The 56,361-nt window shown below is 65.9% G+C and carries 52 protein-coding genes and 1 pseudogene (1 of these 53 cut by a window edge); 39 read left to right on the top strand and 14 right to left on the bottom strand.

The annotated features are described in order from the left end of the window. Both lysA and ACP150_RS18540 read left to right on the top strand, forming a co-directional pair. Nucleotides 1-364, top strand: the 3' end of a protein-coding gene (gene lysA / locus ACP150_RS18545) for a diaminopimelate decarboxylase (RefSeq protein ID WP_424968179.1). 932 nt of this gene lie to the left of the window's left edge; 364 of the gene's 1,296 nt are visible here — the last part of the coding sequence; its start codon lies beyond the left edge, outside the window; its stop codon occupies nt 362-364. A gap of 3 nt (nt 365-367) precedes the next feature. After that, nucleotides 368-3,052, top strand: a complete 2,685-nt coding sequence (locus tag ACP150_RS18540; protein ID WP_424968178.1) for a DUF4175 domain-containing protein — start codon at nt 368-370, stop codon at nt 3,050-3,052. A gap of 169 nt (nt 3,053-3,221) precedes the next feature. Here the strand turns inward: ACP150_RS18540 and ACP150_RS18535 are convergent, their stop codons facing one another. After that, nucleotides 3,222-3,890: a hypothetical protein gene (locus ACP150_RS18535; RefSeq protein ID WP_424968264.1), complete on the bottom strand. Its 669-nt coding sequence runs from the start codon at nt 3,888-3,890 to the stop codon at nt 3,222-3,224. Between the two features lie 90 nt (nt 3,891-3,980). Further along, nucleotides 3,981-4,073 (bottom strand): annotated as a pseudogene (locus ACP150_RS18530) (zinc-ribbon domain-containing protein); the annotation flags it as partial. Nucleotides 4,074-4,240: 167 nt separating this feature from the next. Between ACP150_RS18530 and ACP150_RS18525 the strand changes: the two are divergent. The 6 genes from ACP150_RS18525 to denD all read left to right on the top strand — a co-directional run bounded on the left by ACP150_RS18525 (nt 4,241) and on the right by denD (nt 9,595). Next, nucleotides 4,241-4,912, top strand: a complete 672-nt coding sequence (locus tag ACP150_RS18525) for a cell division ATP-binding protein FtsE (protein WP_424968177.1) — start codon at nt 4,241-4,243, stop codon at nt 4,910-4,912. Further along, nucleotides 4,909-5,805 carry a cell division protein FtsX gene (locus tag ACP150_RS18520; RefSeq protein WP_424968176.1) on the top strand — a complete coding sequence of 299 codons (897 nt, stop codon included), beginning with the start codon at nt 4,909-4,911 and terminating at the stop codon, nt 5,803-5,805. The genes ACP150_RS18525 and ACP150_RS18520 overlap by 4 nt, the downstream gene beginning before the upstream one ends. Further along, nucleotides 5,805-6,557, top strand: coding sequence for a lysophospholipid acyltransferase family protein (locus tag ACP150_RS18515; protein WP_424968175.1), 753 nt, complete (start codon nt 5,805-5,807; stop codon nt 6,555-6,557). The genes ACP150_RS18520 and ACP150_RS18515 overlap by 1 nt, the downstream gene beginning before the upstream one ends. Nucleotides 6,558-6,692: 135 nt before the next feature. Next, nucleotides 6,693-7,649, top strand: coding sequence for an L-malyl-CoA/beta-methylmalyl-CoA lyase (locus tag ACP150_RS18510; protein ID WP_424968174.1), 957 nt, complete (start codon nt 6,693-6,695; stop codon nt 7,647-7,649). Nucleotides 7,650-7,947: 298 nt separating this feature from the next. Then, on the top strand, nt 7,948-8,601 hold the full coding sequence (locus tag ACP150_RS18505) for a peroxiredoxin (RefSeq protein ID WP_424968173.1): 654 nt from the start codon (nt 7,948-7,950) through the stop codon (nt 8,599-8,601). A gap of 28 nt (nt 8,602-8,629) precedes the next feature. Further along, nucleotides 8,630-9,595, top strand: coding sequence for a D-erythronate dehydrogenase (gene denD, locus ACP150_RS18500; RefSeq protein ID WP_424968172.1), 966 nt, complete (start codon nt 8,630-8,632; stop codon nt 9,593-9,595). Here denD and ACP150_RS18495 read toward each other — a convergent pair. Continuing rightward, nucleotides 9,592-10,389: a FadR/GntR family transcriptional regulator gene (locus ACP150_RS18495; RefSeq protein ID WP_424968171.1), complete on the bottom strand. Its 798-nt coding sequence runs from the start codon at nt 10,387-10,389 to the stop codon at nt 9,592-9,594. The two genes, denD and ACP150_RS18495, sit on opposite strands and share 4 nt — an antisense overlap. A gap of 123 nt (nt 10,390-10,512) precedes the next feature. Between ACP150_RS18495 and ACP150_RS18490 the strand changes: the two genes are divergently transcribed. Together ACP150_RS18490 and ACP150_RS18485 are read left to right on the top strand one after the other, a co-directional pair. Beyond that, entirely contained in the window at nt 10,513-11,397 is an 885-nt protein-coding gene (locus ACP150_RS18490; RefSeq protein ID WP_424968170.1) for an NAD(P)-dependent oxidoreductase, read from the top strand. Then, complete coding sequence (locus ACP150_RS18485) at nt 11,394-12,641, top strand: glycerate kinase type-2 family protein (RefSeq protein WP_424968169.1); 1,248 nt, start codon at nt 11,394-11,396, stop codon at nt 12,639-12,641. The genes ACP150_RS18490 and ACP150_RS18485 overlap by 4 nt, the downstream gene beginning before the upstream one ends. A 339-nt stretch (nt 12,642-12,980) precedes the next feature. Here the strand turns inward: ACP150_RS18485 and ACP150_RS18480 are convergent, their stop codons facing one another. From ACP150_RS18480 to rbfA, 6 genes are all read right to left on the bottom strand, one after another. Then, on the bottom strand, nt 12,981-14,003 hold the full coding sequence (locus ACP150_RS18480; protein WP_424968168.1) for a glycosyltransferase family 2 protein: 1,023 nt from the start codon (nt 14,001-14,003) through the stop codon (nt 12,981-12,983). A gap of 164 nt (nt 14,004-14,167) precedes the next feature. Then, nucleotides 14,168-16,057 (bottom strand): PhoX family protein, encoded by a 1,890-nt coding sequence (locus ACP150_RS18475; protein ID WP_424968167.1) that lies wholly within the window; start codon nt 16,055-16,057, stop codon nt 14,168-14,170. Between the two features lie 193 nt (nt 16,058-16,250). Beyond that, nucleotides 16,251-17,681, bottom strand: a complete 1,431-nt coding sequence (locus ACP150_RS18470; RefSeq protein ID WP_424968165.1) for a tannase/feruloyl esterase family alpha/beta hydrolase — start codon at nt 17,679-17,681, stop codon at nt 16,251-16,253. 128 nt (nt 17,682-17,809) lie between these two features. After that, on the bottom strand, nt 17,810-18,088 hold the full coding sequence (locus ACP150_RS18465; protein WP_424968164.1) for a DUF1294 domain-containing protein: 279 nt from the start codon (nt 18,086-18,088) through the stop codon (nt 17,810-17,812). After that, the gene (gene truB / locus ACP150_RS18460) at nt 18,088-19,002 is read right to left on the bottom strand and encodes a tRNA pseudouridine(55) synthase TruB (RefSeq protein ID WP_424968163.1); all 915 of its coding nucleotides are present in this window, start codon (nt 19,000-19,002) and stop codon (nt 18,088-18,090) included. The genes ACP150_RS18465 and truB overlap by 1 nt, the downstream gene beginning before the upstream one ends. A 2-nt stretch (nt 19,003-19,004) precedes the next feature. Continuing rightward, complete coding sequence (gene rbfA / locus ACP150_RS18455; protein WP_424968162.1) at nt 19,005-19,424, bottom strand: 30S ribosome-binding factor RbfA; 420 nt, start codon at nt 19,422-19,424, stop codon at nt 19,005-19,007. Between the two features lie 117 nt (nt 19,425-19,541). Between rbfA and dapB the strand changes: the two genes are divergently transcribed. Together dapB and ACP150_RS18445 are read left to right on the top strand one after the other, a co-directional pair. Next, nucleotides 19,542-20,351 carry a 4-hydroxy-tetrahydrodipicolinate reductase gene (dapB, locus tag ACP150_RS18450; RefSeq protein WP_424968161.1) on the top strand — a complete coding sequence of 270 codons (810 nt, stop codon included), beginning with the start codon at nt 19,542-19,544 and terminating at the stop codon, nt 20,349-20,351. Nucleotides 20,352-20,469: 118 nt separating this feature from the next. Next, nucleotides 20,470-20,877: a BLUF domain-containing protein gene (locus ACP150_RS18445; protein ID WP_424968160.1), complete on the top strand. Its 408-nt coding sequence runs from the start codon at nt 20,470-20,472 to the stop codon at nt 20,875-20,877. A gap of 12 nt (nt 20,878-20,889) precedes the next feature. On the opposite strand, the gene ACP150_RS18440 is transcribed toward ACP150_RS18445, so the two are convergent. Further along, nucleotides 20,890-21,534, bottom strand: a complete 645-nt coding sequence (locus ACP150_RS18440) for a TetR/AcrR family transcriptional regulator (RefSeq protein ID WP_424968159.1) — start codon at nt 21,532-21,534, stop codon at nt 20,890-20,892. Between the two features lie 211 nt (nt 21,535-21,745). Here ACP150_RS18440 and ACP150_RS18435 point away from each other — a divergent pair, with 211 nt between their 5' ends. The 3 genes from ACP150_RS18435 to ACP150_RS18425 all read left to right on the top strand — a co-directional run bounded on the left by ACP150_RS18435 (nt 21,746) and on the right by ACP150_RS18425 (nt 26,720). Beyond that, a complete protein-coding gene (locus ACP150_RS18435) occupies nt 21,746-22,948 on the top strand; it encodes an efflux RND transporter periplasmic adaptor subunit (RefSeq protein ID WP_424968158.1) in 1,203 nt (400 codons plus the stop codon). A 6-nt stretch (nt 22,949-22,954) separates the two neighbouring features. Beyond that, on the top strand, nt 22,955-26,230 hold the full coding sequence (locus tag ACP150_RS18430) for an efflux RND transporter permease subunit (RefSeq protein WP_424968157.1): 3,276 nt from the start codon (nt 22,955-22,957) through the stop codon (nt 26,228-26,230). Nucleotides 26,231-26,321: 91 nt separating this feature from the next. Continuing rightward, nucleotides 26,322-26,720: a dihydrodipicolinate reductase gene (locus ACP150_RS18425; RefSeq protein ID WP_424968156.1), complete on the top strand. Its 399-nt coding sequence runs from the start codon at nt 26,322-26,324 to the stop codon at nt 26,718-26,720. Between the two features lie 22 nt (nt 26,721-26,742). Here the strand turns inward: ACP150_RS18425 and ACP150_RS18420 are convergent, their stop codons facing one another. Continuing rightward, on the bottom strand, nt 26,743-26,982 hold the full coding sequence (locus ACP150_RS18420; RefSeq protein WP_424968154.1) for a DUF1674 domain-containing protein: 240 nt from the start codon (nt 26,980-26,982) through the stop codon (nt 26,743-26,745). A 91-nt stretch (nt 26,983-27,073) separates the two neighbouring features. On the opposite strand from ACP150_RS18420, the gene ACP150_RS18415 reads away from it, so the two are divergent. The 9 genes from ACP150_RS18415 (at nt 27,074) to ACP150_RS18375 (ending at nt 39,111) form a co-directional block, all read left to right on the top strand. Further along, entirely contained in the window at nt 27,074-28,378 is a 1,305-nt protein-coding gene (locus ACP150_RS18415; protein WP_424968153.1) for an RsmB/NOP family class I SAM-dependent RNA methyltransferase, read from the top strand. 106 nt (nt 28,379-28,484) lie between these two features. After that, nucleotides 28,485-30,203: a heparinase II/III family protein gene (locus ACP150_RS18410; protein WP_424968152.1), complete on the top strand. Its 1,719-nt coding sequence runs from the start codon at nt 28,485-28,487 to the stop codon at nt 30,201-30,203. A 266-nt stretch (nt 30,204-30,469) separates the two neighbouring features. Beyond that, complete coding sequence (gene purH, locus ACP150_RS18405) at nt 30,470-32,059, top strand: bifunctional phosphoribosylaminoimidazolecarboxamide formyltransferase/IMP cyclohydrolase (protein ID WP_424968151.1); 1,590 nt, start codon at nt 30,470-30,472, stop codon at nt 32,057-32,059. A gap of 4 nt (nt 32,060-32,063) precedes the next feature. Then, nucleotides 32,064-32,540: a signal peptidase II gene (gene lspA, locus ACP150_RS18400; RefSeq protein WP_424968150.1), complete on the top strand. Its 477-nt coding sequence runs from the start codon at nt 32,064-32,066 to the stop codon at nt 32,538-32,540. A gap of 87 nt (nt 32,541-32,627) precedes the next feature. After that, nucleotides 32,628-33,140, top strand: a complete 513-nt coding sequence (locus ACP150_RS18395) for a DUF3035 domain-containing protein (protein ID WP_424968149.1) — start codon at nt 32,628-32,630, stop codon at nt 33,138-33,140. A 117-nt stretch (nt 33,141-33,257) separates the two neighbouring features. Beyond that, the gene (locus ACP150_RS18390) at nt 33,258-34,619 is read left to right on the top strand and encodes a M16 family metallopeptidase (RefSeq protein ID WP_424968148.1); all 1,362 of its coding nucleotides are present in this window, start codon (nt 33,258-33,260) and stop codon (nt 34,617-34,619) included. Beyond that, entirely contained in the window at nt 34,616-35,929 is a 1,314-nt protein-coding gene (locus ACP150_RS18385; protein WP_424968147.1) for a M16 family metallopeptidase, read from the top strand. The genes ACP150_RS18390 and ACP150_RS18385 overlap by 4 nt, the downstream gene beginning before the upstream one ends. A 39-nt stretch (nt 35,930-35,968) precedes the next feature. Beyond that, the gene (gene mutL, locus ACP150_RS18380) at nt 35,969-37,876 is read left to right on the top strand and encodes a DNA mismatch repair endonuclease MutL (protein WP_424968146.1); all 1,908 of its coding nucleotides are present in this window, start codon (nt 35,969-35,971) and stop codon (nt 37,874-37,876) included. After that, nucleotides 37,873-39,111 carry a DNA recombination protein RmuC gene (locus ACP150_RS18375; RefSeq protein WP_424968145.1) on the top strand — a complete coding sequence of 413 codons (1,239 nt, stop codon included), beginning with the start codon at nt 37,873-37,875 and terminating at the stop codon, nt 39,109-39,111. Before mutL ends, ACP150_RS18375 begins: the two co-directional genes overlap by 4 nt. A gap of 60 nt (nt 39,112-39,171) precedes the next feature. On the opposite strand, the gene ACP150_RS18370 is transcribed toward ACP150_RS18375, so the two are convergent. Continuing rightward, a complete protein-coding gene (locus ACP150_RS18370) occupies nt 39,172-39,846 on the bottom strand; it encodes a ChrR family anti-sigma-E factor (RefSeq protein ID WP_424968144.1) in 675 nt (224 codons plus the stop codon). A 3-nt stretch (nt 39,847-39,849) separates the two neighbouring features. Then, nucleotides 39,850-40,416 (bottom strand): sigma-70 family RNA polymerase sigma factor, encoded by a 567-nt coding sequence (locus ACP150_RS18365; protein ID WP_424968143.1) that lies wholly within the window; start codon nt 40,414-40,416, stop codon nt 39,850-39,852. A gap of 209 nt (nt 40,417-40,625) precedes the next feature. Between ACP150_RS18365 and ACP150_RS18360 the strand changes: the two genes are divergently transcribed. From ACP150_RS18360 to ACP150_RS18315, 10 genes are all read left to right on the top strand, one after another. Next, nucleotides 40,626-41,930, top strand: a complete 1,305-nt coding sequence (locus tag ACP150_RS18360; protein WP_424968142.1) for an NAD(P)/FAD-dependent oxidoreductase — start codon at nt 40,626-40,628, stop codon at nt 41,928-41,930. Then, on the top strand, nt 41,927-42,685 hold the full coding sequence (locus ACP150_RS18355) for a DUF1365 domain-containing protein (RefSeq protein ID WP_424968141.1): 759 nt from the start codon (nt 41,927-41,929) through the stop codon (nt 42,683-42,685). Before ACP150_RS18360 ends, ACP150_RS18355 begins: the two co-directional genes overlap by 4 nt. Beyond that, nucleotides 42,682-43,950: an MFS transporter gene (locus tag ACP150_RS18350; protein WP_424968140.1), complete on the top strand. Its 1,269-nt coding sequence runs from the start codon at nt 42,682-42,684 to the stop codon at nt 43,948-43,950. The genes ACP150_RS18355 and ACP150_RS18350 overlap by 4 nt, the downstream gene beginning before the upstream one ends. After that, nucleotides 43,950-44,540 (top strand): DUF3833 domain-containing protein, encoded by a 591-nt coding sequence (locus ACP150_RS18345; RefSeq protein WP_424968139.1) that lies wholly within the window; start codon nt 43,950-43,952, stop codon nt 44,538-44,540. Before ACP150_RS18350 ends, ACP150_RS18345 begins: the two co-directional genes overlap by 1 nt. Nucleotides 44,541-44,574: 34 nt before the next feature. After that, nucleotides 44,575-45,312: an SDR family NAD(P)-dependent oxidoreductase gene (locus tag ACP150_RS18340; protein WP_424968138.1), complete on the top strand. Its 738-nt coding sequence runs from the start codon at nt 44,575-44,577 to the stop codon at nt 45,310-45,312. Nucleotides 45,313-45,485: 173 nt separating this feature from the next. Then, nucleotides 45,486-45,809 carry a DUF3775 domain-containing protein gene (locus ACP150_RS18335; protein ID WP_424968137.1) on the top strand — a complete coding sequence of 108 codons (324 nt, stop codon included), beginning with the start codon at nt 45,486-45,488 and terminating at the stop codon, nt 45,807-45,809. A gap of 150 nt (nt 45,810-45,959) precedes the next feature. After that, nucleotides 45,960-47,930, top strand: a complete 1,971-nt coding sequence (locus ACP150_RS18330; protein WP_424968136.1) for an AMP-binding protein — start codon at nt 45,960-45,962, stop codon at nt 47,928-47,930. A gap of 58 nt (nt 47,931-47,988) precedes the next feature. Next, entirely contained in the window at nt 47,989-48,243 is a 255-nt protein-coding gene (locus ACP150_RS18325; protein WP_424968135.1) for a hypothetical protein, read from the top strand. After that, nucleotides 48,240-49,061, top strand: a complete 822-nt coding sequence (locus tag ACP150_RS18320; RefSeq protein ID WP_424968134.1) for an ABC transporter ATP-binding protein — start codon at nt 48,240-48,242, stop codon at nt 49,059-49,061. Before ACP150_RS18325 ends, ACP150_RS18320 begins: the two co-directional genes overlap by 4 nt. Nucleotides 49,062-49,198: 137 nt before the next feature. After that, nucleotides 49,199-50,188 carry a branched-chain amino acid ABC transporter permease gene (locus tag ACP150_RS18315; protein ID WP_424968133.1) on the top strand — a complete coding sequence of 330 codons (990 nt, stop codon included), beginning with the start codon at nt 49,199-49,201 and terminating at the stop codon, nt 50,186-50,188. A 15-nt stretch (nt 50,189-50,203) separates the two neighbouring features. Here the strand turns inward: ACP150_RS18315 and ACP150_RS18310 are convergent, their stop codons facing one another. After that, nucleotides 50,204-50,524, bottom strand: a complete 321-nt coding sequence (locus ACP150_RS18310; protein ID WP_424968132.1) for a hypothetical protein — start codon at nt 50,522-50,524, stop codon at nt 50,204-50,206. Between the two features lie 245 nt (nt 50,525-50,769). On the opposite strand from ACP150_RS18310, the gene ACP150_RS18305 reads away from it, so the two are divergent. The 5 genes from ACP150_RS18305 (at nt 50,770) to ACP150_RS18285 (ending at nt 56,232) form a co-directional block, all read left to right on the top strand. Next, complete coding sequence (locus tag ACP150_RS18305) at nt 50,770-51,021, top strand: hypothetical protein (protein ID WP_424968131.1); 252 nt, start codon at nt 50,770-50,772, stop codon at nt 51,019-51,021. 123 nt (nt 51,022-51,144) lie between these two features. Beyond that, complete coding sequence (locus ACP150_RS18300) at nt 51,145-52,221, top strand: branched-chain amino acid ABC transporter permease (protein ID WP_424968130.1); 1,077 nt, start codon at nt 51,145-51,147, stop codon at nt 52,219-52,221. Nucleotides 52,222-52,317: 96 nt separating this feature from the next. Continuing rightward, entirely contained in the window at nt 52,318-53,598 is a 1,281-nt protein-coding gene (locus ACP150_RS18295) for an ABC transporter substrate-binding protein (RefSeq protein WP_424968129.1), read from the top strand. A gap of 451 nt (nt 53,599-54,049) precedes the next feature. Beyond that, nucleotides 54,050-54,874 (top strand): ABC transporter ATP-binding protein, encoded by an 825-nt coding sequence (locus ACP150_RS18290; RefSeq protein ID WP_424968128.1) that lies wholly within the window; start codon nt 54,050-54,052, stop codon nt 54,872-54,874. Between the two features lie 140 nt (nt 54,875-55,014). Then, nucleotides 55,015-56,232 carry a phenylacetate--CoA ligase family protein gene (locus ACP150_RS18285; RefSeq protein ID WP_424968127.1) on the top strand — a complete coding sequence of 406 codons (1,218 nt, stop codon included), beginning with the start codon at nt 55,015-55,017 and terminating at the stop codon, nt 56,230-56,232. Nucleotides 56,233-56,361: the final 129 nt, after the last annotated feature.

Raw genomic sequence — 56,361 nt, 5'->3', positions numbered from 1 at the left:
CCTGATCCGGCCCTCCATGTATGGCGCGTATCACGATATCATCCCGGTGCGCGAACCCGCCCCGGGCGTGGTCCCGACGCCCTATGACATCGTCGGCCCCGTCTGCGAGAGCGGCGACACCTTCGCCAAGGGGCGCGAGATGCCGCCCATTTCCGAGGGCGATCTGGTGGCGTTCCGTTCGGCGGGTGCCTATGGCGCGGTCATGTCGTCAGAGTACAATACAAGGCCGTTGATCCCCGAGGTGCTGGTCCATGGGGATCAATTCGCTGTCATTCGACAGCGCCCCAGCTTTGACGAAATCATAAATCGCGATACCATTCCCGAATGGCTAGAGGATACTCCCGTCCCGGCCCATCAGGAATGACCGATGCCAGACACGCGCAGCCCGCGACCTGACGAGGACTTTATCCAGAACAAGGATGCCGCCCTGCGCCAGCTCGTCTGGCCCCGGCGGCTGACCCAGATCGGCATGACCGCCGAGCGGTTTGTGCGGGCCTTCTGGCCGCTCTGGTGCGTGCTGGCGCTGAGCCTTGTGGTGATGATCTTTGGCGCCGGGCTGGCCCTGCCGCTCGAGGTGATCTGGTCCGTCACGGTCCTGTTGGTGCTCGGCGCGGGCGCGACCGCATGGTTGGGGATCCGCCAGTTCCGCATGCCCAGCCGTGCGGATGCCGAAGCCCGGCTGGACCGCACGGTTCCGGGGCGCCCGATCGAGACCCTGCGCGACCTGCAGGCGATCGGGGCCGAGGATGAAGGCTCCCGCGCGGTCTGGAACGCCCATTTGAGGCGCATCGCCGAAAAGGCCCGGGGCGCGCGGGCGGTTCTGCCCGATCTGCGTCTTGCGGATCGCGACCCCTATGCCTTGCGCTATGTGGGGGCCACGGCTATGGCGGTGGCGCTGCTCTTTGGCGGTCTGGGACAGGTGCGCGAGCTTGAAGGCGCGGCAACAGGCGGGCAGGCCCTGGCCACAGGCCCGGCCTGGGAAGGCTGGATCGAGCCGCCAGCTTATACCGGCAAGCCGAGCCTTTATCTGAACGATCTGGATCAGGCGGCGTTGACCGTGCCCGAGGGCAGCCGGGTGACCTTGCGCCTCTATGCGCTGGATGGCGAGCTGAGCGTGCGCGAGACCGTGTCCGAGGCGCCAGCGGAGCCCTCGGGCGACATCGCGCAGGAAGTGATCGTCGCCCGGGACGGCACTCTGGCTATCGAGGGCGAGACCGGGCGCAGCTGGGACTTCACCGTGTTGGTCGACGCGCCGCCGGTGATCGCGGTGGACGGCCCGGTGACCCGCACGGTCATGGGCGAGATGGAATTGCCCTTTGCCGCCAGCGATGACTACGCGGTTGTGGGCGGGTCGGCGCAGATCGCGCTGGATCTCGGCAATGTGGACCGGCGCTTTGGGCTCGTCCCAGCGCCCGAGCCGCGCGAGACGATCATTGTCGATATCCCCATGTCGATCTCCGGCGACCGGGCCGAGTTTTCCGAGGTGCTGGTCGACAACTTTTCCGAGCATCCCTGGGCCAACCTGCCCGTGACCCTGACCTTCACCGCCGAGGATGACCTCGGCCAGGAGGGCGTGGCCGAGCCGTTCGAGCTGGTGCTGCCGGGGCGGCGCTTCTTCGACCCGATGGCGCAGGCAATCATTGAACAGCGGCGCGATCTGCTCTGGACCCGCGAGAACGCGGTCCGGGTGAGCCAGCTTCTGCGCGCGGTCAGCCACCGGCCTGAGGGGTTCATCAACAACGACACCGCCTATCTGATGCTGCGCACGGCCCTTTCGCAGCTCATCGTCGGGATCGAGACCGAGGTGACGCCGACCCTGCAGGAGGAGGTGGCCGAAGCGCTCTGGAATGCCGCGCTGCAATTCGAGGAAGGGGATCTGGCCAATGCCGCCGAACGGTTGCGGCGCGCGCAGGAGCGTTTGTCCGAGGCCATGCGCGATGGCGCCACGGACGAGGAAATCGCCGAGCTGATGCAGGAACTGCGCGATGCCATGCAGCAGATGATGCAGGAAATGGCCGAGCAGTTTCAGCGCGATCAGGAGAACGGCCAGCAACAGCAGCAGGCCGAGAACCAGGGCGAGATGCAGGAGATCACCGGCGATCAGCTGCAGGATATGCTCGACCAGCTGCAGGAGCTGATGGAGCAGGGCCGCATGGACGAGGCGCAGGCGCTGCTCGATCAGATGATGCAGATGATGCAGAACATGCAAATGGCCGAGGGGCAGCAGGGTCAACAGAGCCCGGGTGATCAGGCCATGGAAGGCCTGCAGGAGACCCTGCGCCAGCAGCAGGATCTGGCCGATGAGGCGTTCCGCGATCTGCAGAACCAGCAAGGTCAGCAACAGGGGCAACAGCAGGGCCAGCAACAAGGTCAGCAGCAGGGGCAGCAACAGGGCCAACAACCGGGGCAGCAGCCGGGCCAGGGCCAGCAAGGGCAACAGGGCCAGCAGTTCGGGCAAGGCCAGCAACAGGGTCAGGGCCAGGGACAGTCCGGCGGGCAGCAGCCTGGCCAAGGCCAGGGGCAGGCCCAGAATGGGCAGGGGATGCCCGATGCGGATACGCTGGCGCGCCGGCAGGACCAGCTGGGTGATATTCTCGACCAGCAGGCCCAGAACCTGCCGGGGGCCGGGACCGAGCTCGGCGATGCCGCGCGCGACGCGCTGGACCGGGCCGGGCGCAGCATGGATGACGCGGCCAACGCGTTGGATCAGGGCGATCTGGCCGAGGCGCTGGACAACCAGTCCGACGCCATGGATGCGATCCGCGAGGGGATGGAAAATCTCGGCGAGCAAATGGCCCAGCAGCAACAACAACAGCAGCCCGGAGGGCAGCAGGGGCAGGCCAACAGCCAGTCCCCGAACCAGCAGCGCGACCCGCTGGGTCGCGACAATGGCAATCAGGGTCGTCTCGGGACCGACGAGAACCTGCTGCAGGGCGAGGACCGCTATCGCCGCGCGCAGGAGCTGTTGGATGAGATCCGCCGCCGCTCCGGCGAGCAGGAACGCCCGGATGCGGAGCTCGATTACCTCAAACGCCTGCTCGACCGGTTCTGAGACGCGGGTCCGCGCGGTCCTGTCAGGGACCGCGCTACGCGATCCGCTTGCCGCGATCCGGTTTCAGCGTTGCACGAGGGCAGTGGTGGCTGGATCCGGAGGACAGAGGTCGCGCCATGGCGCGGTCCCTGACAGGACCGCGCGGACCCGCACCGCCGCGCCCATGGCGTCAGGAGGTCAGCTTGGCGATCAGCTCAGTGGCGCGCGTCACAGCCTCTTCGAGCCAGCCATGCACGGTCTCGCGCAGACCATTCATGGCCGCCACATAGCTGGTCAATTCCGGCTGAAACTGCGGAAAGCGCTGCGCAAGCAGGGGCGCGTAGGCATAGACCAGCAGCGCCGCCGTCGCGCAGATCAGCACCACCGAGAAGCCCAGCCTAAAGCCCCGTCCATGGCTGCGATGCTCCTGCGCCTGTTCGGGGGTCATCATCCGGGTCGGATCCGTGCTGTCCAGCGGCCCGGCCCGCAGGCTCGAGTTGATATCCTCGATATCCGGCAGGAGGTCCTTGCGGGCCACCTGGGTCCGGCGCGGCTCTGCCGGTTCCGAGGGGGCCTCAACCTCCCGGTCCGTCGCGGCGGCCGCCATGGGGGGGCCGAATGCGAACCCCTCCATCCCGGAGGGCTCCGGCGCGCTGTCGGTGAGGGCAAATTCCTGCTGGGTCTCGACGAGGGCGGCGGCCTCCTTGCGGCGCTGGCGTGCCTCGCGCTCAGCTTCGGCGCGCAGGATGTCCGCAATAGCGGGGTCCAGCTCGCGCTTGGGCGATACCTGCGCGGGGACCGGCGGAAAATCGCCCTCATCCCCAGCTGCGTCGGTGATGGCGGGTGATGCGTCCTGCATCCTGGGCGACTCGACGGCGGTCGGGGCCGTCTCGACCGCGGACTCAGTCGTATCGCCCGCGCCTGTGGAGTGCTGAAACCAGCCGTGGCCGCAGCTCGAACACTGCACATCGCGCCCGCGCGCGGGGATCGCCGCGTCGTCAACTTCATACTGTGCCTGACAATTCGGACAGGTCAGTCGCATGCTCGGTCCACCGTTTTTGGATCTGCCCAGTATTCTTATCGGGTTCCGGCCCCGCAGGTGCGCAACGGCCCCTGGGATGCGCGTGACATGATCGCGGTCACGGCGCGCAATTGCAACTGCCAAGACACATGCGCTACAGGAGGGCAGCAGCAGAGGGACCCCCATTCATGATCGATCTGGACAATGTGGCGTTCCGCTATGGAGACCGTCTTCTGTTCAGCGCGGCGCAGCTGCATGTCCAGCCCGGGGAGTTCTATTTCCTGACCGGGCCATCGGGGGCCGGCAAGACCACGCTGATCAAGCTGTGCTACCTGGATCTGGCTCCGGATGAGGGTTCGGTGTCGCTGTTTGGAGCGCCTGGGGCCGGGCTTGGTCGGGATGAGATCGCCAGAACACGTCAGCGGATCGGGGTCGTGCATCAGGATTGCCGGTTTCTGGACCACCTGACCGTGGCCGAAAACATCGCGCTGCCGCTCTCGGTGGCCGGGCGCGCGGTGCCGGACACCGATCTGGCAGAACTGCTGAGCTGGGTGGGCCTGTCCGAGCGCGCAGGCGCCACCCCGCCCGAGCTGTCGGGCGGTGAGCGGCAGCGGGCAGCGCTGGCCCGCGCGGTGATGATGGATCCGGATGTGATCCTCGCCGACGAGCCTACGGGCAATATCGACTGGGAGATGTCCCAGCGCCTGCTCACCCTGCTGGTCGAGCTCAACCGCATGGGCAAGGCCATCCTTCTGGCGACCCATGACCTCGCGCTGATCCGCCATGCCAAGACCATGACTACGACGCGGGTGCTGCGCCTCGCGGGGGGACGCCTGCAACAGGCGGGGAGCGACCTGTGACCAGCCCGACCGCCCCTGCCACCGAGATCTCGCTCTCGGCCAATGACGTGGTCCCGCCCACGGGCTTCACGGCGCAGCTGACGGTGCTGACCGCCGGGGCCATGGCCTTTCTCGCGGTCTTCGCACTGGCCCTTTCGGTCGCCGCAGGCGGGTTGGCGGATCGCTGGTCCGAGGCCCTGTCGCGCACGGCGACCGTGCGGATCTCGGCCCCGGCGGGGCAGGTCGAGGCCCAGACCCGCGCGGTGCTCGAGGTGCTGGCAACGACCCCCGGTGTGGCGTCGGCCCGCGCCTTGGACCGCGCCGAGCAACAGGCCCTGCTGGCGCCCTGGTTCGGGCCGGACCTGCCGCTGGACACACTCACCCTGCCGCGCCTGATCGAGCTGGTGGAAACCGCCGACGGGTATGACCCGGTGAACCTGCGCCTGCGGCTCGCGGGAGAGGCCCCGGGCGCGGTGCTCGACGACCATTCCCGCTGGCGGCGCCCGCTGATCGAGGGCGCGGACCGGCTGCGGGGGCTTGCGGTGATCTCGGCCCTGCTGATCGGGGTGGCCATGTCGGCGATGATCACGCTGGCGGCCCATGCGGCGCTGGCGGCGAATGGGCAGGTCATCACGGTGCTGCGGCTGGTGGGCGCGCAGGATATCTATATCGCGCGCGCCTTCACACGGCGCTTTACCCTGCGCGCCATCCTTGGGGCGGTGCTGGGCACGGTCCTTGCGGTGCTTGCACTGGTGCTCCTGCCGCGGGACGCGGCGGAGACGACGCTGCTGTCGGGGCTCGGGTTTAGCGGGGCAAGCTGGCTGCTGCCCGCGCTCGTCCCGATCTTTGCCGCCCTGCTCGCCTATATCGCCACGCGCATCGCCGCGCTGCGCATGCTTAGAAAGTTGGCCTGATGCAATATCTCCGTTCGCTGTTCTTCAATTTCCAGATGTACTTGGCCATGGTGGTATTGTTCATCTGGTTCACGCCTGCGGCCATGTTCCGCCGCAGCGCAGCCTATGCGGGGATCCGCACCTATTGCCGCTATGTGCGCTGGTCGGCCGCGTGGATGATCGGGCTGAAATCCGAGATCCGGGGTGAGGTGCCGAAGGGCGAAGTGATCATCGCCTCGAAGCATCAGAGCTTCTTTGACATCATCATGATCTGCAGCGTGATCGATGCGCCGCGCTTCATCGCCAAGAAAGAGCTCCGCCGCGCGCCCATGCTGGGCTACTACGCCTACCGCGTGGGGTGCGTCTTCGTGGACCGGGGCAAGCGCGGGCGCGCCGTGCAGGATATGGTGGCCGGGGTCACCGACCCGAACGCGCCCAAGGGGCAGCTTGTGATCTACCCGCAAGGCACCCGGGTCGCGGTGGATGCGGACAAACCCTATAAGGTGGGCGTTGGCGCGCTCTATACGGCGCTGGACCAGCGCTGCGTGCCTGCGGCCACGAATGTGGGCGTCTTCTGGCCCCGCTCAGCGGTCCTGCGCAAGCCGGGCCTCGCGGTGGTCGAGTTCCTCGAGCCGCTGGGCGCGGATCTGGCGCTTGAGCCGTTCATGGCCGAGATCGAGACGCGGATCGAATCTGCGTCGGACCGGTTGATGCTGGAGGCGGGCTTCGATGCCGCCGCCGCCCGGGCCAAGGGCGCCTCCGGCGGATCCTGAGCCCCCAACCCTTTGGAGAACCGGCCTGTGCCGCGCCTGCATTGCTGCGCGCGCATAATTCGCTTGCGAGGTCGCGCGCAATAATCTATCCCGCCAGCAACGCAATACGTAATATAAGTTCAGAGGAGCGCCTCCATGTCCTTCCGCCTCCAGCCGCAGGCCCCGGCCCGTCCCAACCGCTGCCAATTGTTCGGCCCGGGCTCGCGCCCCGCGATCTTCGAGAAGATGGCCGCGAGTGCAGCGGATGTGATCAACCTCGATCTCGAGGATTCCGTGGCTCCCGATGACAAGCCTCAGGCGCGCAAGAACATCATCGAAGCGATCAACGATATCGACTGGAACAGCAAGTATCTCAGCGTCCGGATCAACAGCCTCGATACCCCGTTCTGGTACCGGGATGTGGTCGAACTGCTCGAAGAGGCTGGCGACCGGATCGATCAGATCATGATCCCGAAAGTGGGCTGCGCCGAGGATATCTATGCGGTGGACGCACTGGTCACGGCCATCGAGGCGGCCAAGGGGCGCACCAAGCCGATCAGCTTCGAGGTGATCATCGAAAGCGCGGCGGGCATCGCCCATGTAGAGGCGATTGCCGCATCCTCGCCACGCCTGCAGGCGATGAGCCTCGGGGCGGCGGACTTCGCGGCCTCCATGGGGATGCAGACGACGGGCATCGGCGGGACGCAGGAAAACTACTACATGTATCGCGAGGGCGAGAAGTACTGGTCGGATCCCTGGCACTGGGCCCAGGCCGCCATCGTGGCTGCGTGCCGAACCCATGGGGTGCTGCCCGTGGACGGGCCGTTCGGCGATTTCTCGGATGACGAGGGCTTCCGCGCCCAGGCACGCCGTTCCGCCACACTGGGCATGGTCGGCAAATGGGCGATCCACCCCAAACAGGTGGCGATTGCCAACGAGGTCTTCACCCCGTCCGAGGAAGCCGTCGCCGAGGCGCGCGAGATCCTCGCCGCGATGGAGCAGGCCAAGGCCAATGGCGAAGGCGCCACGGTGTATAAGGGCCGTCTGGTGGATATTGCCTCGATCAAGCAGGCCGAGGTCATCGTGGCCCAATCCGAGCTGATCGCAGGCTGAGATCGGTGGCACGGTGGCGGGTGCTGAAGCACCCGCAAGCCCGCCCCGCGGCCCCGGACTTCTCTTGGGCCCGAGGTGCAGCCGCGCAGGCACGACGGCCGAAAACAGGCGCCGCTCCCGGAGCGATGCGCGTCCGCGCCGCCCTGTCAGGGGCGGCGTCACCGGCTCGCTCCCCCGGACCCGGTCGGGGCATCCCGAGCCCCCCCAAGCTTGTCAAAAAAGCGCCGCAGCCTCTACCATCCGGGTCGCGCACTGCATACTCTCTGGCGCGATACCTGCTGCCAAAGGAGCCTCCCAGATGGGTTTGCGCATCAACGACACCGTCCCGAATTTCACCGCCCAAACCAATATCGGCGAGATCACCTTCCACGACTGGATCGGCGACAGCTGGGCGATCTTGTTCAGCCATCCCAAGGATTTCACCCCGGTTTGTACCACCGAGTTCGGCGCGGTCGCCCAGCTCGCCGAGGAATGGGAGAAGCGCGGCACCAAGGTGATCGGCGTCTCTGTGGACGGTGTGGATGACCACAAGAAATGGATTGGCGACATCGAACAGGTCGGCGGCGCGACCGTCACCTTCCCGATCATCGCGGATACCGGGCTCGAGGTCTCCAAGGCCTTCGACATGCTGCCCGCCGAGGCCTACCTGCCCGATGGCCGCACCCCGGCCGACAGCGCGACCGTGCGCTCGGTCTTCATCATCGGGCCGGACAAGCAGCTCAAGCTGTCCATGACCTATCCGATGACCGTGGGCCGGAACTTCGGCGAGATCGTCCGGGCGCTCGACGCGCTGCAGACCTCCATGGGGCACGGGGTCGCCACCCCGGCGAACTGGGTCACCGGGCAGGACGTGATCATCCCGCCCACCGTCAGCAATGAGGATGCCAAAGCGAAATTTGGCGACTTCGAGGCGGTTCTGCCCTACCTGCGCAAGACACAGCTCCCCGGTTGATCGGGGGGCGTCAGGGGAGGGACGTCTCATGCGGGTCATGATCATCGGCGCGGCGGGCATGCTCGGCGCGAAACTGAGCGCGCAGATCGCAGCGGGGGCAGTGCCCGGCACCACGGAGCTTGTGCTTGTGGACCGGGCCGCGCCCGCGCCGGTTGCGGGGGTGTCTTGCACGTCCCACGCGGCGGATCTGGGCGCGCCAGGCACCGCCGAAGCGCTGGCCGGGCTCAAGCCGGATCTGGTCTTTCACCTGGCCGCGGTGGTCTCCGGGCAGGCAGAGGCCGAATTCGACACCGGCTACGCGGTCAATCTCGACGCCTCGCGCGCGCTCTTCGAGGCGCTGCGAGCTGGCGGGACACAGCCCCGGGTCATCTTTGCCTCCTCGCTGGCGGTCTATGGCCCGCCCTTCCCGGACGTGGTCCCCGAAGAGTTCGGCCTGCGCCCGGCCTCAAGCTATGGCACGCAAAAGGCGATGACCGAGCTTCTGCTCGCGGATTACAGCCGCAAAGGGTTCCTGCGGGGCACCTCCTTGCGGCTGCCCACGGTCTCGATCCGACCGGGCCTGCCCAATGCGGCGGCCTCGGGGTTTCTGTCCGGCATCCTGCGAGAGCCTCTGGCCGGGCAGGCCGCCAATTGCCCGGTGCCCGATGACACCAAGGTCTGGATCGCCTCGCCGGATGTCACTGTGGCCGGGCTGGCCCATGCCGCCGCGTTGCCGTGGGCGCAGATCGCGCCCCACCCGGTGCTGAACCTGCGGGGGATCTGCGTATCCGTAGGCGAGATGCTCGCGGCGCTCGAGTCCGAGGCAGGGCCTGCTGCGCGGGCGCTCGTCTCCCATGACCCGGATCCGACCATTGCCCGGATCGTGCAGAGCTGGCCCGAGGCCTTTGTCACCGACACCGCCGAGGCGCTCGGCTTTCCGGTCAATGACGGGTTCGTTTCGATCCTGCGCGAGTATCAGGCTGCCTATGCACCAGCGCGCGAGGCCAAGGGCTAGACCCGACGCTCCGCGCCCAGCGTGTCGCGCAGCCGCGCATGGGGCGCGGCCTCGGCGCTGCCGCGTTCGGGGGCGTCCCACTGGGCGAGCAAGGTGCGCGCAAAACTGTCGAGATGGGCGTGCATGGCCGTGCGCGCGGCTTCCGCATCCCCTTCGGTCAGGGCCTCGATGATCGCCTCGTGTTCGGCCACAAGCTGCGGGCGGCGATTGCTGTCCTCGACGGCGGTCTGGATCGCTGCCCAGAGCGGGTTTGCCTCCTGATCGGCCCAGAACTGCGCGGCCAGTTGCCCGAGCACCGCATTGCCCGCCGCCTCGGCGATCACCTCGTGAAAGCGGGAATCAGCCTCCGGATCCCAATTGGGTTCCGAGGCTTCAAGCGCCTGCAGGCAGCCCCAGAGCGTGTCGAGCGCCGAGGGTGTGATGGCATGGGCGGCCAGCGCGGCCAGCTCCCCCTCAATCAGACGGCGCGCCTCCAGCGCCTCGAACGGCCCGGTGACCGGAACCACCGGCACCAGCGCGGCGGTGGCCTGATCCGGTGCGAGCGGGACGCTGTCCTCGGCGTCGGGCGGGCCCAGAACATAGGCGCCAGAGCCAAAGCGCGTCTCGATATACCCCTTTACCTCCAAGGCGATCAGGGCTTCGCGCAGGGTTGCGCGACTGACGCCGAGCTCATCCACCAGCACCCGGTCCGGCGGCAGTTTCTCGCCTGCGGGAAATGCCCCCTGGCGGATCTTCTCGGCGATGGCCTGCGCCACCAGCCGGTAGCGCGGGGTTTGTGCGATGGGCTCGAACATGGGCTGCCTCGGGCTAAGCTTTGGATCGGCGAATGGACACTCGGCTCTGGCCCCCGGCGCTCGGGTTGGCTAGAGATTGTCTGACAATACCGGCGGGTGGCCGGAACTCAAGGGAGAAGACAGATGGCGAAAGTGGCGTTTCTCGGGCTCGGCGTGATGGGCTACCCGATGGCGGGGCATCTCAAGGCGGCGGGGTATGAGGTCGTCGTCTATAACCGCACCACCGCCAAGGCGGAGGCCTGGGTGGCCGAGCATGGCGGCAGCCACGGTCTGACCCCGCGTGCCGCGGCCGAGGGCTGCGACTTCGTGATGACCTGCGTCGGCAATGACGACGATCTGCGCTCGGTGGTCTTCGGCGAAGACGGCGCTCTGGCCGCGCTCGGCTCCGGTGCGGTCCTCGTGGATCACACGACCGCATCGGCCGAGGTGGCGCGCGAGATCGCGGCGGCCGCCGCCGAGAAGGGCGTGGGCTTCGTGGATGGTCCGGTGTCCGGCGGGCAGGCGGGGGCCGAGAACGGCCAGCTTGCGATCATGTGCGGCGGCTCCGAAGATGATTACGCCCGCGCCAAGCCGGTCATGGACAGCTATGCCAAGGCGACGGATCTCTTTGGCGAGGCCGGCGCGGGCCAGCTTGTGAAGATGGTCAACCAGCTCTGCATCGCGGGGCTGGTGCAGGCGGTTTCCGAGGGGATGTTCTTTGCCATGAAGGCCGGGCTCGATGCCAAGAAGGTCGCGCAGCTTGTCAGCCAGGGCGCGGGCGGCTCCTGGCAGCTGGCCAATCGGCACGAGACGATGATCGACAACGAGTTCGAGCATGGCTTTGCCGTCGACTGGATGCGCAAGGATCTGGGGATCGCGCTGGATCAGGCCAAGGCGATGGGCGTTTCGCTGCCGGTGGCCGCGCTGGTCGACCAGTTCTATGCCGAGGTCCAGCAGCTGGGCGGCGGGCGCTGGGACACATCAAGCCTGATCCAACGATTCCGCAAGATGGATGGACAAGAGATATGACCCCCAACGCCGAAGCCTTTCTCAATAGCCTGTTCCGGGCGGCGGTGGCCGCTGCGGATCCGGCCGTCGCGGTGCCGAAATTCTTGCCGGAAAAACCGACGGGCCGCGTGGTCGTGGTCGGGGCCGGGAAGGCGTCGGCCAAGATGGCTCAGGCGGTCGAGGCCGTCTGGGGCCCCTGCGAGGGGATCGTGATCGTGCCCTATGGCGCGGCCTTGCCCACCGAGGGGATCGAGATCGTCGAAGCGCGCCACCCGGTGCCGGACGCCTCGGGTCAGGCGGCGGCGGCGCGCATCCTCGATCTGGTCTCGGGGCTCGGCGAAGGGGATCTTGCCCTCTGCCTGATCTCGGGCGGGGGCTCGGCCCTGCTGGCAGCCCCCGGCGAGGGGCTGACGCTGGAGGACAAACAGGCGGTAAACAAGGCGCTCCTGTCCTGCGGCGCGGCGATTGATGAGATGAACTGCCTGCGCAAGCATCTCAGTCGCATCAAGGGCGGGCGGCTGACCGTGGCCGCCTGGCCTGCGCGCTGCGTGACGCTGACCATATCGGACGTGCCGGGCGACGACCCGGCGATCATCGCCTCGGGTCCGACCGTGCCGGACCCGACCACCGCCAGCGATGCGCGCGAGATCGCGGCGCGCTATCATCTGGACCTGTCGGATGCGGTTGCGGCCTATCTGCAGACCCCCGCCGCCGAGACCCCGGATCCGACCCATCCGGCCTTTGCCGCCGCCGAGTGCCATATGATCGCTACGCCCCAGATGGCGCTGGATGCGGCGGCCGAGGTCGCCCGGGCCGAAGGTGTCGCGCCCCTGATCCTCGGCGACGCGCTCGAGGGCGAGGCTGCCGAGCTGGGCATCGTTCTGGCCGGTGTGGCGCGCGCGGCACTCACCCATGGCCACCCGATCAAGGGCCCGGCGGTAATCCTGTCAGGGGGCGAGACCACGGTCACAGTGCGGGGCAGCTACGGCAAGGGCGGGCGGAACTCCGAATGCCTGCTGAGCTTTGGCCTGCACGCGCCTGAGGAGGTGTCAGCCCTGTCCTGTGACACGGACGGCATCGACGGCTCCGAGGACAATGCAGGCGTCATCTGGGTGCCGCGGGTGGCCGCGCACAAGGCCGAGGCCCGTCCCTATCTCGAAGGCCATGACGCCTACAGCTTCTTCGAAAAAGCCGGCGGGCTGGTGGTGTCGGGGCCGACCCATACCAATGTGAACGACTTCCGCGCCATCTACATTCCGGGCTGATCCTTACCCGCATCCTGGGCATCACCCTGCGAGGCTTGCACTGGATCCGGGCGATGGTCGCGCGGCCCCTCCTGAGTGGGGGCGGTATCCCCTGACAGAGGCGGATGTCCTATGCGGGTTGCGGGAGGCCGCACCGCTTGAGGGCCGCATGTCCTACACGTTCACCAGGGCCGCCTTTCGGGCAACGCCAAAACTCCCAACCCGTCTGATGGATCTGCCGACCGTGGGCAAAGTCGCGTTCCCCATGGCTGCGGAGTGCATCCACGCCTGCGCGCGCTGATACGGGCCGACATCATGCCGATTGCCAGCCTTTGGCCCGGGCCACATGGCTGCGCGGTGTCAGCTCCCGGTGGTCTTTTTGTAAAGCTTGGAACGGCCACCAAAGAGCCGCGAAAAGCGTCCGACGATCCATCCTGATTGCCGGAACAAGGCGACCAGCCCCTGATTGCGCGAGACGGGCAGGGACAGGAGGATCAAGCCCAAAGACAGGGTCTTCAGCGGTACGAGGATCAGGATGCTGATCACCGCATCACCCCATTTGCCCTCGGCTATCTTCTGTCCAAAGGAGGTGGCGGACTGGTCGCGGCCCCGGGCGAACTGGTACGGCAGGGTCAAACGCTCGGGGGGAACGGTTTCATAGACAATGGCCTCTGGGGCCCAGCCGGTCTCGACCCCCAGCTCCCGGGCCGCCCGGAAGAAACGCGTGTCAGAACCGCCGGTAAATTGCAGCGCCTCGTCAAAGCGCAGGCCAAGATCGTGATAGAGCCGCATGTCGCAGAGCCAGTTATTGGTCACTACGGTGACACGCTCGACCTGTCCGTTCGTCATGCGGTCGACCGCGCGTTTCTCCTTGCTCGCGAACCGCTTGACCATGCCGTCATAGACGGATCGTTGCGGGCCGGTCAGCTGTTCTTCGGGCGGGGTCAGGCGCACGGGGCCGCCGATCAGCTCTGCCGAGCCTCCCCGCCAGGCCGCGACCAGTGCCACCAGCCAGTCCGGCGCGACGGTCTCGTCGTCATCCACATAGAGCGTCAGGTCCGCGCCGAGGGCCGCTGCCTCGTGGAGCCCGCGATTGCGCGCCATGGGGATCCCCGGAACCGTTTCCAGCGCCGCATGCAAAGGGCCGGGCAGGCGGTCCTGAAACGCGTCGATCACGGCAGTGCTGCTGGCCTCTGTATCGTTCTCGACCACCAGAAAGACGGGGGTCACGGCCTCAGGCACTTCTAGGGCCGTGTAGCTCTCAAGCAGCCGTTCCAGCATGCGCGGACGGCGGCGAGTGCAGGCCGCGATCACGACGGTCAGGGGGCGGTCTGCCCGTTGTGCAGGGGTCAGTGGAGCGGAGGAAGCGTTGGGCTCTGTCATGACAGTGGTGTACGCAGTTTGCCGCGATCTTCCTAGGGCAGAACGCCCGCCACGCCGATCTGTCAGCCGCGCCGACAGACATGGGCGCAGGGGCAAAAGAAACGGGCGCTCCGGTCTCCCGACGCGCCCGCGATCTTGGGGGCGAGGCTCAGCGCCTCGCTGGCTCAGCCTACGAGGCCGCCATCCTCACGCTTGATGGCCACGATGGCCGAGCGCGGCAGGTCGCCCTCCTTGCCCGGGAAGAAGCCACCCGGGTGCTGGATGCCCACGAACATGGTGCGACGGTCCGCCGACCAGGTCAGCCCCGTCACTTCCGAGCCTTTCGGGCCCGTCAGGAAGCGCTCGATCTGGCCGGTCACCGGATCCCCGGCGAGCATCTGGTTGTTGCCCATGCCCGCGAAGTCGCCCTCGTTCTTGTCGTTGCCATCGGTCTGGATCCAGACAAGGCCCGAGCTGTCGAACTGCATCCCGTCCGGCGAGTTGAACAGGTTGCCCTCGTTGACATTGTCGGACCCGGCATAGGCATCGTCATGCACGGTCGGGTTGCCCGCCATCACATAGAGATCCCAGGTGAAGCCGTCCGACGCGTGGTCGTCATTCTCGGGATACCAGCGCACGATCTGGCCGTAGTTGTTGGCGTCCCGCGGGTTCGGACCGTTGGCGGAGGTGTCGTCGCCACCGGCATTCGGCTTGACGCCCCGGTTGCGGTTGTTGGTCAGGCAGCAATAGCCTTCGACCGCGATCGGGTTCACGGCCACCCATTCCGGACGATCCATGGTCGTTGCACCCACGGCCGAACCGGCCATGCGGCTGTAGACGAGGGTTTCCACTGCGGACATGCCGGTCGCCTCAGGCGTCAGCGCGATCCACATGCCGGTGCCGTCGTCGTTGAACTTGGCCACGTAGAGCTGACCTTCGTCGAGCAGCGTCGAGGTATCCCCGCCCGGCACATACACATCATTGGAGATGTATTTGTACATGAACTCCCCACGTTCATCATCGCCCATATAGACGACCACACGGCCATCGGGGGCCACGGCGCAGGCGGCGTTTTCATGCTTGAACCGGCCCAGAGCGGTGCGCTTCACCGGGGTGGAGGACGCATCCGACGGGTCGATTTCCACGATCCAACCCGCACGATGGGGCTCGTTGGGGTTCTTCGAGATGTCGAACCGCTCATCGAACTTCTCGTAGCCGTAGCGGCCTTCGAGGTTCACGCCATAGCGCACGAAATCCGCCGGGCGCTCGAAGTCCGGATCCGAAGAGCCGAAATAGCCGTTGAAATTCTCTTCGCAGGTCAGATACGTGCCCCAAGGCGTGCGGCCCGCACCGCAGTTGTTCATGGTCCCCAGAGACAGAATGCCCTCCGGATCCGCGTCAGTCTTGAGCAGGTCGGAGCCCGCCGCAGGACCCGAGATCCGCATGGGCGAGTTGTGGGTCAGACGCCGGTTGAACGGGCTGTCCACGACGACAGACCAGCCATCTTCGCCTTCGGTCACTTCCATGACGGTGATCGCCTGCAGGTTCTGCAGCTTCAGCACATCCTCGGCCGAGCCCGCCTTGCCATCCACATGGTTGTGCAGGTTGGTCTTGGTGTTCGCGTATTCGTGGTTGACCGCGATGACCTGCTTGTCCCCGATCAGGAAGAGCTCCATCCCGTCGGTGTTCTCGCCAAAGGCCCGGGCGGTGTTCTCGGCATCGAGCCCCCCGGCCGCGTGGTCAAACTCGGCCACGCCCGAGAACAGCGGATCGCCCCATTTGACCAGCACGTCCCAGGTGTAACCCTCGGGCACATGCACGGTGTAATCCGTCTGGATCGGGATCGGCTTGAACGCGAAACGGGATTTCGGGCTCATCGCCTGGGCGGAGGTCGAGCTCAGCAGGCCGGTGCCCATGGCCGCAGCGCCGGAGCCCATGACCAGCAATCCGCCGAGAAAACCGCGGCGCGACAGGGCGCGTTCGACAACGGCGTCGAAATCATTCTCTTCCGGGCGGGGATCCTTCAATTCGTCCCATTCGTCCCAGGACAATTCAGTTGTGTCGATGTCTTTCATAGTACCTTCTCCCCTTTTGGTGGATGCGCGCGAGGCAGCCGCACGCTGGCGGAAGGCGTAGTTCCCGTTTATGACGGTCAGGCGACAGTCCGCCGCCGTTTACCCTAATTGTTAATATTTGATCTGTCAGTATTTTTGACTGCAATCAAGAAAGGCGGCCCGAAAGCCGCCTTCCCCCTGAAATCACAGGGTTTTACTCTGTAACACGGATGCTGGTCGGGGCGGTGCCCTCCTGCAACCAGGCCTCCAGCGGCATCATCGGATCGAGCGCTGCCTGCGAGATTCCCCCCGGCCCCGGCAGGATTCCGCAATGGTCCAGACCCGGCACCATAAAGAGCGCGACATTCTCCTTGAGGATGTCTTCGCCACCCGCGGCAGCGGCGGCCTTTTCGTACCAGTCCACTGTCTTGTAGGGCGTCACGATGGCATCGGCCCAGCCATGCCAGACGATCATCTTGCCCCCGGCCTCGCGAAACGCCGTCAGGTCCGGGTTGTCCGCATTGTAGAACCCGGCGGAGCGGGTCATGCGGCCCGGATCGGTCTCGATATCGAACTGCGCCGGGCTCCAGCCATGGCCGGGATCCTGGTCAAAGGCCATGTAGGATCCGAAATTCGTGGTGAAGGCGTTGACCAGCTTGCCACCGCCCGTGCCATTGCCGGTCAGCCAAAGCCACCAGAATGGCTCAGAGCCTTCGGGGATCCCGCCGGGATAAAGCTGTTCGCCAGAGGCGTTCACCGGGCCCTGCCGCCACTTTGCCAGCACGTCGAGTTCCGGTGCGGTCAGGCAGGTGCCGTCATCCTCGCCGCTGCATTGCAGGGCGTTCAGATCCACGGAACAGGCGCGCGGATCGGCGATCACCCCGTCCTCGGCGCCATCCACCGCGTCGCATTGGGCCATGACCGCATCCCCGATCAGCGCCTCTTTACCGGGTTTCAGGATCTGGTTCCCCTCGGCATCTGTGTTGGCCTGCATCAGGTAAGCCATCTTGGTCAGCACTAAATCTGTGTAATTCATCGCAGGCGCGCCCGAGATGATGCCATCGAACATCTCCGGGAAGCGCTGGGCGGCCATATGGGCCATGCGCCCGCCGGTGGAGCAGCCCTGAAAGATCTCCTGCTCGGAGCCGCTGCCATAGAAAGCGTCCAGCATGATCTGCGCCACGCGGTGGGTTTCGGAAATCGACCGATAGCCCCAGTCGCGCTCTGCATGGGGGTTGTTGTCGGCCCAGCCCGCGTCCACGACCGAGAGCGCATGGTGCCCGCTATCGGAGGTTGCGGTGGCATAGCCACGCTCGAGCCCGGGGCGCATGGCGTTGATCCAACCCGACCCCGCATCGGCCCGCCCGAGGATGCCGCAGAACCCGCCGCAGCCCGCCTGGTAATACTTGCCGTTCCAGCCTTCGAGCGGCAGGCGCACCTCGATCGAGATCGCGGGCAGGGCGGTGGCCCGGACCTCGCAGTATTCCGGCGTGGTCTCGCCCGCGGGCATGACCCGGGCCGAGGTCACATAGCCCCCGGCGAAGACCGTGTCGCGCAGGGCCGCGCAACCGTCGGCATCGCTGGCCATGGCCATGCCGGAACTGGCCCCGAGAAGGGCGGTGGATAGGATAATGGCGGCTCGCATGAGCACCTCCCGTTTGCATGCGTGTTGGATTGGGCGCGGCCTCTGACGGGCCGTCTTACACTAGTCTTGCGAATGTCACGGGGCTGTGAAAGGGCGAATTGCCCGATCTGTCAGAAAATTCTGACGGCTCAGCGCAGCACCAGAAGCAGCAGCACCAGATGCACAACAAGGATGCCGTTCAGGATATGCCCGAAGGGTTGCTTGCGGGTTTTGTGGCGCAGGGTGATCTGGGCGATCTTCGCGCCGAGGCTGCCCCCGATGGCCGCCAGCAGCAGCAAACGCCGCTCGGCGATGCGCGTGCCGCTCTGCTCGGCCTGCCGCTTGTCGATCCAGAAGGCGAAGAACGCGCCGACATTCAGCAGCGCCACCGCGAGCCAGACCGGGATATCGGGAAGAATACTCTCCATCAGGAGGCACCATGGAGGAAAACACGGGAGGGGTGAAGCTCCCCCGCGCGGTAGGTGCCCACGGCGACCGCCTGCCCCTGATAGGAGGCCCAGGCGGTGTCGCCATATTCGGCCTCCGCAGCGCGGACCCTGCCCGGGTTGCCATTGCGCATGCGGGTCGCGCCCTCGGGCGTGCAGGGCAGCTCGGGCAGATCCGCGAGCCCGGTTTCCAGCGGCATGAGATGGGCGTCCAGCGCCGGGTCCTTGGCCTGCGCCTCGATCGCGTCGAGCGGCGTGGCATCGGTCACTTCAAAGGGCCCGGACCAGATCCGGCGCAATTCGCGCACATGGCCGTGGCATCCCAGCGCCGCGCCGAGATCCCGCGCGACCGAGCGCACGTAGCCACCCTTGCCGCAGACCATCTCCAGCGTGACGTGATCCGCATCGGGCCGAGCGACAAAGCGCAGGCTGTCGACATAGAGCGGGCGGGCCGCGATCTCCATCTCTTCGCCGGCGCGGGCCCTTGCATAGGCGCGCTCGCCATCGATCTTCACGGCGGAGAATTGCGGTGGCACCTGCAGGATGTCGCCTTCGAAGTCCGGCAGGGCTGCGCGGATCTCGTCATCGGAAGGGCGCGCATCGCTGGTCGCGATCACTTCGCCCTCCTGATCATCCGTATTGGTGGCCTGTCCCAGCCGCACGGTAAACTCATAGGCCTTGAGGGCGTCGGTCACGAAGGGCACGGTTTTCGTGGCCTCGCCCAGGGCGATGGCGAGAACGCCCGTTGCCTCGGGATCCAGCGTGCCCGCATGGCCCGCCTTTTGCGCGTCAAAGGCCCAGCGGACCTTGTTGACCACCGCGTTCGAGCTCATCCCCGCGGGCTTGTCGATCACCAGCCAGCCGGAAACCGCGCGCCCTTTCTTCCGCCGTCCCATGCTCAGGCCTCGTCGTCGTCATCCACGGATTTGTCGAGATCCTGCCGCACGTGGTCCTGATTGAGCAGGCGCCGCGTCTCGTCCATCCGGTCAAAAGTCTGGTCGATCTGGAACCGCAACTCGGGCGAGAACTTGAGCGTCAGCTCCTTGCTCACGGCCCGGCGCAGCTCATGGCGGTTGCGCCGCAGAGAGGCCAGCGCCTCCTCCGCGCCATGCCCGCCAAGGGGCAGGACATAGGCCGTGGCCACCTTGAGATCCGGCGAGGTGCGGACCTCGCCCACGGTGATCGACATGCGGTTCAGGTCCGGGTCGTGGATATCGCCCTGGGCCAGAACCGAGGACAGGGTACGCCGGATCAACTCGCCCACGCGCAACTGGCGTTGGGACGGGCCGGAGCCGGTATCAAATCGCGAACGTGCCATGGTGGGAATCCTTTCGAGCCGCCCGTGTACCTGCCCCGCGCGCCCCTTGCAACACACGCGTTTGCACGCGCGGGCCCGGCGCGCTAGGAGGGGCCGACTGCTAGGAAAGGGCAAGACATGACCGATGTGCCGGGGATCGTGGTGACTGGGGGCTCGGGCCGGATGGGCCGGATGCTGATCGAGACGGTACAGGCCTCGGACAAGGCCCGGCTGGTGGGCGTCACCGAGCGGCCGGGCCATGACTGGATCGGCATGGATATCGGCACGGCGATGGGCGGCGCCGAGATCGGCGTGCCCGTGACCGATGACCCGCTGGAGGCGTTTGCCACGGCGCAGGCGGTGATCGATTTCACCTCGCCCGCCGCCACCGTAGCCCATGCAGAGCTGACCGCGCAGGCCCGCGCCGTACATGTGATCGGGACCACCGGCTTTGCCGCCGAGGATCTCGCGCATCTGGAGGCCGCCGCGCGCCATGCGGTGATCGTGCGGGCCGGGAACATGAGCCTCGGTGTGAACCTGCTGGTGAAACTGACCGAGAAGGTCGCCCAGGCGCTGGATGCGGATTACGACATCGAGGTGATCGAGGCCCATCACCGGCACAAGGTCGACGCGCCCTCGGGCACAGCCCTGATGCTGGGGGAGGCCGCTGCCGCCGGGCGGGGCGTGGCGCTGGACGCGGTCGCGGATCGGGGGCGCGACGGGATCACCGGCGCGCGCAAGCGGGGCGATATCGGCTTCACGGCGATCCGGGGGGGCGACATCGTCGGCGAGCATGATGTCCTTTTTGCCGCCGAGGGCGAGCGGATCACCCTGCGCCACGTGGCCTCGGACCGCTCGGTCTTTGCCCGGGGCGCGCTCAAGGCGGCCCTCTGGGGGCAGGACAAGGGCCCCGGCGCCTATGACATGATGGATGTGCTTGGACTTTGAGCACGCGGGGCGCGCCGCGCGCCCCGGGCCCAGATGATCCGCGCAATCCGGGCCGGTCCGTGCTAGCCTGACCTCAGATGGTCCGCAGCCGGCGCCACCATCATGGGAGCCCGCCTGCATGTCACTGATCCAGATCGCCTATGTCTCACGCCCTTTCGGCTATGACGCGTCCGCGCTTGCGGGGATCCTTGTGGATGCCCGGGCGCGCAATCGCGAGGATGATGTCACCGGGGCCCTGATCTGCCGTGCCGATCTCTACTGTCAGCTTCTGGAGGGGCCCGAGCAGGCGGTGCAGGCCTGCTTTTCCCGCATCGCGCGGGATGACCGCCATCTGGAGGTGCGCAAGCTCGCCAGCCTGCCTATCAGCCACCGGCTGTTCCCCGGGTGGGACATGCGCCACGACCCTGCGGAGTCCTGGATGTGGAGCCGGGAGGAGACCGCCGCCGGACAGGTCGAGACCGCCACGGAGAACGACATTCTCATGGTTTTTCGCAGACTGGCCGCCGGGCGGGGTGCGCCGGAGTGATCCCCGGCCCCGTCAGGCTTTCAGCCCGTTCAGCACCAGATCCAGATGGCTCTCGAAATAGCGTTCCATATCGATGGGCTCATTGGCGGCAAAGGTCATCTGCCAGATCGCAGCCATGATGCCGGGGGCCATGATCAGACGCGGAAACTCCCGCGCCGGGCCATCGCGGAACTCGCCCATTGAGACGCCGCGTTCCACCACCTTGTCGAGCATGGTCATGCCCGGTTTGATCCCGACCTCGTAATAGAGCGACTGGATTTCCGGAAAGAGATGCCCCTCGCCGATGATGATCCGCATCAGAAGCTTGGCGTCGGTCAGTACCAGATTGTCATAGGCGTTGCGCACCATCCGACGCAGCAGCTCGGCGGAGCTGCCCTCGAACCCGTCCGCCATGATCGCGGCCTGCGAGATCGCAGCGGTGACCTTGGCCTCCACCACGGCCTGAAACAGGGCCTGCTTGTTGGGATAGTAGAGATAGACCGTACCCTTGGCGATCCCGGCGCGGCGGGCCACGTCATCCACCCGCGCCTTGCCATAGCCATGCTCGCAGAACACCGCGAAGGCCGCTTCGACGATCTCTGCCGGGCGTGCCTCCTTCCGGCGCTTGCGGCGGGGCGGCGCGGGGTGGTCCGGGTCTGGGCGCGGGGGCTGTGTCACGAGCAGGTCTCTCCTTGCGCGCGCGGTCGGCGGGGCCGGTCCTTGCGCGTGCGTCGCTATTTTACGCCGGGAACTGCGTGGTTTGAAGGCGTTTTCACAGGCGCTGTTCCTTGATGCACACAAAAATGACGTGCGGGTCACTTTCTTTCTTGATTTAATGACCCGCAAGTCAATATTTGCGCCCATACGCCATCACATTGGATTTTGCACCATGTCCCGTCTGTTTTCACTGCTGCGCGATGCCTTCTGGCTGGTGGTTTCGGTCGCGCTTGTCGCGGGTGGGTATCTGGGCTTTCAGTATCTCGGGGCGACCCGCGATATCGTCGAGGCCCAGCCGGTGGAGCGCCCGGTGGCCCTTGTGGCGACGCAACCGCTTATGGCCTATGACACGGCGCTGCCCGTGCGGGGCGAGGGGTTTATCACGCCGTTCCGGCAGGTCGCGCTCTCGGCGCAGATCCAGGGGCGGATCACCGATCTCGACCCGGCAATCGATGCGCGCGGCAGCTTCGCGGCGGGCGATGTGCTCGTGCGGCTCGATGACCGGGCTGCCGAAGCGGCGCTGGACCAGACGGATGCCAATATCGCCTCGACCCAGGCGCGGCTCGATCTGGTCAAAACCCAACTCGAACGCGGCGAGACCCTGCGGGAGCGGGGCGTTATCGCACAGGAGGCACTGGATCAGTTGACCAGCCAGCGGCAGGAACTGACAGCGAGCCTCGACAGCCTGCGCGCCGCACGCGAGACCGCGGATGTCACGCTCGATAATGCCCGGATCACCGCGCCCTTTGCCGGGCGGGTGCTGCGCAAGACCGCCGAGATCGGTGCCGTGGTCAGCCCGGGGCAGGAAATCGCGGTGATCTATACGGATGACGCGCTGGAGGTCACGGTCCCCCTGCGCCAGGCCGACGCCGCCCTGATCCCCGGCCTGTTCGAGGGCGCACAGGTGCCCGCCGAGGTCCAGGCGCGCTTTGCCGGGCAGGTCTATCGCTGGGGCGGTGAGGTCACTCGGGTCGAGACCGCGCTCGACACCCGCACCCGGTCCCTGAACGTGACGGTCCGGCTGCTGGATGCCGAAGGCGTGCCGGATAAGGCGCAGGGGGGCCTGCCCTCGGGGGCGCCGCCCGCCCTGATCAATGCCTTTGCCCATGTCACGATCAGCGGGGCCGAGGTTGCCGGGGCCTATGCCATCCCCTCCACCGCGTTCCGGGACGGGGCGCTCTGGCTCTATGTGGACGGCGCCTTGAACGTGGTGCCCGCCGATCTGATCCATGTGGATGGCGAGGACAGCTATGTCCGCGTCGGGGCCTTGCCCACCGGGGCAGAGCTGGTGACCAGCCCGCTGGATACGGTGGTTGTCGGCATGCCCCTGCGCCGCGCGGAGACGGCACGGCGCACTGCGGCCCTGACGGAGTAAGCCGCCATGAACGCAGTGATCAAATGGATGACCGAGCACCCGGTCGCGGCGAACCTGACCATGGTTCTGGTGCTGATCGTCGGATTGCTGAGCGCGATCACCATTCCGCAAAAGACCTTTCCCGATTTCACGCTGGAAGTCGTGGATATCCGGGTGGTCTATCCCGGTGCCTCCCCCGGCGAGATCGAACAGAGCATCATCCGCCCCATCGAAGACCAGATCAGCGGCATCGACGGCGTGGATGAGGTCACAGCCACCGCGCGCGAAGGGTCGGGGCAGGTCGCGGTTGCGCTCAAGCTGGGCGAGGACGTGGCCGAGAAGCTCGACGAGGTGAAGACCGAGGTCGACCGGATCACCACCTTCCCCGAGGATGCCGAGGAGCCCACGGTCACCCAACGCTCCAACCGCAGCCGCGCGCTGGAAATCGCGATCCACGGCGCCGCGCCCGAGCAGGTCCTCAAGGAGCTGGCCGAGCGGTTGAAAACCGAACTGACATTGCTGCCATCGGTCTCGTTCGTCGAGACGGCAAACCTGCGGGATTACGAGATCTCCATCGAGGTGGATCGCGACACGCTGAACGCCTATGGCCTGAGCCTCGCGCAGGTCAGCCAGATCGTGGCGGCCAACTCGCTGGAGCTGCCGGGCGGCGAGATCGAGACGGCGACCCTGACCATTCCGCTGCGCACGCTGGGGCGGAACTACACGCGGACGGATTTCGAAAATATCGTCGTGTTGACCAATGATGCAGGCGCCAAGGTGTTCCTGCGCGACATCGCAACCGTGATCGACGGCTTCGAGGACAGCGACATCTCGGCCCGGTTCGGCGGCAATCCCTCGGCCACCGTGAATGTGTTCCGCGTGGGCGATGAGCAGCTTCTGGACATCGTGGCCGAGGTGCGCGCCCATCTCGAGGACGGCTTTCGCCCCTCGCTGCCCGACGGGGTCGACGTGACCCTGTGGCAGAACGATGCCGATGAGCTGCAGAGCCGGGTCGACCTGCTGGTCAAGAACGCCATTCTCGGGCTCGCGCTCGTGGTGCTCTGCCTGTCGCTCTTTCTCGATTTCCGGCTGGCCTTCTGGGCGGCGGCGGGGATCGCCGTGGCCTTTGCCGCCAGTTTTGCGGTGCTCGGCACGATCGGCATGTCGATCAACATGATCTCGCTCTTCGGCTTCATCCTCGCCATCGGGATCGTGGTCGATAATGCCATCGTCATCGGCGAGAATATTTACAAGAACGGCGAGTCCGGGATGACGCCCATGGAGGCCGCCGTCAAAGGCACCCAGCGCGTGGCGATCCCGGTGGTGTTCTCGGCGCTGACCACGGTGGTCGCCTTCACACCGCTCTTTCAGCTGCCCGGTACGCTGGGCAAGTTTCTCGGCGATATCCCGGCGGTGGTGATCATCGTTCTGTTGCTGTCGCTGTTGCAGGCGCTCTTCATTCTGCCGCGCAATCTCAGCCGGTTGGATGTTTCCGAGAGCTACCGTCCCAACATCGTCCTGCGGCTGCTGAACGCCGTGCGCGGTGTCGTGGACCAGATGTTGCAATGGTTTATTGCGCGCCCGCTCGATGCGGCGCTGCGCTTTGCCACGCGGCGCTGGCTGGTGCCCATTGGCGGGGTGATCGGGTTGATGATCCTGACCGTGGGGCTGCTGGCCCATGGCTATGTGAAGTTCAACTTCTTCCCCTCCATCGACGGCAAGTTCGTCACCGCCAATATCGAGATGGTCGATGGGACGACCTTCACCCGGACCGAGACCGTGGCCGAGCAGATCCGGCTGGCGGCCCTGCGCGCGGGCGACCGCGTGGCCGCCGATCTGCCGGCGGAGGAGGCGCAGGTGGTCGAGAACATCGCGGTGGTGATCGGACAGGCGGCGGCGGCCGGTGGCCCCGAAGGCGGCAGCGCCACCGCAGGCGCGACGCTGGCCAATGTGGTCGTGCGCGTGACCGATCCCGAGCTGCGTGACTGGCCCACCAAGGATTTCGAGACCGCGTGGCGCGATGAAATCGGCGATATCGCCGGGGTCAAGGTGCTCGACGTCTCCTCGGCGCTGATCGATGCGGGCGATGCCATCGCCGTCGAACTCTCGCTGCCGGACGGGCAGGATATCGCCCCGGTCGTGGCTGAGTTGCGCGAAGGGCTGCGCGGTCTGCCGGGTGTGTTCTCGATCCGCGATGACCTGTCGGCGGGGCGGCTCGAATACAAGCTGGACCTGCGCGAGGATGCGCGGATCTACGGTGTCACCCTGTCCGATCTCGCGAGCCAGATGCGCAACGGGTTCTTCGGGATCGAGGCGACCCGGGTTCAGCGCGGGCGCGACGATGTCCGGGTCTTTGTCCGTCTGCCCGCAAGCCAGCGGGACAGCGTCGCGGACCTGCTGGATTTCAAGATCCGGACCCAGGATGGCGACCTGATTGCGCTGGGCGATGTGGCCGAGATCACCGAGGGGCTGGCCCCCACCGAGATCCTGCGCCGCAACGGGCGCACCATCACCACGGTCACCGCGGATGTGGATGCCGCCGTTGTCACCTCCAGCGAGGCCAATGCCCTGATCTCGGCCGATCTGATCCCGCCACTCACGGAAAACTACGAGGGTCTGATCGTCGAGTTCGGGGGCGAACAGCGTACCCAGGGCGATGCCGGTGCGGCGCTGGGACAGGCGCTGGGCGTGGCGCTCTTCGTGATCTTTGCGCTGCTGGCGCTGGTCTTCCGGTCCTATGTGCAGCCGCTCGTGGTGATGGTGGCGATCCCGCTGGGCCTGATCGGGGCGGTGACGGGCCATTTGATCATGGGACTTCCGCTGACCATCCTGTCGATCTTCGGGATCATCGGTCTGGCCGGGGTGGTGATCAACAACAGCCTCGTGATGATCGACCTCTATAACGAGTATCTGGCCAAGGGCTACGAGACCCGCGAGGCGGTGATCGAGGGCACCAAGGACCGGTTCCGCCCGATCCTGCTCACATCCCTGACCACCTTCCTCGGGGTCTATCCGCTGATCATGGAAACCTCGCTGCAGGCGCAATTCCTGATCCCGCTGGCGGTGTCCATCGGCTATGGCGTGCTCTTTGGCACGGCGATCATCATCCTCGCGGTTCCGGCGGTCTTCATGGCCCAAGCGCGCGCGGCGGAGGGCTTGTCGGCGCTGGTGTCCCTCGTGACGGGCGGTGGGGCGCGGGCGGATCGGACGGGCGCCGACGCAACGCCGGGCGACATGCAGCCTGCGCCCCAGATTGCCCCGGTGGACCCGTCTGCCCCGCCGCCATTGCGGGCAGCGGAATGATGCCGATCACAGGGCCGTGATGTGAAAACTCATCCAACAGGCTCAGCTTTGCGTAATCCCATCAACCGGATTTCGTGACTGGAGACTGACCATGAGGACTTCTGCATCGCTCGCCACCGCCGCCACGCTGGTCGTCGGATTGCTGGCCGCATCCGCCGCAACCGCGCAGGAGCAATTCCAGCGCGTCCAAAGCAAGTCGGATTTCGTGGCTCTGGTCGACGGGACCGAGCTGTCGATCCTGCGTCCGTTCTACCTGCGCAACGCGATCAAATTGCAGGTCTCCCCGCAGGGTGAAATCGCGGGCACCGCGCTGCGCAAGCCCGTGACCGGCGCCTGGAGCTGGGAGAACGGCTTTTTCTGTCGCGAGATGACCTATGGGGACAACACGATCCCGTCCAATTGCCAACTGGTCGCCATCAAGGGCAACGAGATGCGGTTCATCTCGGATCAGGGGCAGGGGGACAAGGCCGATTTCCGGCTGATGCGCTGAGCCCCGGCCCGCGGGGCGCGGATCAGAAATCGATCGCGATGCCCTTCTTTTCCCAATCGCCGTAGCGCACGGGCTCGGGCCCGTCGCGCCCGCCCAGTTCCACCGGCATCTGGGCCTCACCGTCTTTTGCCTTGCGCAGGTCGGCCTCTTCGAGGGCACGGCGCGCGGTCTCAGGCAGGGCGGCGCGGCGCGCGGCCTCCTCGGGGCTGAGCGGGGGCAGCACGGACTCGGGGGCGTCCGGTGTCGGGGTGTCGTCGCTCATGGCATCGCTCCTGCGCGGCTTGTCACGGTGATGCCCGTGATATACGGCCCAAGCTTGCCGCGACAAGCGGGATGCAACAAGGAGACGCAGGGTGACTGGCAGCGCTGCTCATACGGGGCCGACCTCGGCCCGCGCCGCAGCGGTGGCGCTCCTCAACGGGGTTCTGGTGGATCAGCTGTCCCTCGCCGATCAGGTCGGGCAGGCCAAGGGGCCGCTGGCCAGCCTCGGCACCGGGGATCGCGCCCGGGCCCAGCGGCTCGCGACCGAGACCCTGCGCCATCTGCGGACCTGCGATCAGATGCTCGGGCCCTTTCTGCGCCTGCCGCCCTATCCCGAGATCCATAACATCCTGCGCTTGGGAACCTACGAGATCTGCGCGCTGCGGGAAGCGCCCCATGGCGTGGTGAGCGCGGCAGTGGATCTGGCACGCGTCGCCGATCCGCGCAGCAAGGCACCGGGGCTCGTGAACGCGGTGCTGCGCCGGGTGGCCGAACGCGGCCCCGAGGCCTGGGAGGCCGCGCCGCCCCCCAGCCTGCCGAAACCGTTCCGCAAGGGCCTGGCGGCGATCTGGGGCAACAAGACCGTGCGCGCCATGGAAGAGGCTCAGGCCGCGGTCCCGCCAGTGGATCTCAGCCTGCGCGACCCTGCCAGCGCGGGGGACTGGGCCGCATTGCTCGGGGCCGAGATCCTGCCCACGGGCTCTTTGCGGCTGCGAGACCCGGGGCGGATCAGCGCCTTGCCGGGCTATGACGCGGGCGCGTGGTGGGTGCAGGATGCGGCGGCGGCGCTGGCGGCGCAGGCCCTTGCGCCGCAACCCGGCGAGCGGGTGCTCGACCTGTGTGCCGCGCCCGGGGGCAAGACCTTGCAACTGGCGGCGGCGGGGGCCGAGGTCACGGCGCTCGATATCTCCGAAGGGCGGCTGGCGCGGCTGCGTCAGAACCTTGATCGGACGGGCCTGAGCGCCGAGATCGTTGTGGCCGATGCGCGGGACTATACTCCGGAACCGCTGTTTGATGCCGTGCTGCTCGACGCGCCCTGTTCGGCCACGGGCACGATCCGGCGGCACCCGGATCTGCCCTATCTGCGAGACCTCGCGGATCTGACGGAGGTCACGGCCCTGCAAGCCGCGCTGCTCGACCGCGCGGTGTCGGTCCTGCGGCCCGGCGGGCGGCTGGTTTTCGCGACCTGTTCGTTGATGCCCGCCGAGGGCGAGGACCAGATCGCAGCCGCGCGCGCCCGGCATCCGGAGCTCGTGCAACAGAGCCTCGCGGATCTGCCGGGGATTGCTACCGAATGGGTCACCGAGGCCGGCGCCCTGCGCCTGCGCCCGGATTTCTGGCCAGAGCGCGGCGGGTTGGATGGCTTTTTTATCGCAGCTTTGGCGAAACCGGTCTGAACGCGGTTATCGCCATGACAGCGCCCTGAGCAGGGCGTAGGATTCGTCCAAAGGCGCGGGACCTCACACCGGGCCTGCGGATCATCGGAAAGACCCTGACACGGCCATGGCGGGCAGTCTCAAGCAGGACCTCTCACGGTCGACCGGCTCCCGGTCGGCGGGCTATCGCGCGGCGGATCGGCTGCATGCGGTGTTGGCCGGGCTGGGTCCGGCCTCCACGGCCTTTGTCTCCCATCCCGAACCCACGAGCTTTGGCGATCCGGCGCGGGGGCGGCAATTGTTGGCGGGCAATCACCTGATCAATGGCGAGATCACCTCGGCCCCGGGTCTGTCCTTGTGGGATGTGGCCGAAGGCGCGCCGGGGCTCGATGCGATGATGCTCCATGATTTCAAATGGCTCGATGACCTGGCCGCGCTCGGGACGAAACCCGCCCGGGTGCTGGCGCAGGCGTGGCTGTCGGACTGGATAGCGCGCTATGGCCGGGGGCGGGGGCCGGGCTGGACCCCGGATGTGACCGCGCGGCGCATCATGCGCTGGATCAGCCATACGGTGCTTTTGCTGGGGGCGGAGGGGTCGGCGCTGGCACCGCGCTATTTCCGGTCGCTCAGCCACCAGACGGTCTTTCTCAGCCGCCGCTGGCGCACGGCGGCCTCGGGGCGGCCCCGCTTCGAGGCGCTTTGCGGGATGATGTATGCCGGGCTGAGCCTGAGCGGATTCGAGGACAAGGTCGCGGCGGCCTCCAAGGCCTTGGATCAGGCGTGCCTGCGCGAGATCGACGGGCAGGGGGCGCTGGCCTCGCGGAACCCCGAGGACATGCTCGATGTGCTCTCGCTGCTGACCTGGGTCGCGGATGCGGTCGAGGCGCGCGGTCAGGCGCCGAGCCTCGAACAGGCCAAGGCGATCACGCGCATGGCGCCGAGCCTGCGGGCCCTGCGGCACCGGGATGGGACGCTTCTGCGTGGCCATGGCGGCGGGCGCGGCGCGCCGGGCCATCTGGAAGGCACACTGGCGCGGACCGGGGTGGCAGGCCTGTCGGAGGCGCCCTCGGTGATGGGCTTCGCCCGGCTGGCCGCAGGCGGCACCACGGTGCTGATCGACGCAGCACCACCGCCGCGCGGGGCAGCGGCCCTGTCGGCCCATGCCTCGACCCTGGCCTTCGAGATGACCTCGGGCGCGCATCCGCTGGTGGTGAGCTGCGGTCCCGGCAGCGGGTTTGGCCCGGAATGGCGGCGCGCGGCGCGGGCCACGGCGTCCCATTCGACGCTGGAACTCGATGGCCTGTCTTCCTCGCGGCTCATCACGCGGGCGCGCAAACCCGGCGAGATCGAGGCGCTGGCGCAGGTGCCCACCCGCGTCACGGTCGAGATCTATGACGGGCCACTGGGCATGTCCGGGCGGTTGATGACCCATGACGGGTATGATGCGAGCCACGGGCTGACCCATGCGCGGCAGATGGAGCTGGATGGGGCCGGGCGCGTCCTGTCCGGGACCGATACGCTGGCCGCCCTGTCCGAGGGCGCGCATCTACGCTGCGACCGGGCGGCGGCGGGGACGCGCGGGGCGGGCCTGCCCTATTCCCTGCGGTTCCATCTCGCCCCGGAGGTGGAGGCGGAAATCGACATGGGCGGTACGGCGGTCTCGCTCGTGGCCGGGGAGGGCGAAGTCTGGATCTTTCGTGCGCAGGGCGCGGAGCTGCGGCTGGCGCCCAGTGTCGTGCTGGAACGGGACCGGCTGAAACCCCGCGCGACGCGGCAGATCGTGCTGACCGGGCATGTGCAGGATTACGCGGTAGAGATCGGCTGGTCCTTCACCCGCGCGACCTGATCGCGGGGGCGCGGGGTCGCGGGCGGTGATCCATTTGCGCGCCCGCGGCGCTGTCCCATGCGCATTTCGTGCCAGCGGGGGGCGGTGCCCCCAAGAGCAGGCCCTCGCGCGCGGTGCGCCCGCCCCCTTGGCGCACGCGGTCAGACCGGGTAGTATCGGCCTGCGACAGCGTTGCCGGGCCGTTCCCGGCGCGTGGAGTGGTCAATCGCCGAGCCAGCCTGTATAGGGCGCGCAAACGCTGCCACAGACTTTCCAAAGGACCGACCATGACCGACCTCGTGCCGTTGCGCCGCGCGCTGCTTTCTGTTTCCGACAAGACGGGTCTTGTGCCGCTGGGGCAGGCGCTCGCTGCGCGGGGGGTTGAGCTGCTCTCGACCGGCGGGACGGCGAAGGCGCTGCGCGATGCGGGGCTTGAGGTGATCGATGTCTCGGATGTCACCGGGTTCCCCGAGATGATGGATGGCCGGGTCAAGACCCTGCACCCGATGGTTCATGGCGGGCTGCTGGCCCTGCGGGACAATGCGGCCCATGTCTCGGCGATGGAGCGGCACGGGATCGGCGCGATCGACCTGCTGGTCGTGAACCTCTATCCGTTCGAGCAGACCGTCGCGGCGGGGGCGGATTACGCCACCTGCATCGAGAATATCGACATCGGCGGACCCGCCATGATCCGGGCGGCTGCCAAGAACCACGGTTTTGTCAGCGTGATCACCGATGTGGAGGATTACGACGGCCTGCTGGCCGAGCTTGACGCCCATGACGGGGCCACGGATTATCCGTTCCGGCAGGCGCTGGCGCTCAACGCCTATGCCCGAACGGCCGCTTATGACGCGGCGGTGTCCGGCTGGATGACCGATGCGCTGTCGCAGGTGGCACCGCGCCGCCGCGCCGTGGCGGGCACGCTGGCCCAGACCCTGCGCTATGGCGAGAACCCGCATCAGGCGGCGGCGTTCTATGTGGATGGCTCGGACCGTCCGGGCGTGGCCACCGCCGTGCAGCATCAGGGCAAGGAGCTGAGCTACAACAACATCAACGACACCGATGCGGCCTTCGAGCTTGTCGCCGAGTTTGCCCCCGAGGACGGTCCGGCCTGCGCGATCATCAAGCATGCCAATCCCTGCGGCGTGGCCCGCGGTGCGACCCTGGCCGAGGCCTATACGGCGGCCTTCAACTGCGACCAGACCTCTGCCTTTGGCGGGATCATCGCCCTGAACCAGCCGCTGGACGGACCCACGGCCGAGGCGATCTCGGGGATTTTCACCGAGGTGGTGATCGCGCCGGGCGCCGATGCGGCAGCACGCGCGGTCTTTGCCAAGAAAAAGAACCTGCGCCTGCTGACCACCGAGACGCTGCCGGATCCGAAGGCGGCGATGCTCACCGTGCGGCAGGTCTCGGGCGGGTATCTGGTGCAGGACAAGGACAATGGCAATATCGGCTGGGAGGACCTGAAGGTCGTGACCAAGCGCGCCCCGAGCGACGCGGAGATCGCCGATCTGCTCTTTGCCTGGAAGGTCGCGAAACACGTGAAGTCCAACGCCATCGTCTATGTCAAGGACGGCGCCACGGTCGGTGTCGGCGCAGGCCAGATGAGCCGCGTGGACAGTGCCCGGATCGCCGCGCGCAAATCCGCTGATATGGCCGAGGTGCTGGGACTCGACACACCGCTCATCCAGGGCTCGGTCGTGGCCTCGGATGCGTTCTTTCCCTTCCCCGATGGTCTGCTGACGGCGGCAGAGGCCGGCGCAACGGCGGTGATCCAGCCCGGCGGGTCCATGCGGGATGACGAGGTGATCAAGGCCGCCGACGAGGCCGGTCTCGCCATGGTCTTCACCGGCATGCGGCATTTCAGGCACTGACGGCATGCGCGCTCTGATCCTCTCGGCGGTGACGGCCTGTGGCATCGACCAGCTCAGCAAGCTGATCGTGGTCCACTGGATGAACCTCAAGGAAATCAGGGCGATCGACGTGCTGCCGCCGATCCTGAACTTTCGGATGGGCTGGAACCAGGGCGTGAATTTCGGCCTGTTCGGCTCCGAGAGCGATGTGATGCGCTGGGCGCTCATCGCGCTGGCGCTGGGGATCTGCGTGGCGGTCATCCTCTGGCTGCGGCGCGAGGGCGGCGGGCTTGCCGCCGAGATCAGTGCGGGCCTTCTGGTGGGCGGCGCCATCGCCAATGTCATCGACCGGGTGATCTATGGCGCGGTGGCGGATTTCCTGAACATGAGCTGCTGCGGCCTGAACAATCCGTTCACCTTCAATCTCGCGGATGTGGCGATTTTCGCCGGGGCGGTCGGGCTTGTGTTTTTTGCCGGAAAGCCGGACAAAAACCCCTCGTGACCCGGGCGGCGTGATGGGCTATGCCTCGGGACGCGACCGGGTAGGGAGACGATGATGCACCGCGCTTGGACAAAGCTTGGACTTGGGATGCTGGCGGCTGCGGCGCTGAGCGCCTGCAGCATCAATGATGAAGAGCCGATCCTGATGAATGTGCGCTCGACCACGTCCGGTCCCGACGAGTTCGCCATCCTGCCGGCCAAGCCCTTGGTCATCCCCGAGGATCTCGCCTCTCTGCCAGCCCCCACGCCGGGCGGTAGCAACCGCACGGATCCGACGCCGCAGGCCGATGCAATCGCGGCGCTGGGCGGGCGGCCCGAGCGGCTGACGCCATCGGGGCAGATCCCCGGCAGCGATGCGGGGCTGGTGGGCTACACCACCCGCTATGGCCGCGCGGCAGGCATTCGCCAGACGCTGGCCGAGGAAGACCTTGCGTTCCGGCAGTCCAATAATGGCCGTCTTCTGGAGCAGTGGTTCAACGTGAACACCTATTTCGACGCCTATGAGGATGTGAGCCTCGACCAGGAGGCCGAGCTGCTTCGCCTGCGCCGCGCCGGTGTGCGCAACGTCTCGGCGCCGCCGGATCCGAACCGCGAACAGTAGGTATAGCACGCTTACGGCGCGGCCCCGATCTCACGACCCCGACAGCACGTCTTGAAGATGGCGCATGACGCCGTACCTTTGAGGCACGCCGCCTGGATCGAAAAGATGGAGACGCGCATGACGCGATGGAAACGGATGGGGCTGCCTCTGCGCGGGTTGGCACTCGCCGCACTGGCCGCAACCCCTCTGGCCGCTGCCGAGGATGTCACGACCTATACCCTCGAGAACGGGATGGAGATCGTGGTCATCGAAGACCACCGCGCCGCCGCGATCACCAATATGGTCTGGTATCGCACGGGCGCAGCCGATGAGCCGGCCGGCAAGTCCGGCATCGCCCATTACCTCGAACATCTGCTGTTCAAGGGCACCGATGAGCTGGACCCGGGCGAGTTTTCGGCGACCGTTCAGGCCAATGGCGGATCCGACAATGCCTTCACATCCTGGGATTATACCGGGTATTTCCAGCGGATCGCCGCGGACCGGCTCGAGCTGATGCTCAAGATGGAGGCCGACCGGATGGTCGATCTGGTGCTGACCGAAGAGATCGTGGCCCCCGAGCTCGACGTGATCCTCGAGGAGCGGAGCCAGCGCGTGGACAGCTCCGCCGGTGGGCTCTTCGGCGAGCAGCGCCGCGCCGCGCAATATATGAACCACCCCTATGCTATCCCGATCATCGGCTGGCGTCACGAGATGGAGCAGCTGACCAAGCAGGATGCGCTCGATTTCTACGAGACCTATTACGCGCCGAACAACGCGATCCTGATCGTCGCGGGCGATGTGGAACCCGAAGAGGTGCTGGCCCTTGCCCAGACGCATTTCGGCCCGATCCCGTCCAACCCGGACCTGCCGGAGCGGGTGCGCCCCTCCGAGCCGCCGCAACTGGCCGAACGCCGGATCGCCTATGCGGATCCGCGTGTCGCGCAACCTTATGTCATTCGCACCTATCTTGCGCCTGAGCGGGATGCGGGCGCACAGGAAACCGCGGCGGCGCTGACCCTCTTGGCAGAGCTTCTGGGCGGGTCGAGCGCAACGTCTTTTCTTGGCGAGAAGCTTGAATTCGAGACCCAGCGCGCGGTCTATACCTCGGCCTTCTATTCCGGGGTGTCGCTGGATGCGACGACATTCGGGCTGATCACCGTGCCCGCCGAGGGCGTGTCGCTGGCCGAGGCCGAGGCGGAGCTTGACGCCGCCGTGGCCGAGTTCATGGCCAGCGAGATTGACGCAGAGGCGCTGGACCGGATCAAGATGCAGATCCGCGCCTCCGAGATCTATGGCCGGGACAATGTGGGCAGCCGCGCGCGGACCTATGGCACGGCCCTGACCTCGGGCCTGACGGTTGCGGATGTGCAGGCTTGGCCGGACATCCTTGAGGCGGTCACCGCCGAGGACATCAAGGCGGCGGGCGAGATGGTGTTTGACAAGCGCAAGGCGGTCACGGGCTGGCTGATGCGCGAAGGACAAGAGGAACTGATGCAATGAGCCGACTTCTGGGCGGCTTTGCCGCGCTGATCCTCTGGGCTGTCCCGGCCTGGGCCATCGTCGATATTCAGGAGGTCACCTCCCCCGGCGGGATCAAGGCCTGGCTGGTAGAGGATCACTCGATCCCCTTCACCGCGCTCGAGATCCGCTTCAAGGGCGGGGCGGTGGTCGATCCCGCCGACAAACGCGGGGCGGCGCATTTCATGTCCGGCCTGCTCGAAGAAGGGGCGGGGGACTATGATGCCCGCGCCTATGCGGCTCGGACCGAGGCCCTGGCGGCCAGCTTTGACTTCGATATCAGCGATGACAGCCTGTCGGTCTCGGCGCGGTTCCTGACCGAAAACCGGGACGAAGCGCTCGAGCATCTGCGCCTCGCCCTGCAGGAGCCCCGCTTTGACGAGAGCGCGATCGAGCGCGTACGGGCCCAGATCCAGTCGATCATCGCCTCGGATGCCAAGGATCCCGAGACCATCGTGGGCGAGCGCTTCGATTCGCTGGCCTTTCCCGACCACCCCTATGGCACCGCCCGCGAAGGCAGTATCGAGAGCGTGGCCGCGATTACCCGCGCGGATCTTGTGGCCGCCCATCAGGGCATTCTGGCCCGCGACCGGATCTATGTGGGGGCTGCGGGGGATGTGACCGCCGAAGAGCTGGGCACGTTGCTCGACGCGCTGCTCGGCGCTCTGCCCGAGACCGGCGCGCCTCTGCCCGGCGAGACCGAGGTCGCCCTGAGCGGCGGGGTCACCGTCGTGCCTTTTGCGTCTCCGCAATCGGTGGCGCGGTTCGGCCATACGGGGCTTGAACGGGATGATCCGGATTTCTTCCCGGCCTTCATCCTGAATCAGATCGTAGGTGGCGGCGGGTTCAGCTCACGCCTGATGCAGGAGGTCCGGGTCGAGCGCGGCCTGACATACGGCATCGGCTCCTACCTGCTGCCGCTCGATGACGCGGCGCTCTATATCGGGCAGTTCAGCTCGGACAACACGCGGATCGCCGAGGCGATCGAGGTGATCCGGGGGCAATGGGCCGATATCGCCGAAAATGGCGTGACCGCCGAGGAGCTGGAGCAGGCCAAGATCTATCTCACCGGGGCCTATCCGCTGCGCTTTGACGGGAATGGCCGGATCGCGAGCATCCTTGTGGGGATGCAGCAGGATGATCTGGGCATCGACTACATCCCGACCCGCAATGACAAGGTGCGCGCCGTCACCCTTGAGGAGATCCAGCGCGTGGCGGCCCGGCTCATGCGGCCCGAGGATCTACACTTTGTCGTGGTGGGGATGCCCGAGGGGCTCGAGGCCTCCAACTAGCCCTAGGCGACTCGCAGCGGCCATGCTAGATACGGTGGCATGGCCGTTAGCACCCCCAACATCCTGCCCGATACCCCGGATATAGCGGCGCCAAAGCGCCCCGTGATCCGGCAGCTCGACGAGGCGGCGATCAACCGGATCGCGGCGGGCGAGGTTGTGGAACGTCCGGCCTCGGCCATCAAGGAACTGGTGGAGAACGCCCTCGATGCCGAGGCACGGCGCATCGACATCGCCTATGCGGATGGCGGGAAGACCCTGCTCCGGGTGATCGATGACGGGATCGGGATCGCAGCAGAGGATCTGCCGCTGGCCCTGTCGCGCCACGCGACCTCCAAGATCGATGGCTCCGACCTGCTGAACATTCAGTCCTTCGGCTTTCGCGGCGAGGCATTGCCCTCGCTGGGCGCGGTCGGGCGGCTGACCATCTGCTCCCGCGCGGCGGGATCGTCCGAGGCGGCCGAGATCACCGTCGAGGGCGGCGTGATGACCCCCGCGCGCCCCGCGGCACTGAGCCGGGGAACCAGCGTGACCCTGCGCGATCTCTTCTCGGCCACCCCGGCGCGGCTCAAATTCCTGCGCTCGGACCGGGCAGAGGTGCAGGCAATCGGCGACGTGGTCCGGCGTCTGGCCATGGCCGAGCCCGCCGTGGGCTTCACCCTGCGCGATGTCACCGGGGGTGGGGATGGGCGCGTGACCTTCCGGGTCGAGCCCGAGACGGGGGATCTGTTCGACGCGCTTCACCGGCGTCTTGCGCGCATCCTCGGGGCGGAGTTCGCCCAGAACGCGCTCAAGATCGAGGGCGAGCGGGAGGGGCTGGGCCTGACCGGCTACGCGGCCCTGCCGACCTATTCCCGGGGGGCTGCGGTGGCGCAGTACCTTTTTGTGAATGGCCGTCCCGTGCGGGACAAGTTGCTCGTGGGGGCGTTGCGCGGGGCCTATGCCGACTTCCTGAGCCGCGACCGGCATCCGGCGGCGGTCCTGTTCCTCGACTGTCCGCCCGAACGTGTGGACGTGAATGTGCATCCCGCCAAATCCGAGGTGCGTTTTCGCGAGCCGGCCCTTGCGCGGTCGCTGATCGTCACGGCCTTGCGCCATGCGCTGGCCGAAGCCGGGCACCGAGCCTCCAGCACTGTGGCCGATGCGACGCTCGGCGCCTTTCGCGCGCCGGAGCTGGACCCCGATCCGGTGGTCGAGACGCCGGGCCCGGCGCGGGTCTATCAGATGGATCGGCCCAGTGGCGCGTCCCTTGCGCGGGGCACGGGCTGGCAGGCCCCGGCGCCCGAGCCTGCGCCCACGCCCGGGTTCGGCTTTGCCGAAGCCCCCGCTGCCCGGGTCGAGCCCGCGCCGGAGGAGACCGGCCTGATCGCGCGCCCTTTGGGGGCTGCCCGGGCGCAGGTGCATGAGAATTACATCGTCGCCCAGACTGAGACGGGCATGATCCTCGTGGATCAGCATGCCGCCCATGAACGGCTGGTCTATGAAAAGCTCAAGCGGCTGATGGCCGAAAACGGTGTGCCCGCGCAGGCGCTGCTGATCCCCGAGATCGTCGAGCTGTCGGAGGGGGATGCGGCGCGGCTTTTAAACCATGCCGAAGCCTTCGCCCGGTTTGGCCTGCGGATCGAACCCTTTGGCCCCGGCGTTCTTGCCGTGCGTGAGACGCCCGCGATCCTCGGGACCGTGAATGCCGAGGCGCTCTTGCGGGACATTCTCGATGAGCTGGCGGATTTGGGCCAGTCGGACGCGCTGCAATCGCGGATCGACGCGATCCTGTCGCGCATGGCCTGCCATGGCTCGGTCCGCTCCGGACGCCGGATGAGCGCCGACGAGATGAACGCATTGTTGCGCGAGATGGAGGCAACGCCCCATTCCGGCCAGTGCAACCATGGCCGCCCGACCTACGTGGAACTCCAGCTGGCCGATATCGAGCGGCTCTTCGGGCGCACATGATTGAACTCGGCGGTCGTGTCTTCACGCAGGATGAGCTGACGCTTCTGGCCCTTGGGGCCGGTGGGGCGATCGTTCTGTTGATCCTTGTGCTGCTGGTGCTGGCGCTGCGGGCGGCGGGCCGCTCGGCGCGCGCCACCGAGCCGTTGATCGCGCAGGTCACCACGCTCGGCCAGGCGGTCGAGGGGCTCAACCAGGGCCAGCACGCCCTGAGCGGGGGGCTCAAATCCGTCTCCGAGGCGCAGGCCACCGCACAGCTTCACGTGGTGCAGACCATGGAGAGCCGGCTCGCCCATGTGCAGCAGCAGATGACCGATACGCTCCACGTCAACGCGCTGAAATCGGCCAACGCGATCTCGGAAATGCAGACGCGGATGAACGAGGTACTGGCGGGCAGTTCCGAGAAGACGACGAAATCGCTGACCCAGCTGCAGGAGCGTCTGGCGACCATCGACAAGGCCCAGAGCAATATCGAGAAGCTCTCGGGTGATGTGCTGAGCCTGCAGGATATCCTGTCGAACAAGCAGACCCGTGGGGCGTTCGGCGAGATCCAGCTCCATGATATTGTGTCCAAGGCACTGCCGTCGGATGCGTTCGACATGCAGGTCACCCTGGGCAATGGCAAGCGGGCCGATTGCCTGATCCATCTGCCCAACCCGCCGGGGCCCATCGTCATCGACAGCAAGTTCCCGCTGGAGGCCTATGAGAAGCTGCGCGCCGCCGGGACCCAATCGGATCAGACACTGGCCCTGCGCGAGCTGCGCGTCGCGGTGAAGGCGCATATCAAGGCGATCTCCGAGAAGTATATCATCGACGGCGAGACGGCGGATGGGGCGTTGATGTTCCTGCCGTCCGAGGCGGTCTATGCCGAGCTCCATGCCAACCTGCCGGAGGTGGTCCGCGAAGGGTTCGCGGCGCGGGTCTGGATCGTCTCACCCACCACCTGCATGGCCACGCTGAACACCATGCGCGCGGTGCTGAAAGACGCCCGGATGCGCGAGCAGGCCGGGGCGATCCGCAAGAATCTCGGGCTGCTGCATCGCGATGTGGAACTGGTGCTGGAGCGGGTGGCCAAGCTCGACACCCATTTCAATCAGGCCCGCAAGGATATCGAGGGCATCACCACCGCCGCCGAGCGGGCGGGCAAACGGGCCGAGCGGCTCGACAATTTCGACTTCGCCGAGCTTGAGGCCACGCCCGCGCCGCAGCTGGTGTCTGTGCCAGAGACACGGGCCTAGGCCAGACAGCAAAACGGGCCCCGAAGGACCCGCATTCTGAGCATCGCAGAGCGTATCAGGTCAGATCCGCAAGAAGGGCTGCGCGATCTTGGGCAGGATCTTGCGGAATTTCAGCGGCGCGTCGGTCGCGGCCAGACAGATGCAAGCCTCACCCTCTTCGGCGACTGGGGTGTGTTCCACGTTCGGGTCGGCTACCTCGACATCGCCGGGGCCGAACCGGTCAAACTCATCCTTGAACGCGCCCTGCAGGACCAGCGTCAGCTCGGTACCATGGTGGCCGTGATCCGGCACCTCGACGCCCGCCGGGATATAGAGCAGCCGGACCGACGCCTCTTTGGACGTGGGCAGGATCGCCTGCTTGACGCCGAAGCCCACGGGCCGCCAGTTCACATCCTCCAGACCGCCCTGGACATAATCCACCAGCGGTGCCGGCAGAATGCCATTGGCCTTGCTCATGGGGCGCTCGGGCACATTGACCGCAATCGGCCCCTTGGACGGCAGTGCGCGGATCGACGCGAGGCAGCTTTCCAGCGCATCGGGCGCCATTTCCACGGCGGTGGTGTCTTCGAGCAGCGCACCGCCCACCGCCTCATGGGCGGCCAGTGCCGCGCGGCAGTCATCACACATGGAGATATGAGTGGCCACCACGAGGCTAAACGCCTCCGGCAACGTGCCCGCGGAGTACGCCATCAGGAGCGCATCGCTCAGGTGGTGTTTGATCGCAGTTTCACTCATCGGTCAGTCTAACTCGTGTCTTAGTTTCTCTAACGCCAACCTAAGGCGCGACTTGATCGTGCCAAGGGGCAATCCCGTTTCGGTTGCAATTTCACTATGGGACATATCCCCGAAATAACAACGTTCGATGAGTATACGTTGCTTCTCGGGTAACTGGATCAGTGCGGCCTGAAGTTTTTCGCTGTCCTGCTGCATTTCGAGGACTTCGACCTGATCCGGTTCCGGCTCAGGGCCCCAGGGCAGATCCTCTGGCTCGGGGCGCTTCTCCTTGCGGATCATGTCGATTCGACGGTTTCGGGCGATCGTGAAGATCCAGGTCGCCACGCTGGCCCGGGACGGATCGAAGAGATGGGCCTTTTGCCAGACCGTGGTCATCACGTCCTGGGCGCAATCCTCGGCAACGGAATCCGTGGCGCCGGACTTGATCAGGAAGGCTTTGATGCGGGGCGCAAAATGCCGGAACAGGCTCGCAAAGGCCGCCGTGTCCTGCTGGTCGCGAATGGCCAGAAGAACGCCGACCCATTCGGCATCCAGGGTCGTATCACGTGTCGATTTTTGCGCCAGTGCCACTCCGGTCTGGTCCCCGCTTTCCCATTTCCCGGTCTCATCTTAGAGAGCGCTCGCCGGTGATGCATCAAAAATATGTGCGAGCACCGCAGGTTATCCCCGGCGAACAGCCACGGCTGCCTGAAAAATGCGCGAAACCCGCAGAAAGTTAAATCCAACTGGCTTGTCAGTCCGTATGTCAATCAAGCAAGACACGAGGGGACAAGATTTTCATGCCATTCGAGACAGTAAGAGGCGCATCGCGCAGGGTTGCGGTAATCGGCGGGGGTATCTCGGGCCTGGGGGCGGCCCATCTGCTGGCGCGCGAGCACAGCGTGACGGTTTTCGAGGCCGAGAGCCGGTTTGGCGGCCATGCCCGCACGGTGATGGCGGGGCGTTTCGGCGATCAGCCGGTGGATACGGGCTTCATCGTGTTCAACTACGCCAATTACCCGAACCTCACGAAACTCTTCGATGAACTCGATGTCCCGGTGATCAAGAGCGATATGAGCTTTGCCGCCTCTATTGACGGCGGGCGGCTGGAATACGGGCTGCGCACGATCGGCACGCTCTTTGCGCAGAAGCGCAACCTGCTGCGTCCGGCCTATCTGCGGATGCTGAAGGACATCAACACCTTCAACACCCGCGCCTGCGAAGTGGCGGATGATCCGGATATCACCATCGGCGCGTTTCTGGAGCGGCTCGGCACCGGACCGTGGTTCCGGGACTACTATATAACGCCGCTGTCCGGGGCGATCTGGTCCACGCCCGTGGACAAGATCCTCGACTTCCCGGCCCAGGCGCTTGTGACCTTCTTCAAGAACCATGCGCTCCTGTCGGCCACGGGCCAGCACCAGTGGTACACGGTGCAGGGCGGGTCTATCGAATATGTCTCGCGCCTGTCGCGTTCCCTGCTGGAGGCGGGGGTCGAGCTGCGCGCGCCGGCCAAGGTCAGCGCCGTGCAGCGGATCAAGGAAGGTGTGCTGGTGAAGGCCGAGGGCGGCGATTGGGAGCCCTTTGACGACGTGATCTTCGCCACCCATTCGGACCAGACGCTTGCCATGCTCGCCGACAGTTCCGAGGCCGAGCGTCTGGCTCTCGGTGCGGTGCAGTACCAGCCCAACGAGGCGGTGCTCCATGCGGATGCGGCCACCATGCCGAACCATCGCAAGATCTGGGCCGCGTGGAACTATGTGGAAGAGAAGGGCAAGAAAAGCGACCGGATCGACCTGACCTATTGGATGAACAAGCTGCAGCAGATCCCCACCGATGATCCGCTCTTTGTCACCCTGAACGCCACCCGCCCGATCCGCGAAGAGCTGATCTACGACACGGTGACCTTCATGCACCCGGTCTATGATCTGGCCGCGCAGAACGCCCGGGTCGCGCTGCAATCCATGCAGGGGTTGCGGAACACCTATTTCTGCGGCGCCTGGATGAAGAACGGCTTCCACGAGGATGGCTTTGCCAGTGCCGTGGACGCGGTCGCGGCGCTGAACGCCAAGGCCTATCCTGCCGCGAAGGTTGCCGCTGAATGAGCGTGCTCGACCATATCGCCGGGCAGACCTTTCACGGGCGCCGGGGCGCGGTGGAGAACGATTTTCGCTATTCCATCGACTATGTCCTGACCGACCCCGAGGCGCAGTCGGCCACGCCGCTTCTGTTTTCGCGCAACAAGGCCAATCTGGCCTCGCTGCGGGACAGCGACCATGGCGGCGCACCCAAAGAGGGCAAGGGGGCGGATTGGGTCCGCGACATCCTGCATCTGCGGGATCTGGAGGTTGCGGATGGACAGATCCTCCTGCTCGCGCAGCCGCGGATCCTTGGCCATGTGTTCAACCCGGTCTCGTTCTGGCTGTGCCACGACATGGCGGGGAGGCTGCGGGTGGTGATCGCCGAGGTATCGAACACCTTCGGGGATCGGCATTCCTATCTGTGCTACCGCGATGATCTGGAGCCGATCACCCGATCCGACATCCTGACCGCTGAAAAGATCTTTCACGTCTCTCCCTTCCAGCCCGTGGAGGGGGGGTACACCTTCCGGTTCGACATCACCGATGAACGGGTCGGGATCTGGATCGACTATACGACCGGGAATGGCGGGCTCTATGCGACGCTCACCGGGGCACGCAAGCCGATGACCAGCTTTGGCATCCTCAAGGCCTGCCTGCGCCGCCCGCTGGGCTCGCGCCGGGTGCTGGGGCTGATCCATTGGCAGGCGCTGAAGCTTTGGTGGAAAGGCGCGATGTACCGCGCACGGCCCGAGCCGCCGACCCGGGACATCTCCCGGTGACGGATCTGGCAGACACGCCGCCGCGTCTGGCCGCTGAGGGCGCGCCGCGCCTGGCCGGTTACGCGGTTTTTGCCGCGATGATCTCGGCGGCGGGTCTGCCGATCTATATCCATGCGCCGAAATTCTATGTGGACAGCTATGGCGTGAGCCTGACGGCGCTTGGGGCTGTGCTCTTTGTGCTGCGGTTGCTGGATTTCGGGCAGGACCCGCTGCTCGGCTGGCTGTCAGAGCGCACGCGGCGGGCGCGGGCGGCGATGGTCGCGGGCGCGGTGCTTGTGCTGGCCGGGTCCATGATCGGGCTCTTTGCGGTGACACCGCCCGTCGCGCCGCTCTTGTGGTTCGGGTTGACCCTGACGGGGCTCTTTTCGGCCTTCAGCTTTCTGACGATCAGCTTTTACGCCCAAGGGGTGCAGGCCGCTGACCGGCTCGGGGCCAAGGGCCATGTGCGGCTGGCCGGATGGCGCGAGACCGGGGCGCTTCTGGGGGTCTGTGTGGCCGCCGTGGCCCCCACGATCCTGATGGGCAGTTCTGCGCCCTTCACCGCCTTCGCGCTGGGCTTTGCGGTCCTGTGCCTCGCGGCGCTCTGGGCCATGCGCGGACAATGGAGCGCGGTCTCCGTACCCCAATCGGACCAATCCGGGTTCGGCATCGTGCTGCGCGACCCGGTGGCGCGCCGCCTTCTGATCCTCGCGCTGGTCAACGCGACCCCGGTTGCGGTCAGTTCCACCCTGTTTCTGTTCTTCGTGGAAAGCCGCCTGCAGGCGCCGGGCCTCGAAGGCCCGCTCCTGCTCCTCTTCTTTCTGGCGGCAGCGGCCTCGGCCCCGGTCTGGGGCAAGGCGGCGGCCCGGTTCGGAGCCAAGCGCAGCCTGCTTTTCGGGATGGTCCTGTCGATCCTTGCCTTTGCCGGGGCAGCGACCCTCGGTGCCGGGGACACGGTGCTCTTTGCGCTGGTCTGCCTCGGCTCCGGTGCTGCACTGGGCGCGGACCTCACACTTCTGCCGGCGATCTTTGCCCGCCGCATGGCGCAAATCGCCCCGACCGCCGCCGAAGGCTTTGGCCTTTGGTCGCTCGTGTCCAAGTTTACACTGGCTTTTGCGGCAGTCGCCCTACTTCCGCTTCTAGAGACGACCGGATTTAAGACCGGGGCTGACAACCCCCCGCAGGCGCTCCAGATGCTGACATTTCTGTATGCCCTCGTGCCCTGCGCCCTGAAACTGGTGGCCATCGCCCTTTTGGCGGCCACCCGACTGGAGGATGACGACTGATGGACCCGATCGTTTATATTCTTCTCGGACTTGCCCTCGGGCTCACCCTGCTCTGGGTGATCCGGCGGTTCTGGAGCTTTTCGGCCCAGACCCCGGCGGATTACGCAGAGACCGGCCCGGAATTCGACATTCGCGAGCAACTCAAGGGCCCGATCCTCTGCGAAGGCGTGATCTATGGGCCGACCGGGCGCGTGACGTCGCGCTTCGTGGCCGATTTCGACGCCCGCTGGGAAGGCGACACCGGCGTGATGAGCGAAGAGTTCCGCTATGACAGCGGCACGGTGCAGAACCGCGAATGGCGGCTGACCCTCGAGGAGGGCGGCAAGATCCGCGCCGAGGCAGATGATCTGGTGGGCACGGGCTCGGGCCAGCAGAAAGGCTCGGGCGTCAAGCTCAACTACACCATTCGGCTGACCGAGGATGCGGGCGGCCACGCTCTGGACGTGACGGACTGGATGTACCTGATGGACAATGGCGCGATCATCAATCGTAGCCAGTTCAAGAAGTTTGGCCTCCCCGTGGCGGAACTTGTGGCGACCATGCGGCGTAAACCTACTGACGCCTACACGCGGCTCGAAGCAGCTGAGTGAAGGCGCGCGATCTGCAGCCACGGAAAGGAACGTCGTGCGGGACCTGACAGGTAAAAGGTACTGGCTCATCGGGGCCAGCGAAGGGTTGGGCCGTGCGCTCGCCGAACAACTGAGCCGTATGGGGGTCGAGTTGATCCTCTCGGCGCGTTCGGCGGACCGGTTGCAGGCGCTGGCCGACGACCTGCCCGGCAAGGCCAGCGCGGTGGCCGTGGACATCTCGGACACCGCCTCGGTGCGCGCGGCGGCCGAAGAGATCGGTGAGATTGACGGGATGGTCTTTCTGGCCGGGGTCTACTGGCCGCTCAAGGCGACGGAATGGGACCCGGATCAGGTCGAGATGATGTGCGACGTCAACTTCACCGGCGCGGCGCGCTGTGTGGGGGCGGTGCTCCCCGCCATGGTGGCGCGCGATCGCGGACATATCGTGCTGACGGGGTCGCTCTCGGGGTTTCGCGGGCTGCCCGGCGCCTCGGGCTACGCGCCCTCCAAGGCGGGGGTCATGGCCATGGCGGAATCGATGTATGCAGACCTGCGCAAGACAGGCGTCGATGTGCAGGTGGCCAATCCGGGCTTCATCAAGACCCGGCTGACCGAGAAGAACGATTTCGACATGCCTTTCCTGATGGAACCCGAAGAGGCCGCCCGCGAGATGGTCGAGCTGATGATGTCGGACGGGTTCAAGCGCAGTTTCCCGTCGGTCTTTGCCAGCTTCTTCCGCCTCGGCCAGTTCCTGCCCGACTGGGCCTATTACCGGATCTTCGCCCGGGGCTAGACCGGCACTGCGGCTCTGCGCACGCCCGCACATCTTAAGTCTGCAAATATCCTCGCCGAAGGCAGGCCGTCCATCGGCCAGGTTGTGCAAAGCCTTGGACAGCGCGCATTGGCCCACTTGCCAAGGGCGTGTCTGTGCTGGACACTTCTCTCACAAGTTGAAAGGAGGCCGTCATGCTCGACATCAGCACCGCCAAGATCGCGAGGGTCATCTTGCTGTCCCGCGAAGGGAAAATGGCTGCCGCGCAGCTGCACGGCTTTATCGGCAGCCTCAATGAGGATGAACAGGCCTCGCTCGTCGCCGTCATGTGGATCGGGCGTGAGGATTTCGAGCCCGAGGACCTGGTCGAGGCCAAGCGTATGGCCCTGGCCGAGGCCACCGCGCCCACCGAGGAATACCTGTCGAACCAGCCGCTCCTCGCGGATTATCTCGAGAGCGGCCTTGATGCGCTGGGCGTCGATGTGACTGAAGCCGAGGACGATCTGCTGCGGCGCTAGGTAACAAAGCCCGTGTTTTGCGATCGTTGCACATTATATGAACGCTCGTTCAAAAAAAAGAATTGACGGGCCAATACCAAGCGTCACAGTATCCCATGACTCGCCGGGGAGGCGGGTGAGCCGGGTCACCGGTCAGGGAGGAGAATTGGTATGGCACACGCAGCGACCTCGGGTCGGCTGGAGACCTTTCCGCAATTGCTTGCGCGGAACGCCGCGCAGTTCGGCGATAAGCCGGCCTATCGCGAAAAGGAATTCGGCATCTGGCAAAGCTGGACCTGGGCCGAGGCGCGGGACGAGATCGAGGCGCTGGCCTATGGCCTTCTGGAAATGGGATTGGCCGAGGGGGATCATGTCGCCCTGTTGGGGCCGAACCGTCCGCATCTCTACTGGACCATGGTGGCCGTGCAGATGTGCGGGGCCGTCCCGGTGCCGATCTACCATGACAGTGTTGGTGAAGAGATCGCCTATGTGCTCGACCATTGCGGCGCCCGCTATGTCGTCGCCCAGGATCAGGAGCAGGTCGACAAGGTCATCGAGGTCAAGGACCGCCTGCCCACCCTCGAGGAGGTGATCTATCTCGACCCGCGTGGCATGCGGAAATACGACCATACCCATCTGCGCCTTTTCGCGGATGTGCAGACCATGGGCCGCGGGGCCCATGACGCGCTGGAGAAAGAGATGTCCGCGCGGCTGGCCAAGCAGACCGGCGCGACGACCTGCGTGATGCTCTATACGTCGGGCACGACGGGCCGTCCCAAGGGCGTGGTCCTGTCCAATGACAACATCATCCTGACTTCGAAAAATTCCGGCGAGTTCGACCACCTGCGCCAGGAAGACGACATCCTCGCCTATCTGCCCTTGGCCTGGGTCGGCGATTTCATCTTTTCGGTGGGGCAGGCCTATTGGACCGGGTTCTGCGTGAACTGCCCCGAGAGCGCCGAGACCATGATGACGGATCTGCGCGAGATCGGGCCCACCTATTACTTCGCCCCGCCGCGGATCTTCGAGACGCAGCTCACCACGGTGATGATCCGGATGGAGGATGCCGGGCGGTTCAAGAAATGGCTCTTTGACACTTTCATGGCCCATGCCCGTGAAGTGGGGCCGAAGATCCTCGATGGCGAGCCGGTCAGCGCCATGGACAGGGTGAAATACGCGCTGGGCAATATCTTTGTCTATGGTCCACTCAAGAACACGCTGGGTCTCAGCCGCGTGCGCGTGGGCTACACGGCCGGTGAGGCGATCGGGCCGGAGATCTTCGATTTCTACCGCTCGCTGGGGATCAACCTGAAACAGCTCTACGGTCAGACCGAGGCGAGCGTGTTCATCACCCAGCAGAAGGACCATGAGGTGCGCGCCGACACGGTGGGCACCCCGACCCCGGGGGTCGAGCTGCGGATCGCGGAGAATGGCGAGGTGTTCTATCGCTCGCCCGGGGTCTTCGTGCGGTATTACAAGAATGACGAGAGCACGGCCTCGACCAAGGATGCCGAGGGCTGGGTCGCCACGGGGGATGCGGGCTTCATCGAGCCCGATACCGGGCATCTGCGGATCATCGACCGGGCCAAGGATGTGGGCAAGCTCGCCAGCGGGGGGATGTTCGCGCCGAAATATGTCGAGAACAAACTGAAGTTTTTCCCCAATATTCTGGAGGTTGTCGTCTTTGGTGCCGATCGCGAGATGTGCACCGCCTTTGTGAATATCGACCTGACGGCGGTCGGCAACTGGGCCGAGCGGAACAACATCGCCTATGCCTCCTATCAGGAACTGGCGGGGCATCCGCAGGTGCTCGACACCATTCAGGGGCATATCGCCGAGGTGAATGAGAGCGTGGCCCAGGACGAGATGCTGTCCGGGTGTCAGGTCCACCGTTTCCTCGTGCTGCACAAGGAACTGGATGCGGATGACGGCGAGCTGACCCGGACCCGAAAGGTGCGGCGTCGGATCATCGAGGAGAAATACGGGGATCTGGTCACCGCGCTCTACGATGGCTCACCCCAGGTCTCGACCGAGACGGAAGTTACCTATGAAGACGGGCGCAAGGGCTCGATCAAGGCGACGTTGGAGATCCGCGATGTGCGCGTGGTGGAGACCGCGCCACGGGCGGTGGCGGCGGAATGATCGGCAGACGCTCAGCTGACGCTTTCGCCCCTCCCGCCATCCCGCAGGGGGGTGGTGCATGACCCTGATCGGCGTGATCTTTTTCGCCCTCGGTTTTGGCGCCTCCTATGTCATTGGCCGCCGCGTGGGGAAATACGCGGATCTTGCGCAAGGGGCGTCGATCGCGCTGTGCGGGGTCGGCGGGCTGCTCTTCGGGATGCCGGCGATTTTGAATGACGGGCTGTTGCTGACGCTGTTGGTGCTCGGGGCCTACGGGATGATTGGGGCGCTGGTGTTTCGGGCCGGACGGCGCGCGCGGGAGGTAGAGAAATGAACGACATGTCCCCAGAGGGCTATGTGACCGAGGATGGCCGCAAGATCGGCGGGGTTCTGATGGAAATGCAGAACATCACCCTGCGGTTTGGCGGTGTCACGGCGATCAAGGACATCTCCTTTGACATCCGCGAGGGCGAGATCCGCGCGATCATTGGCCCGAACGGGGCCGGTAAGTCCTCGATGTTGAACGTGATTTCCGGCTTCTATGTCCCGCAGGAGGGGCAGGTGATGTTCCGCGGCGCACCGCGCCGGAAGATGAAACCCTATGAGGTGGCCCGGCAGGGGATCGCCCGGACCTTTCAGAACATTGCCCTGTTCGAGGGCATGTCGGTGCTCGACAACATCATGACCGGGCGGCTCAACCACATGAAGGCGACGATGCTGGACCAGGCTTTCTGGTGGGGCAAGGCGCAGCGTGAAGAGAGCGAGAACCGCGAGAAGGTCGAGCGGGTCATCGACTTCCTCGAGATCCAGAACATTCGCAAAACGCCGGTGGGGCGGCTGCCTTACGGCTTGAAAAAGCGGGTGGAACTGGCGCGGGCGCTGGCGGCAGAACCGATGCTGTTGCTGCTGGATGAGCCCATGGCCGGGATGAATGTCGAGGAGAAAGAGGACATGTCTCGCTTCATCCTTGATGTGAATGACGAGTTCGGCACCACCATCGCCCTGATCGAGCACGATATGGGCGTGGTGATGGACCTGAGCGACCGGGTGGTCGTGATGGATTACGGCAAGAAGATCGGCGACGGTTCGCCGGATGAGGTGCGCAACAATCAGGACGTGATCGACGCCTATCTGGGGGTCGCCCATGACTGATCATACAGCGTATTTCCGCGGTCGGCGCGGCGTCGGCCCCCTGTCGGACATGTGTCGGGCATCTGTATGCCTCGTAAAAGACTCGGGAATTGAGACAGGACATGCGCCCTTCGGCGTGGCTGGAGAGGGAGGGCACCATGCCTGATCAACTGCTTTTCGCAATGGAGGTCACGCTCAACGGTCTGATGGCCGGGGTGATGTATGCGCTGGTGGCGCTGGGCTTCGTGCTGATCTTCAAGGCCTCGGGGATCTTCAACTATGCGCAGGGGGTGATGGCCCTGTTCGCGGCAATGACGCTGGTGGGGATCCAGAAAGGGCAGGTGCCCTTTGCCCATCTGATCAACGCGATGTTCGGCACGAATATCCACTATTTCGGCTGGCAGGTGCCCGCGCTGCTGGCGATCCTGCTGACGGTGGTGGTGATGATCGGCTTCGCCTGGGCGGTGAACAAGTTCGTCCTGCGCCATCTGGTCAATCAGGAACCGATCATCCTCTTCATGGCCACCATTGGTCTCGCCTATTTCCTCGAAGGGGTGGCCGACCTGATGTGGGGCGCGGAGATCAAGAAGCTCGATATCGGACTGCCGCAGGGCATCAACGAGACCATCGACACGGTGACCTTCGAGATGTTCGGCTACGGGTTCTTCATCGACAATCTCGACATCGCGGCCACGGTGATCGCCGTCATTCTGGTGACCGGGCTGGTGGTCTTTTCGCAATACACCAAGCAGGGCCGGGCCCTGCGCGCGGTGGCCGATGACCATCAGGCGGCCCTGTCGGTGGGGATCAGCCTGAACTTCATCTGGGTGCTGGTCTGGTCCATTGCGGGTTTCGTCGCACTGGTCGCCGGGATCATGTGGGGCGCGAAATCCGGGGTGCAGTTCTCGCTCTCGCTGATCGCGCTCAAGGCCCTGCCAGTGCTGATGCTGGGCGGGTTCACCTCGATCCCCGGCGCGATTATCGGCGGCTTGATCATCGGGATGGGCGAACAGCTCTTTGAATTTCTGATCGGCCAGCCCTTCCTTGGCGGCGCGACCCAGAACTGGTTTGCCTATGTGCTGGCGCTGTTGTTCCTCGTCTTCCGGCCTCAGGGCCTGTTCGGCGAGAAGATCATCGAGCGGGTGTGACCCGGTGCAGATGTCTCAGAACAGATCCGTGACCCACTCCCAGAGCCAGAGCACTGGCAGGGCGAGTGCGCAGAGGATCATCACCGGCACGGAGACCGTCAGCGGGGCGAGGAGATATGCCCCGGCGGCGATCAGTGCGAGGATCACCACGGTGAGCAGCAGGTTCGAGGCAAGCCCGGCGATCAGAAGCGAGCGTTCGCCCCGCGCCGGCGTGGCCAGCCGTGTCTCGGCCGCGGCCCGCAAGAGCGCATCCTTGGCCATCTCGACATCGGCGTCTGACAGGGTTCCTGCGGCCCGGCGGGCCTCCAGGTCTTCAAGCTCCCGGGCAAGGGTCATGGCAAGGGCCTCCGGCTGGACGGGATCCGGGGTACCCGCGCGCAATGGCGACAAGGCGGTGTTTTCGCGGCAATTTCCGGGCGCCCTGCTGCGTCGCAGAAAAATGCTGCAGCCGCTAAGTAATTGCTGCACTGCATATATTCCCGTTTCGAGATACATATTGACGCAGCCCCCCAAAACAGGGCTTCATGGGCGGCAAATCCGGGGCCGTGGGGCCTCTGCGCCATGTATGGAGACGATTCGGTATGAAAAAATTCTGGGCCATTGCCTGTGTGATTGCGTTTACGGCGTTCTGGACCTTCGGGTTTCTGGCTCTGTCCGGGCTGTTCGGGACCCGTCCCTTCGACTGGGCGAGCGCGCTGATCTCGCTGATCGGGCTGGGTCTCGGGGTCTATGCGCGGATCCAGATCAACGCGATGACCGCCGGCATCACCAAGGGGATGCATGTGCGCCCGACGCAGGGCGAGGACGAGTTCGCGGAGAAAGTGCACGCCTGAGCCGCGCTGCGCGCGCGGTGCCGTGCCGCGAGACAGATGAGATGATGACACCCCGTGCCCTCCGGTCGGAGCGCGCGGGGTTTTTTGTGTCGGCTCCGGGCCGGACAGAGGGAGGACGTGTCGATGTTCTATCGTGAGGCCGGGGACTTCAAAACGTCCTACACCGCGGACAGCCAGACCTTTCCGATCAGCTTTGATCGGTTCCGCTACTACGCGGTGCTGGCCGTGGCGCTGGGGATCATCCCCTTCCTGATCAATGATTACTGGGCCAGCGCTGTTCTGGTGCCTTTCCTGATCTGGGCGATTGCGGCGATTGGGCTGAACATCCTGACCGGCTATTGCGGACAGGTGAGCCTCGGGACCGGCGGGTTCATGGCGGTGGGGGCTTATGCCTGTTACAAGCTGATGACGGCCTTTCCGGATCTGAACATCGCGGCCTGTGTCCTGCTGGGCGGTTTGATCACCGCCGGGGTCGGGGTGTTGTTCGGCCTGCCGAGCCTGCGGATCAAGGGGTTCTATCTGGCCGTGGCGACGCTGGCGGCGCAGTTCTTCCTTGTCTGGCTCTTCAACAAGGTGCCGTGGTTCTACAACTACTCGGCCTCGGGCCAGATCAACGCGCCCGAGCGGACCATGTTCGGCTTCGCAATCACCGGGCCGAATGCGGATGCGGCGCCGAAATACCTGTTCTGTCTGGCGTTCCTCTTCGTGCTGGCCTGGCTCGCGCGGAATCTGACGCGGGGCACGGTGGGGCGGACCTGGATGGCGATCCGGGACATGGATATCGCCGCCGAGATCATCGGGGTGAACCCGCTCAAGGCCAAGCTCACGGCCTTTGCCGTCAGCTCGTTCTTTGTTGGGGTCGCGGGCGCGCTCTTCTTCAGCGTCTACCTGGGCGCGGTCGAGGTGGGCGAGGCCTTTGGCATCAACCAGTCCTTCCTTGTCCTCTTCATGATCATCATCGGCGGGCTCGGCTCGATCTTCGGCTCCATCGTCGGGGCGGCCTTCATCGTGCTGCTGCCGGTTCTGCTCAAGAACATCATGGTTGGCGGGCTCGGCTGGGACACCGCCATCGCGGCGCATTTCGAGTTCGTGATCCTCGGCGGGCTGATCATCTTCTTTCTGATTGTCGAGCCCCACGGGCTCGCCCGGCTCTGGCAGCTGGCCAAGGAGAAACTGCGGCTCTGGCCGTTTCCACATTAACGCGCAGCCCCTCCGCAGAGGGGGGCGCGCAGACACGGACCGGGGCAAGGGGCTTCGGATACCAACACGACGCGAGAACCAATGGGAGGAAATCGCATGAAGATGAAACTCACGAGTATGGCTGTGGCCGCCACAATGGTCGCAGCACCGGTGATGGCCGATCTGGTCTATCCGTCCCTGTCCTATCGGACCGGGCCCTATGCGGCGGGCGGCATTCCCTTTGCCGACGGCTATGCCGATTACTTCACGCTTCTGAACGAGCGCGATGGCGGCATCGGCGGTGTCATGACCCGCGTTCTGGAATGCGAGACCGGCTACAACACCCAGAAGGGCGTGGAATGCTATGAGAGCACCAAGGGCGAAGGCTCGCTCGTGTATCAGCCGCTCTCGACCGGTATCACCTATCAGCTGATCCCCAAGGCCACGGCAGACGGCATCCCGCTCCACACGATGGGTTATGGCCGGACCTCTGCGGCCAATGGCAAGATCTTCAGCCACGTGTTCAACTATCCCGCCAACTACTGGGATGGGGCGTCGATCATCGTGAACCACCTGCTGGCCGAGGATGACGGGCTCGAGGGCAAGAAGGTCGCGCTGCTCTATCACAACTCCGCCTATGGCAAGGAGCCGATCCGCACCCTCGAAGAGCTCAGCGCCAAGCACAATTTCGAGTTCACCACCATCGCCGTGGACCACCCCGGTCAGGAGCAGAAGTCCCAGTGGCTGCAGATCCGCCGCGAGCGTCCCGACTATGTCGTGATGTGGGGCTGGGGCGTGATGAACCAGGTCGCCGTGCAGGAAGCCGCCAATATCCGCTTCCCCATGGAGAACTTCATCGGCAACTGGTGGGCCGGCTCCGAGAATGACGTGATCCCGGCGGGCGATGCGGCCGATGGCTACAAGTCGCTGAACATGCACAACGTGGGCATGGACTTCCCGATCTATGCCGAACTCAAAGAGCATGTGATCGACGCGGGCAAGGCCGCCGGGGCCGGCGATCAGGTCGGCACGGTGCTTTATAACCGCGGGCTCTATGCGGCGATGCTGGCGGCGGAAGCCACCCGCAAGGCGCAGGAGATCCATGGCGAGATGGACATCACCCCGGCTATGATGCGTGACGGTATGGAAGCGCTCGAGATCACCGAGGCCCGGATGGAAGAGCTCGGCATGCCGAATTTCGGCCCGGCCTTCTCGGTGAGCTGCCAGGATCATGGCGGCGCCGGTCAGGGCAAGATCCAGCAGTGGGATGCCTCCGCCAAGACGTGGAATATCGTCACGGACTGGATCGGCTCGGACAACGAGGTGATCGACGCGTTGGTGATGGCCGATAGCGAAGCCTTCGCCGCCGAGAACAGCATCGAAACGCGCTGCGACTAAGCGCATTGGCCCCGGCCGCGCGTCGGCCGGGGTCGTTCACGGGAAGGGAATGACAAATGCGGTTCGGGATCCAGGCAGCGATGTGCAGCGGGCAGCGGCCCGCATCGGCACCGGCCATGGCCCCCGCGGCACAGGGCGGGCCCGGACAGCCCGGCCAGATGCAGAGGCTCCCCCCCGGCACGACCGGCAACACGCCATACGCCGACCGCCGCGGGAAACCCGCCATGCACAGCAAGGGCGTTGGGCCCGCAGATATAGGATCGCGTCACGGGATAACCGGATGCACCCGGTCGGGCCGCAGCGCGCCTGACACGATGTCCAGAGGGGCGCCTTTCTCCGGAACCGGGCGCTCCGGGAATATTTCCAGCCGCAGGACGGGCCCATGCCCCCGCGCGGCAGAGCTTTACACGAGGATGCGCCAGGGGCGCAGCGAAGGGGAGGTGGCGTAGCCATGCTCGATGCAGGTCGGACTGAGGAAACGCTCCTCGAGGTCAACAATATCGAAGTGATCTACAACCATGTGATCCTGGTCCTGAAGGGTGTCAGCCTGACCGTGCCCAAGGGTGGGATCACGGCGCTGCTGGGCGGCAACGGAGCGGGCAAAACCACAACGCTGAAGGCGATCTCGAACCTGCTGCGCTCCGAACGCGGCGAAGTGACCAAGGGTTCGATCCAGTATCGCGGGCAGGAGGTTGAAGATCTCAGCCCGTCGGACATGGTCAAGCGCGGCGTGATCCAGGTGATGGAGGGGCGCCACTGTTTCGAGCACCTCACCGTCGAGGAAAACCTGATGACCGGCGCCTATACCCGGACCGATGGCAGAGGCGCGGTGGCCGATGATCTGGAGCTGGTCTACAAGTATTTCCCGCGCCTGAAGGAACGCCGCAAATCACAGGCGGGCTATACCTCCGGCGGTGAGCAGCAGATGTGCGCCATTGGCCGCGCGCTGATGTCCCGGCCCGAGACGATCCTGCTCGATGAGCCCTCCATGGGGCTGGCCCCCCAGCTCGTCGAAGAGATCTTCGGCATCGTCAAGGATCTGAACGAGCGCGAAGGCGTGTCCTTCCTGCTGGCCGAACAGAACACCAATGTGGCCCTGCGATTTGCCCATCACGGCTATATCCTCGAATCCGGGCGCGTGGTCATGGAAGGCCCCGCCGCCGAGCTGCGCGAGAACCCGGATGTGAAGGAATTCTATCTCGGCATGTCCGATGACGGCCGCAAAAGCTTCCGCGATGTCCGCTCCTACCGCCGCCGCAAACGGTGGCTGAGCTGATTGCGCCTCATTGTTCCGGAAATACTCCGGGGGAGGCGCCTCGCGCCGGGGGCAGAGCCCCCAAACCGCACGCAGTGCGGGATGATGACTTGCGCCGCAGGCGCGCCGCGTGAGTGCCGCGGTTTGGGAAGGACCCCTGCATGACCGATTTCTATGATGACCTCGAAACCCGCAGCGCGGATCAGCGTGCGGCGGATCTCGCAGGGGACCTGCCCGCGCAGGTGGCCCGGGCCCAAGGGCTGCCCGGCTATAGCGCCAGCCTGTCCGGGATCGATGCAGGTGCCGTGACCGATAGGGCGGCACTGGCCACCCTGCCGGTGCTGCGCAAATCCACCCTCACCGAAGCCCAGACCCCGACCGCTCCGCTGGGCGGTTTTGCCGGGTCGGTCACCGGGTTTTCCCATGTCTTTCAATCCCCCGGCCCGATCTACGAGCCGGGCGGCATCGATGGCGACTGGTTTCGGCTGGGCCGTTTCCTCCATGCGGCCGGGATCGGCGCGCAGGATCTGGTGCAGAATTGCTTCGGCTACCACCTGACCCCGGCGGGGATCATGTTCGAAAGCGGCGCGCGCGCGGTGGGGGCCACGGTCCTGCCCGCGGGGACGGGTCAGACCGAGCTGCAGGTGCAGGCGGCGGCCCATCTGGGATCCACCGCCTATGCGGGCACGCCGGATTACCTGAAGGTCATTCTCGACAAGGCCGATGAGATGGGCGTCGCACTGGGCTTTTCCAAGGCAGCGGTCTCGGGGGGCGCGCTCTTCCCGAGCCTGCGGCAGGCCTATGCGGATCGCGGCATCAGCTGTCTGCAATCCTATGCGACGGCAGATCTGGGCAATATCGCCTACGAGTCCCCGGCCATGGAGGGGCTGATCGTCGATGAGGGTGTCATCGTCGAGATTGTCCGGCCCGGCACCGGCGACCCTCTGCCCGAGGGCGAGGTTGGGGAGGTGGTCGTGACCTCCCTCAATCCGGATTACCCGCTGATCCGCTTTGCCACGGGCGATCTGTCGGCGGTTCTGCCGGGGCAGAGCCCCTGCGGACGCACCAATCTGCGGATCAAGGGCTGGATGGGACGCGCGGATCAGACCACCAAGATCAAGGGTATGTTCGTGCGCCCAGAACAAGTGGCCGCCCTGGTCGCCGCCCATCCGGAAGTGAACCGCGCCCGCGTGGTTGCCGGGCGCGATGGCGAGATGGATACGCTCCTCGTGCGGATCGAGAGCCCCGGCGCGGATGCAGAGGCCTATGGCGCCTCCGTCGCCTCTCATCTCAAGCTCAAGGGCCGTATCGAGATTGTCGCCCCCGGAAGCCTACCGAATGACGGGCTCGTGATCGAGGACACGCGCAGCTACGACTGACAGGCCCTGCGCGCCCCGTGACACCGGAAGCGCGATCCGCATGCGGATCGCGGATGACGCGCCCGGGCGTTCCGTTGCGCCCGGCAGAAACGGCCCCGGGGCAGGGCGGGTCCGCGCCGTGCGCATGCG

The organism is Dinoroseobacter sp. S375, assembly GCF_049800775.1.
GTDB lineage: Bacteria > Pseudomonadota > Alphaproteobacteria > Rhodobacterales > Rhodobacteraceae > Dinoroseobacter.
This window is presented reverse-complemented; position numbering and strand designations above follow the sequence as displayed.

Excerpts from the sequence above, each read along its gene's own strand:
- ACP150_RS18310 (WP_424968132.1), bottom strand. The coding sequence starts at position 50,524 with ATGACCCTTGCCCGGGAGCTTGAAGACCTGGAGGCCCGCCGGGCCGCA.
- ACP150_RS18475 (WP_424968167.1), bottom strand. The coding sequence starts at position 16,057 with ATGAAAGACATCGACACAACTGAATTGTCCTGGGACGAATGGGACGAA.
- ACP150_RS18330 (WP_424968136.1), top strand. The coding sequence starts at position 45,960 with ATGGCACACGCAGCGACCTCGGGTCGGCTGGAGACCTTTCCGCAATTG.
- ACP150_RS18390 (WP_424968148.1), top strand. The coding sequence starts at position 33,258 with ATGACGCGATGGAAACGGATGGGGCTGCCTCTGCGCGGGTTGGCACTC.
- ACP150_RS18425 (WP_424968156.1), top strand. The coding sequence starts at position 26,322 with ATGAGGACTTCTGCATCGCTCGCCACCGCCGCCACGCTGGTCGTCGGA.
- denD (WP_424968172.1), top strand. The coding sequence starts at position 8,630 with ATGCGGGTCATGATCATCGGCGCGGCGGGCATGCTCGGCGCGAAACTG.
- ACP150_RS18490 (WP_424968170.1), top strand. The coding sequence starts at position 10,513 with ATGGCGAAAGTGGCGTTTCTCGGGCTCGGCGTGATGGGCTACCCGATG.
- ACP150_RS18525 (WP_424968177.1), top strand. The coding sequence starts at position 4,241 with ATGATCGATCTGGACAATGTGGCGTTCCGCTATGGAGACCGTCTTCTG.
- ACP150_RS18385 (WP_424968147.1), top strand. The coding sequence starts at position 34,616 with ATGAGCCGACTTCTGGGCGGCTTTGCCGCGCTGATCCTCTGGGCTGTC.
- dapB (WP_424968161.1), top strand. The coding sequence starts at position 19,542 with ATGACCGATGTGCCGGGGATCGTGGTGACTGGGGGCTCGGGCCGGATG.
- ACP150_RS18335 (WP_424968137.1), top strand. The coding sequence starts at position 45,486 with ATGCTCGACATCAGCACCGCCAAGATCGCGAGGGTCATCTTGCTGTCC.
- purH (WP_424968151.1), top strand. The coding sequence starts at position 30,470 with ATGACCGACCTCGTGCCGTTGCGCCGCGCGCTGCTTTCTGTTTCCGAC.
- ACP150_RS18370 (WP_424968144.1), bottom strand. The coding sequence starts at position 39,846 with ATGAGTGAAACTGCGATCAAACACCACCTGAGCGATGCGCTCCTGATG.
- lspA (WP_424968150.1), top strand. The coding sequence starts at position 32,064 with ATGCGCGCTCTGATCCTCTCGGCGGTGACGGCCTGTGGCATCGACCAG.
- ACP150_RS18285 (WP_424968127.1), top strand. The coding sequence starts at position 55,015 with ATGACCGATTTCTATGATGACCTCGAAACCCGCAGCGCGGATCAGCGT.
- ACP150_RS18395 (WP_424968149.1), top strand. The coding sequence starts at position 32,628 with ATGCTGGCGGCTGCGGCGCTGAGCGCCTGCAGCATCAATGATGAAGAG.
- ACP150_RS18430 (WP_424968157.1), top strand. The coding sequence starts at position 22,955 with ATGAACGCAGTGATCAAATGGATGACCGAGCACCCGGTCGCGGCGAAC.
- ACP150_RS18300 (WP_424968130.1), top strand. The coding sequence starts at position 51,145 with ATGTTCTATCGTGAGGCCGGGGACTTCAAAACGTCCTACACCGCGGAC.
- ACP150_RS18470 (WP_424968165.1), bottom strand. The coding sequence starts at position 17,681 with ATGCGAGCCGCCATTATCCTATCCACCGCCCTTCTCGGGGCCAGTTCC.
- ACP150_RS18540 (WP_424968178.1), top strand. The coding sequence starts at position 368 with ATGCCAGACACGCGCAGCCCGCGACCTGACGAGGACTTTATCCAGAAC.
- ACP150_RS18355 (WP_424968141.1), top strand. The coding sequence starts at position 41,927 with ATGAGCGTGCTCGACCATATCGCCGGGCAGACCTTTCACGGGCGCCGG.
- ACP150_RS18465 (WP_424968164.1), bottom strand. The coding sequence starts at position 18,088 with ATGGAGAGTATTCTTCCCGATATCCCGGTCTGGCTCGCGGTGGCGCTG.
- ACP150_RS18320 (WP_424968134.1), top strand. The coding sequence starts at position 48,240 with ATGAACGACATGTCCCCAGAGGGCTATGTGACCGAGGATGGCCGCAAG.
- mutL (WP_424968146.1), top strand. The coding sequence starts at position 35,969 with ATGGCCGTTAGCACCCCCAACATCCTGCCCGATACCCCGGATATAGCG.
- ACP150_RS18375 (WP_424968145.1), top strand. The coding sequence starts at position 37,873 with ATGATTGAACTCGGCGGTCGTGTCTTCACGCAGGATGAGCTGACGCTT.
- ACP150_RS18505 (WP_424968173.1), top strand. The coding sequence starts at position 7,948 with ATGGGTTTGCGCATCAACGACACCGTCCCGAATTTCACCGCCCAAACC.
- ACP150_RS18290 (WP_424968128.1), top strand. The coding sequence starts at position 54,050 with ATGCTCGATGCAGGTCGGACTGAGGAAACGCTCCTCGAGGTCAACAAT.
- ACP150_RS18495 (WP_424968171.1), bottom strand. The coding sequence starts at position 10,389 with ATGTTCGAGCCCATCGCACAAACCCCGCGCTACCGGCTGGTGGCGCAG.
- ACP150_RS18515 (WP_424968175.1), top strand. The coding sequence starts at position 5,805 with ATGCAATATCTCCGTTCGCTGTTCTTCAATTTCCAGATGTACTTGGCC.
- ACP150_RS18485 (WP_424968169.1), top strand. The coding sequence starts at position 11,394 with ATGACCCCCAACGCCGAAGCCTTTCTCAATAGCCTGTTCCGGGCGGCG.
- ACP150_RS18295 (WP_424968129.1), top strand. The coding sequence starts at position 52,318 with ATGAAGATGAAACTCACGAGTATGGCTGTGGCCGCCACAATGGTCGCA.
- ACP150_RS18535 (WP_424968264.1), bottom strand. The coding sequence starts at position 3,890 with ATGCAGGACGCATCACCCGCCATCACCGACGCAGCTGGGGATGAGGGC.
- ACP150_RS18480 (WP_424968168.1), bottom strand. The coding sequence starts at position 14,003 with ATGACAGAGCCCAACGCTTCCTCCGCTCCACTGACCCCTGCACAACGG.
- ACP150_RS18435 (WP_424968158.1), top strand. The coding sequence starts at position 21,746 with ATGTCCCGTCTGTTTTCACTGCTGCGCGATGCCTTCTGGCTGGTGGTT.
- ACP150_RS18305 (WP_424968131.1), top strand. The coding sequence starts at position 50,770 with ATGAAAAAATTCTGGGCCATTGCCTGTGTGATTGCGTTTACGGCGTTC.
- ACP150_RS18360 (WP_424968142.1), top strand. The coding sequence starts at position 40,626 with ATGCCATTCGAGACAGTAAGAGGCGCATCGCGCAGGGTTGCGGTAATC.
- ACP150_RS18315 (WP_424968133.1), top strand. The coding sequence starts at position 49,199 with ATGCCTGATCAACTGCTTTTCGCAATGGAGGTCACGCTCAACGGTCTG.
- ACP150_RS18345 (WP_424968139.1), top strand. The coding sequence starts at position 43,950 with ATGGACCCGATCGTTTATATTCTTCTCGGACTTGCCCTCGGGCTCACC.
- truB (WP_424968163.1), bottom strand. The coding sequence starts at position 19,002 with ATGGGACGGCGGAAGAAAGGGCGCGCGGTTTCCGGCTGGCTGGTGATC.
- ACP150_RS18510 (WP_424968174.1), top strand. The coding sequence starts at position 6,693 with ATGTCCTTCCGCCTCCAGCCGCAGGCCCCGGCCCGTCCCAACCGCTGC.
- ACP150_RS18410 (WP_424968152.1), top strand. The coding sequence starts at position 28,485 with ATGGCGGGCAGTCTCAAGCAGGACCTCTCACGGTCGACCGGCTCCCGG.
- ACP150_RS18420 (WP_424968154.1), bottom strand. The coding sequence starts at position 26,982 with ATGAGCGACGACACCCCGACACCGGACGCCCCCGAGTCCGTGCTGCCC.
- ACP150_RS18325 (WP_424968135.1), top strand. The coding sequence starts at position 47,989 with ATGACCCTGATCGGCGTGATCTTTTTCGCCCTCGGTTTTGGCGCCTCC.
- rbfA (WP_424968162.1), bottom strand. The coding sequence starts at position 19,424 with ATGGCACGTTCGCGATTTGATACCGGCTCCGGCCCGTCCCAACGCCAG.
- ACP150_RS18445 (WP_424968160.1), top strand. The coding sequence starts at position 20,470 with ATGTCACTGATCCAGATCGCCTATGTCTCACGCCCTTTCGGCTATGAC.